We start from the raw sequence: 57,671 nt of genomic DNA on the forward strand, positions 1-57,671 counted from the left end.
CTTTCTTATATTGAGTACAATTGTACTCTATTCTTTTTTTTATAAGAGACCAAAATAGTAAGTATTAAAAATGAACTTGATTACTTCATTTTACTTAAGTGAGAAATGTCATGAAAAAAGAAACCTCAGTAAATATAGTCATGGACCAAAAGTGTAATCACCTATTGAATATATCAAAGGAAACGAGTGGCAGAACAAAGCGTAATGAAGCTGCTGCACGATTAAAAGATCACCTTTTGCGCTTTCAGCACCAAGATTCTTGGGAGGTACAAAAGAAATAAATTTTAGCTTGAATAAATAGATCTAAAACTTAATTCAATAATAGATCCAGTTTAATACTTAAAAATACCATACGCATAGCGTAGGGATTTTTACACCCAAAAATCACATTTAACTCAATAAAAACATCAAGGATAATTAACATGATGAAAAAATGGATAACACCACGCAACCTCCTTCTGACTGGCACCAGTGTACTGCTCGCCACTCAACCCGCCCTGGCCGCCGATATGTTTGCCAGTGGCAAAACCGCCATTAAAGACACCGTTGGCACCGACTCCACCGTCGAAACCGCCATTCTCTCTGCCGGTGCCGTCGGCGCGGCATTAACCGGCTTCATCACCAAAAACTGGATAGGCGCCATCGGCGGCTTTGCCGTTGGGATGATTTTTTGGAGCGTTGTCGCCCCAATGGTCGGGCTCTAATCCCCTTCATTTAAAAAAAGGACGTCTCATGGAAGATCCTCATTTGTTCTACGCCATCCCAAAACACCTAAACAAAGGAAAAACCATTGTCGGGTTACCCCAGAGTGAGGTTCTTCCCGCCCTACTGTTATTTGCTGTTTTCTTTATCGCCAAGCATCAACTCATCGGGTTGGTGATTGGCGTTGTCTGGTTTGCCGGTCTGCGCATAATTAAAACCAAGTACGGGGACAACATCATTCCTCTTGCTCTGCACTGGTACGGCTCCACGCACGTCAATCAACACCTGTTTACTCGCACACCATCCGCCAACAAACGATACTGGATATTCTAATGCTGAACTCCAATAAGATTGATTTCATCGCCCTATCAAAAGCCCTCAATAAGCTGCTGCTTATTGGCTTTGTGCTTTCACTTGTGGTCAGCATTACCCTTGCTTTGGGTCTTTTATCTCTGGCAAACAACAAAAGCCGTACGCTCGTGCCACCGTCAATATCAAAAGCCTTCACCGTCTCAGATGGCACCATCGATGAGAGTTACGCCAGTCAAATGGCCGAGTACATTCTGTATTTAAAACTCAACGTCACTCCCGCGAACGTGGAGCGCCAATTCTCGCAGCTGTTGGATTACGCCAACGCCGACGCCTGGTCTAGTGTGCAACCGCAACTGGTCAGAGAATCCGTCCTTATTAAAAAATCCAATCTATCGAGCACCTTCTCTGTCTCCAGAGTCGAGGTCGCGATGGACTCGCTCATTGTTAACGTTCACGGGGTATTGAATAAATCCGTGGGTGACAGAGCACTGACTCCAGTGTCTTGTTCGTATTTGATTTACCTGAAATACGAACAAGGCACGTTAACCTTTAGCAGCATCAAAAAGGAGGCTCAATCATGAAGAAAAACCCTAGCCAACCTCTTGTCATGATTGCAGCGGTGCTGCTCTCTTTTCTTTCTTTTGAAGGCAGGGCAAAAAACCTTCCCTCAAACACCTACCCCTTTAACGACAATGACACGGTGCCGATTGTCCTGTCGTCATTGAACATCAATCGTCTCGTGGTTCGAGACGATAAAATCATTGGTTTGGATTGCCCGACGGGGTTTTGCACCAGTAAAGGCAACAAACAGGACGCGTCAGGCTCCATTACGTTGCGACTCAACATTGCCTTGCCGTTCACCGCGCAAGTGACCACCAAGAACGGCCGTAACTTTACGCTGTTCATTACCCCACGGGCGATACCCGCGCTGGTCTCTGAGTTTATTGGCACCGCCAATACACGCCAAGAAAAAAGTGTGTTCACCCGTGACTTTGATTACCCAACGGCCTTAACCCAATTCACAAAAAGCATGATGCTCTGGAGTGAGCGCGGGTTTTTGATTGACGGCTTCTCTTTGCATCACGTAGACCCGAGCACGTTACCCAAAGACACCAACCCCCTGGCCATCATTCCCCAAACGGTGTTTGTGGGAAAAGAGTACTCAGGCATCATTTACCGTGTACTCAATCAATCATCAGGACAAGTAACCTTAAGCACTTCCCAGTTCTATAGTTACTCAACCCGAAGTGCGGCCATCACCAAAGACACCTTGTTACCCAATGAAGACATGACGCTGTACATCGTGACAGGAGGCGGCAACCATGCTCAATAAATGGCTTAAAAAAAGCACCAACGACGCCACGGGCAGTTTTGAGCAAGGCTGCTTGATTAATGAGCGCAGCATCAAACGCAACGGCATCATTACACTGGTCATTCTTGTTACCCTTAGCACCCTGGGTGGTGTCGGTTACACCGTCACTCGACCATCAACGCCCCCACCGATAGAGCGTCCTCCGGTGGACTTTGGCGCCATCATTGAAGACGACTTTATCAGTGCCGACAATCAATCGGCACTCAGTGCGCAGCAAGACACCCTTCACACCCAAGAGCGCACCATTGCGGCACTAAAAAATGAAGTCAATCGCGTCAACGCCAAACTGGACAACACCGTGAACTTACAAGAAGAGAGCTTTGCTCGCTTTAAAGACAAGATGCAGGCGACCTTTGAGCGCCAACGCGCTGAAATGGTGTTGCAAAAAAAAGAAGCGCCCGCTCAGGAGACGGACCTGTCCGTCGCCTTTGGTGATAAGTCATTACCGCCTCGCGCCATTCCAAGCAGCAAGCACAACCCCAACGCCCCTGAGTTTTCTTATCAGAGCGCGGATGCGCCCATCTTTGATACCACCGGCATTGACAGCTACGAGTTTAATTGGGCGCTCTCCGAGGAGGAGAAACCCAAGCGCACCATTCTGAATTACGTTCCGACGGGCACCTTTGTCACCGCCTTGGTGACGGGCGGCGCAGACGTCAATGCAGGAGTGCTTGGCCAAGGAGACACGGTGCCGATGGTATTTCAAACCATTAATGCCGGAATATTGCCCAATGGGCAATCATCACGCCTTAAGGACTGCACCATCACCGGCTCAAGCTATGGCGAAATATCATCCAGTCGCGGGATAGTGCGCACCAATCGCATGAGCTGCATTTTTGATGACGGCGAAATCATCGATTTGGCGGTGAAAGGCACGGTGTTTAATTTTGGTCGCAACGGCATTCGAGGCACCACCATTTTACGCAATGGGAAAATCGTTCAAATGGCGGGACTCTCAGGCATTTTGACGGGCATTGGCGAGACAGGCAAAGCCTTGTCTTCCACAACGTCCGTGTCCGCCCTTGGCTCGACCTCCAGTCTGAACGGCTCGGACGCGGCCTTAAATTTGTTGGGCAATGCCACCGCCTCTGTGGGCGCTAAGCTCTCGGATTACTACATTCAACTGGCCGAGCTCTACCACCCGATTGTCGAATTAAACCCTGGCAATGTCGTGAACATTGTTTTTTTAGAAGGTTTTCCGTTGGACGCGCTCGGTATTGAGAAGTACGAAGCCAAACAGCAAGTCCAAGAAAGTAGGTCCGGCAACAATCAACTGCTCGATGTCATCACCAACAACCCACTGGCCAATCAATTACCTCAAGGGGTAAAGGCCGCCATGGGCGCCCAAACCGCGCCACTGACCGATTTTGGCTCACGATAAAGAAGGCCCACAATGAACTATACTGTCAAGCATACGATACTGCTCCTTGTTGCTCTCCTTGCCCTCAGCGGCTGCGCGGCGGGCATGAACGAAGAATTCAGTTGCAATGAAGTGGGCGGCGTTTCAGGCTGCGCCACCATGGGCGACATTCGCGCCAACATGAGTGCCTATGAGCAACACAACAACAAAAACCGCACCACCGCCACCTTACAAGCCCCCTCGTCAGAGTTTCTTGCTTTACCAAGACGGACTCGCGAGGGGCAACCAACCAGAAGCGAAGATAAAGTAAAAAAAATCACCATTTTCCCCTTCACCAATGAGCACGGTCACTTCATTGATACCACTGACATCTATTTCATTCTCAGTGACAGTCAATGGCAAGGTCGCCTGCCTCAAGCCATCAAAAAAGATTAAGGGAATACCATGAGCCTAACGTTACTGAAAAAACACAGTAAAACGGAGCACAACCACCTTCATCATCAATTGCCTTATCGCTTTTTTGATGATGAGCACACGCTCTTTCACAACACCACATCCATTGGCTTTGGGTTTCAACTCAACGTCCTTGGCGGCGCCAATGACAGTGCCATTGAAGCGTTAAACAAAATCCTAACCACCTTGCCTCAAGGCAAACAATGGGATTACCAATTCACCCTAACCTCCAACCATCAGGTCTCGCACCTGATTGAGCAAAACACCGCCTTAATGAGCAAACGTGGCGGCATTTGTGCACGATTGGCCAACAATGAGCGCACCTACGCCGATTTCGCGTCAACCTCTGGGTTTTTGCATCGCCAAAAACACCACTTCACGCTGCGTGAGCACCACAGCTTTTTGTTTGTCTCAACCACAAGCCGTGACATTGATAAAATCAATGACACCAAGGCGACGCTTTACACCTCATTGACGCAACTTGGCCTGACACTGACCCCGATTGGCGTTCCTGAATTAATCTCGTACGTCGATGGCCATTTAAATTTTAATGCCAACAAAACTCGCCCAGAAAAGGCAACATACAATGAGCACGAGCCGTTGCATACGCAAATGCTCTCACCTGACAGTGAGTTTTTAGTCTCAAGAGGCCACGTGGACAGCCGCCACACGGACAATAAGCACGGTGAGCAAACCAGTCGAGTCATCAACTTTGGGTTACTCAGACTGCCCAGCGATTTTCGCCTTTACGCGTTGCCAGAATGCTTCTCTTCGTTAAAAAATGTGGCGCAAAGCATCAACTGTCCGTTTACCTGTAGCGTCCAATTTCAAATTGAAGACAACGGCAAAGCCACGGCGGATAACGACGGGCACATCAGCGCCCTCATGAAAACCGTGGGCTCAAAAATGCAAGTGTTGGTCCCGACGGCCAAAGACGAACTGGCCGAGCGAAAACAAATACAGCTCGGGCTGCTCTCTAAAGAGTTCACCATGGTGTCAATGGTCATGAACCTCAGCCTCTTTAGTTCCAAAGAGAAGCAACGCGACGACAGCCAAGCCGCCGTCAGTGCGTTTTCAAGCGGCGGCATTGATATCGCGCCCCTCAATATGTTGCAAGGTCACGCCTATCTCTCTTCCCTTCCTTTTATGATGAGCGAAGGCTTTTGGAAAGACAGCAAACGCGCAGGGCGCATTCGCACCATGAAAAGCTCCAATGCCGTGAACTTCTTCCCCATCATTCATGACAACAAAAACTTCAGTGGCGGAATGCTGCTGCCCACCATGCGCCAACAGATTTCCTTTTTCGACCCGTTTAATTGTGGCAGCGACAACTACAACATCGCCTTAACGGGCGGCTCTGGGGCCGGAAAATCCTTTTTTGTTCAACTGCTCGCCAAATCGGTCTACTCCAAGTTTGGGAAAGTGTGGATATTGGACAAAGGCGCCAGCTACAAAAAACTGACCCTCATGCTTGAGGGCACCTACATGACCTCAAAAGAGATATTTCTGAATCCCTTTACCCACCTTGGAAAAATCAAAGCCAAAAGTGAGCACGAGGCGTCGGTAGACGACGAGTTAAATCCCCTTGCCGAAGTGCTCGACAACATCACCGCCCTGTTTGCCACGATGGCGTCTCCACGTGAAGAATTGGATCCCTTTCAAACCGCCGTCCTTGGGGACGCGATTTTGAACGCGTGGAACGACAAAGGCCCTCTCACCCGTGTGGATGACGTTCAAGCCGCTTTGTTTGCTATCTCAACAGAGAGCGACAACGACCGACGCATCAGTGACATTGCCACGCAACTCAACAAGTATTGCAGCAATAACGTTTATGGGGACACGTTTAACAAACCCTCCATGCTAAACCCTAACATTCACATCACGACCCTTGAGCTAGACGGATTTCCAGAGGCGGTGCTTCGTCCGGCCATCTTTGCGTTGATGGTCTCCATCAACCAGCAAATGTATTTAACCGGCTCTCGCTCAACCCCAAAACTGTGCATCATTGAAGAAGCCTGGTCACTGCTCTCTGGCGCCAACGCGCAAGCCCGTGAGTTCATTAATACCGGTTATCGCACCGCTCGAAAGTTTGGCGGCTCGTTTTGCACCGTGACCCAAGGCATTACGGACTTCTTTGCCAACGCCGAAGCCATGGCCTGTTACAACAACTCCGACATTCACATCACCCTACGCCAAGGCGAAGGGTTCACAAGCTTTCTGCAAGACAACCCTGATACGTTCAGCCCTTATGAGCAACAAGTCGTCAAAGGGTTTGAGAAGTCAGGCGTCGCAGGCTACAGCTGCGCGATGATAAAAGCCGGTGGCCACGCGTCGTTTCATCGGCTCTTTACCGATCCCTTTACCCGTGCGTGCCTCTCCACTGAGCCCAATGAATTTGAGTTTTGTGAAACCCTAATGAGCAACGGCACTGAACTCATGGACGCCATTGAGCAAACCGCTGAACACTTCTATGGCGATGAAATGCAAAAATTTGATGCGATGCTTCAAGGAGCAAAACAATGAAAAAAATCCCTTACACCCAGTGGCTTCTGATTGGGGCGTGCCTTGTCAGTCTGTCCGTGTCGGTATTGACCCTCATCACCCGCCCAAGCGTGGCGGTGTTTGATGTCAAACGCACTCTGACGCAATTTCAGCACCAACTTATCGAGAAAGGCGTCACACAAGCTGAGCATCAAGCGTACTTAACGCACTTTGCTCAAGCCCTAGAGCGTGCCACCGCGCAATACAGTCAAGAGCACAACGTGCTCATTCTAACCACACCCGCCGTGGTTGCGGGCGCCGACGACATCACCACCGTATTGCAACAACACATCATTGAGCAGTACCAACAAAGGGGCCAAGGATGAAACCGTCAATCCTATTGCTCACCCTTGTGCTTTTAAGTCCGTCTCTTCACGCGAAATCCATGGGCGTTGCCGGTGCCATTTTCCCCATTGGGGAAATCGACATGTTGCTCTGGATAGAGCAGCGCCTACAACGCTTTGAAGCCAACGGCCAAATGGACATCATGAAAAACGACATGAAACAGGCGGTAAAAAAACAAGTCGAGCGACCAACACCGGTTCTGGGGCTTGGCACAACCACCGAGCCCACGACGTTTACGGTAAATCCCACGCTGCGATTAGGCAAAGACGTCATGGACGCCCAGGGCCGTCTTTTGTTCGCCAAAGGAATGGAGATTAACCCGTTTGACAGCACCACCTGGCCAAACGGCGAGTACCCCGCGTTTGAGTTCAGTAAAACCCTTGTCTTCATTGATGGCGATGATGAAAAGCAACTTGCGTGGGCCAAGCAATACCGCACTAACAAACCCATCAAGTGGATACTAATCAATGGGAGTATCAATAAGAGCGCCCTTGCACTGAACACTCGAGTCTACTTTGACCAAAAAGGCACACTGACACGCGCACTCAAACTCAAAAACACCCCCTCAGTGGTTATGCAGGTGGGGACGCAATGGCAAATTCAAGAGGTTGATGTCTCACATCAACCTCGATAACAGGGGAAAGTCATGAAACTGTCGGTATTTATCCTTTTCATCAGTGTGTTGTGTTTACCTCAAAGAGCGTTAGCGATGGGGGCAACGTGCAGTGGCCACTTCATCAATCCCATCAGTGACATTTGTTGGTCTTGTCTTTTTCCTATGACCATAGGAAAAGTCCCGGTCATTCCATCCGCGTACCCTGATACCAACAACCCAAGCATTCCCATCTCCTACTGCCCCAAGCCCCCGCCCGTGTATGTGCAGATTGGTTTGAACATTGGTTATTGGGAGCCGTATTCCTTGGTGGATGTCACCCGCATTCCCTACTGCATGGTCAACATGGGCATGGAACTTGGCGGCGCCAATCAACCAGAAATTGGCGGACGAGTCACCAGTCGTGACAACGACAGCAGCGACGGCGGGTTCTATCACGCCCATTGGTACAAATACCCCATCATCTATTGGCTGCAAATCATGCAATCCACTGCGTGCATGGCCACCGACACCTTCGATGTCGCCTACATGACCGAAGTGGACCCGACCTGGGACGACGATGAGCTCGCGTTTGTGCTCAATCCTGAAGCGATATTGTTTGGCAATCCCATTGCGCAACTGGCGTGCGTGCCAGAGGCCATCTTAACCACCAGCAATCTGGCGCTGCCATTGGATGCGCTGTTTTGGTGCCTTGGCTCGCAAGGCAGTGCCTATCCATTAACCGGAACCACCAATTATCGAGACACCCCAATCCAAGCGGCCACCCTCATTATGGAGCGATTGAACTACAAATTGCACAGACAAGGGATTGTGTGGGAAACCCGCGGGGAAATCGGCGCCATTTGTTACCAATGGCCAGAGCCGATATTGCCAAAATCACGTTATCGCTACCAAATGACGGCGCCTATCCCTGACGCCCAATGGTGCCATCCATACACGACCACAACCGCCATCTGGGAATCAGGGCACGACAACCCGACCACTGGCGATAACTTTGGCTTCATGAACTGGCGCAAACGCAACTGCGTTTTCTTATAAGAAAAGAGAAGGAAAAAAGGATGAAAACATCAATAAACTCAACCTGGCATAACGAGCTGACCGTACTTTATTGCTCGGCAGTCATTACTCTACTATTAATAGCATCAATAAGTGACAGGCCACAATGGATTGGATGGGGGGTAGGCACCGTCATCGTCTATGCGTTCAGCTTTATCCCAAGACAACAAACACCGAGCTTACTAGGGAACGTGTTAATTAACACGTGTCATCTAGTGCCACTCATCGCAGGTGGTCTGTTTTATGTGCGCGAGCAAAACAGCCTATTTGACGCCATTTTCTACGGCGCGGCAATGTGGATGATGATAGTCACGTCGGCTTATGTCACTCCCCACCTCAGAGCGAAAACTCAAGGAGAAAAAAAATGAGACGACTCTCATCAGCGCTCGTTATCGTCACGCTGAGCTCATTCACCGCCCACAGCAATGATGGCTACAGTAACGAACAATTGCGCGCCCTACAGCAGCGTGAAAATGACGCCCTGAACACAACCAGCCCTCTTATTGGTTACGAAGTGGACCGCGCCATAGAGAGCAGCCACGCCATGCGTGACAAAATTCTGGCCATGTCACAACAGGTGAACCAACGCATCACCACCGACGCTTTATCCGAAGGACTCTACTTTCCAGAGCCAACCACCAACCCAAACGCCAACCCTACGGGCATTATTGCGCTGGTGTCACTCTCAATGCCGGACATTGCCTTGCAACAATTGCTCATTCAAAGTGAGCAGTATCAAATTCCTTTGATTATTCGTGGCGTATTGCCAGAGGGCTTTAGCGCCACCGTCGCTCGCATTAATCACTTACTGACCAAAGACCATAAAAAACACCCCATCAACAGTGGCATTGCCATCAACCCACAGTGGTTTACTCAATTTAACATCACTCAAGTGCCCGCCTTTATTTCGATAAAAGAAGGGAAATGCACCCAAAAGGGCCCATGCCGTGCCGAGGATTTTGATGTGCTCTATGGCAACATTTCCATGGGGGACGCGCTGAGTATCCTCTCAAAAGGCGACGCAAAAGAAAACGCCATCACCGCACAGGCTCGCACGGAGTAATCTATGAACCTCTCTCTCTCGCTGCTTCTTATCCTGGTACTCTCTCCTCTTGCCCTTGCAGGGCAAGAGGCCACGTTCAATGCCCACCTAAACTGGGCAAAAGGCGCAACCACAAGCACCCAAGCCAAGAGCGAATTTGCATTAACACCAGAAGACTACTGCAACGACGCCACCTGTAAAACTCAACTGCACGCCCCACAGCAAACGCAGTTAAGCAGCAGTGAATTAGAGAGCAAAGCCCAAGCGCAGTATCTCACCAACGAAGGGGCTCAAGCCATTAATGACGGGTTTTCAAAAGGGCGTCCAAGTGTAGAAAACGATCCAACGTACGAATTTGCACTCTTGGCGCAAGAGAACGCGTATGAAATAAGCCATGGCCTGTCCAATCCGTTTGTGGACTGCACCTCTGGCACCCTTTGCTCGCTCATTAATGTACAAAAAACCTGTAAAGCCCCGACCAATACGCCTCTCATTTATGTCCAAACCCCAACATTAGTGACTGATATTCGACCAATCTCCACCTACTCTTGTCCGTCAGGGACAAGACTGCAAGGAAATCGCTGTGTTTATACTGAGCGTCAATGCCGATACGATCGACAAAATCTCGTCACAAAAACGACACGAAAAAGTCGAGAATGGTGCTTTAGTGAAGGGATGTCTTATCGATGGAATGGAAAGGAAGTCAATCGTAATGGATTCTCCCAAGGTGGGAGTAAAAAGAAATACAACACCTCACGCTGCAAGGTTCAAGAATATCAAATCTGTGGCTCAGTCACCAAAAGCCGTAGCGCCACGGCGCACTGCCCTTCGGGTTACACCTTAACGGGCGATCATTGTTCAAAAAAAATCGTGACGTGGCCAAAAAGCAGACCAACAGGTCTGATTTCAGAATGCCAATCAACCAACAACGTCTGTGTCGAAGGAAGTAAAACAAAAATCATTGATGGCATTCGCGTCAGCCTTCCTTGCTGGAAGTACGAGACCACGTACCAATGCCAAACCACCAATACGTGTGACGCCCTCAGCGAGTGCACCAACGTCAGTAAAACATGCAGCCTGATGCAGCAAGGCGTCTGCGTTGAAGAAACCCTGACCAAATCATGCCAAGAAAAATCCTGTCAAGCCAACACATTGCAGTGCGGTGAAACCAGTTTTTGTCTCGATGGCGATTGCTACGACGCCACGCCGACCCAAAGCGATGACTTTCACACCTCCGTCTCTGCCCTTGCGGCCATTTCCGCCGCCGCCGAAGACTTGGGTGAGCCACCGACCATGTTCAAAGGCACCGCCATGAAGTGTGAGAAAAAAGCCGCGGGGATCAATGACTGCTGCAAAGATTCAGGCTGGGGACAAAGCCTTGGCATGAGTTGCAGTCCAGAAGAGGAAGCGCTAGGCAAAGCCAAAGAAGGCAAGCTCACGATTTATGTCGGTCAATATTGCGCGAAAAAAATCCTCGGCGTCTGCACCAGAAAAAAACGCAGTTACTGCGTTTATGACAGCAAGTTGGCGCGAATAATCCAAGAGCAAGGCACGCGACATCAACTGGGCCTCAGCAATGGCTCGGCCAAAGACCCAACGTGCAACCCCATCACGCCTGAGCAACTGCAACAGATTAATTTTGAACACTTGGATTTTTCCGATTTTTACGGGGACATGAACGACAACATGGCCTTACCAAGCCAAAACGAGATCCAATCTCGCTTACAAAACAACGTGAATTAAGGAGCGCCCATGAATCGATGCATCGCAATGATCGCCTTTTTCGTCAGTACCGGTGTATTGGCTGCGCCTAACGGATGGCGATGGTATAACGAGCCAACCCAAGACGCTAAGGCACCGGCGCCCATCACAAAGCCAAACACGGTGACTCGCACCTTAAGTGCCCGCGCACAATTAACGTGGTTTAAAGAGCAACACCAAGAAGCGCAAGCCGCCGCCACGATTGACCCAAGCAACAACCAAAAAGTAGAAAAAGCGATGCGACTCAATCAATACGTGTCCAATCAATCCTCTCAATTTGGCATGACCTTTAAAGAAGTCTTATTGAGTCACCCTGAGCTGTCTTACACCAAAGACAGACCCGTAGAGCAAGCGGCACGAAGCACGTATTTAGAGCTGGAGCGCGAGAAAAAAGTGCACACCATTAAACAAATGGCCGCTGAGGGATGGGGATTTTTCTTTGTGTATGAAGGCAAAGACACGTTAAGCCAAACCCTCGCGCCAAGCATTCAGCAATTTGCGACCACCCATGGCATTGAGGTGCTAGGGATAAGCAAAGACGGCACCACACTAGAGAGCATCAGAGAAAACAGAATGGACGACAACACCCTGAACGTGGCGTATTTGCCCGCGCTGCTGCTTGTGAACCCCAACACAAAAACCATTAAGCCGTTGGCGTATGGATTTATTTCACAAGACCAATTATTGGGGCGTTTTTACAACGTGGCCACCCATTACAACAGCCCTGATTTTTAATGAACAACCAACCAATGACAACCAAGGAGCATCACTCATGAAAATAGCATCAATCACACTTGCAGGCGTTTTACACGTCATCGAACGTGCCTTTATGGCGGGGTTCATCGTAGTTTCAATCCAAATTACGCTCTTTGTCTCTCGGATAGGCAGGTTCTTATTAAGTACGGATACGCTGGAGGCCGCTAACGAGCTCAACGCCTTCTCATTACAAAAGTGGCACCAAGGACTAGGGGTAACGTGGGACATATCATGGTCTTACACCCTTATCCTTCTGCTTATTTCTTTCTGCTACTTCTCTGTGGGCTTATTTTGTTTTCTGAGAAAACCAGAAAACAAAAGCAAACGAACCAAAGCCGAACTCTTCGCTATCGTATCACGCTACATCGAGCGTACCTTTGTCGTCGTGTTCATCGCAGTGTCACTTCAAATCACGTTTTTTTTACTGTGGCTATACGCTCGAACCACCTTCTCATTTGATGCACTCAGCGCGCTGTCATTAAGCGATTTACATCAAGGGATAGAGATCATGCATTACTCCTTCAACACCACGGCACTCATCTTGTTTTCCCTACTGCTTTGCGTTGCGTTTAAGGAACAACAAGCGGCTCGTCAAAAAAACACCATACCAACAAACCCATCAAAGTATTGCCGCCTTAGATTTAGGGCAAAGAAGATCCTTTGGGGCGCATTCCCAATCAAAAGTAGTACCCGAAAAAATGAAATAAAGAATGAAACAAAAAGTAATAAGAATTAACAGATTTCTAACAGTAAACAAAATACACCTCACAGACAAAAAACGACAATATAAAAAGGATAATAGCTCATGAAGTCCATTAATGCCCTACTGCTCGCCTTTGCTTTATTGATGTCACCACAGAGCTTGGCACAACCCCCGCCAATGGAAAATCAATACGCCATGGTCTTTTTCTTTCGCAGTGATTGCCCGTATTGCCATCAGTTTGCGCCAACGCTGACGCAATTTACGCAACAAAATAACTTGTTCACTTACGCTTTCTCTCTTGATGGCAAAGGCATTCCCAATTTTGATGTGCCCATGCCAGCAACCCCTGAGATAAGCACGCTCTTTTTTGCTAACCCACGCAGCATGACGGTGCCCGCCACGTTCTTAATTAACGTCAACACCCAAAAGTTCGTCAAAGTCAGCATTGGCGCGGTGTCAGGCGCCGATTTACAAACCACCTTCGATAATATTCTCGCGGACAATCAAGTGATGGAGGCGTTGCAATGAAAAAGACACGCCCTCACTTATTGCCGCTCTGTTTGGTGCTTTCCTTTTCAGTGTCCGCCAACGTCAATCACTCCCTTGGGGGATTTTTTGACGAGCTTGGCTATCACGCCAATGTCAGCAACCCAAGCGCCTTTAAAGGCCAAAGTGCCAACTATTACAACGGCGGCAGCCTGTTTGTTCGCACCAAAATTCAAAACGCTCAACTGGCCACGATGACGGTGCCCTCCATTAAAGCCGGTTGCAACGGCATCGATGCGTTCATGGGCGGCTTTTCTCACATCAGCTCAGACCAATTGGTTCAGTTCGGTAAATCGGTGGTTGCCAACGCAACCCCATTCGCCGTTGATTTGGCGCTGCAAACCTGGGCACCTCAAATCAAACAAATCCGTGATAACTTGCAAAGCATTGCCGACAAATGGGTCAATCAGTCCATCAATTCGTGTGAAACGGCTCAAGCCGCCGTGGGCGGATTGGCAAGCTTTGCGCTGCCTCAAGCCAAACAGCACGTCTGCGCCACCATGGGCACACAAAATAACGCCTTCGCCGATTGGGTCGCGGCCAAACAAGAGTGTGGCGTCGGTGGAAGAACCCCGAGCCAACTCGTGAATGCCCGTAACACACCAGAATTGGAAGACATCACCAAAACCTCACACAACATCGTGTGGTCAGCCATCATGAAAAACAGTTTTCTCTCCAGTGATACGGAGCTTGCCGAGTTTTTAATGACGCTCTCTGGCACCTACGTGTATAACGCCAACGGTCAACCGACTTACTACCCATCACTGCTTGATGGCAACAACAATCTGGTGGACGCTCTATTGAATGGCGGCACCATTTCAGGCTATGACTGTGACAACACCGCCGCCAAAGCCTGTTTGTCCCTTCGCCGTAAAAACACGTCCATTTCAAGCGGCAGTGCCATGCAAAGCAAAATATACGCACTGCTTAATGAGATGAATCAATCGCTCATGAATGACCGCCCTTTAACTCAACAGCACACCGCCTTTTTAGAATACACCGACATTCCTATGCTCAGTTTCTTAAAAGAATACGCCCAAGGCGAAGGGACAGTAAGCACGTCTCTGCTTGATAAATACGCCCGAGTCATTGCGATTAATCTCTTAAGTAAGTACCTCAATAACATGCTGAACGTGACCCAATACTCACTCTCTAACACCCAAAACGACAAGAGTGACATTGCCCTCATCAGTGACGACATCTCCAACGCCAAACGATTCATCAGCGAGCTCGATGAAAAAGCCACTCGCGCCCTCATCGCTCAAGAAGAAATGATCGCCAATGCTAAGGTCAGAAAAGCCCAAATGGACGCCGCATTGAGCAGTAAAACCCGAAATAACCTCTACTTTGGAGACAAATCATGACCCTCGAATACTACGTCTACAGCAACGGCGGCACCGCCCGTGACGTCCTGAATGCCATCGCCACCTTTTTTGCAACGCCCACCTTTGGCAGTTTGGTGTCCATCAGCCTTATGTTTTCTGTGGTTGCGACCTTAATGACCTTCTTCATCAGCCGAAACCCCGCCAGCATCTACAAGTGGGCGGCGGTGTATTTCATCGTGCCCATGTTTCTCATCAACATGAAAACCGACATGCAGGTGATTGATTTGACCGAGCCAAACGCGGTCAGAAGCGTCTCAAACGTGCCTTACATCACCGCGATACCGACGTGGTTTGCCAGCTCGCTCATGCACGGCATGACCGAGACCATCGAAGCGGTACTCTCACAACCTGGGGATGAACGCTACGGAAAAACCGGCATGATGTTTGGCTCAAGGCTGTATCAGCTCTCTCGTCAAAGCAACATCAGAGAGGTTGAACTCAAAGGCTACTGGAGTGATTACTTCCACAACTGCCTTGTTGGGGACATTCTCATCAACAAAAAATACACGTGGGATGAACTGTATGCGGCCAATGACATTTGGGACTTTTTGGACACAAAAAGTATGTCACCGCTTCGCGGCGTCTTCTTTGGCCGTGGAAATTATTACACCTGTAAAGACGCGTACCCGCTCATCAAAGCCAAAATGAACCAAGCGGCCAACAAAGACATCACCTACCTTGGCAGCTATCTGTATGGCAAACGCGCCAGCGCGAACGCCAGTTTTTTAAACACCAGCCTGTCGAGCAGCTATCAGCGCTACAACAACATCAGCACCAACGCGTCAAAAATCATGCGCCAAAACATGACCATGAACGCCATTAGAAACGGCACCCTAGAGATGAACGCCACCGCCTCGGCGCTCAATTACGCCTACACCCAAAACAAAATGCAAACCACCTCCATGTGGGCAGGGATAGCCCTTCAAGCCAAGGAATACATGCCGTTGCTGCACACAACCTTATTTATTTTGTTTAGTTGTGTCAGTCTGTTTGTGGCCGTGGCCGCCCTCATTCCAAGCTTAACCGTCATGGTGCTCACCAACTACGTAAAAACCTTTATTGTGCTCGGCATTTGGCCCGCCTTATTCGCGATTTTAAATTACATCATGATATCGGCACTCTCTTACACCACCGAAGGCATTACCGACAGCTTTAATGGCATTACCCTAAGCAATGAAAGCGCCCTGGATGAAATGCACACCCGCTTTGCGTTGCTCTCTGGCTACTTAATGATGTCCGTTCCTTTGATTGCAGGCGCCATCTTAAAAGGCGGCTCGGCGGTCATGTCGAGCCTCAACTACCAAATGGCGGGCATGATAAACAGCACTAACTCAAGAACCTCAGCGGCCGCCGCCAGTGGGGACGTCAACCTTGGCAACATGCAGGTAGACAACCGCTCATGGGCCAATCAGAGTGCCAACAAACACGACACCAACTTGCTTGAGCGCATGGCGGGGCAACAAAGTACCCAACAAGCGGACGGCTCCACCTACACTCAACTGGCGTCCGGCCAATCGGTCTACAACACGGGCGAAGCCGTGTCGAACTTGCACTGGAATGTGGGCTCAAATCAAGACGTGCAACAGTCGTTGAATGACAACTACCAAACCGCGGTGAACAACACCCAAAGCTACAGCAGTCAACTCAATGAAAACATTCAGAGCGGCATGGCACTGCAAAGTCATTGGTCAAACAACATGAGTGAGCAAAAAAGTTACGGCGAAGGCTACAACACCGGCGCCGCCACACAGATAAGCCAAGGCACTCAACGCATGGATTCCGCCAGTGACACCCTCAGCAATGAAATGGGTTGGAGCAAAGACAAATCCAATGCGTTCTTGCAAAGCACCAGTGGCAGCATTTACGCCAGAGGCGAAGGCAGTCTAAGTACCCCAGCCGCCCTCAAAGCACTAACTGGCGCGAGCGGCAGCCTCACCGCAGGACTGGAAGGCAGTTACCGCATCACCGACGAAGACCGTGAAACCTTCTCCAACATGAGCAGTGAGCGCATTGGTCAAGTGCAAAGTGCCATGAGCCAATACAGCGAAGGGGCGAACGACATCCTCTCGGCCTCTTCTCAAATTGACAACAAAGCCGTCAATTCAGAGCTAGACCAATACGTACAAAGCTTCACAAGCAACTGGAATCAATCCGAAGGACTCGTCAACAACGTGTCTCAAAGTCAAGCCGAAAGCCAAAACCTGTCCACGGCCATGTCGAACATAGAGCAAAGCGGGATCAGCTTGAAAGAAAACTTAATGCCGAGTTTTCAAAAATTTGTTGAAAAAGAAGACAGTCGAAATGCTCCATCTATCCTCACGAGCACGAGTGAAGGCGCCATCGCCGCCCGTCAAGAAATGTGGAATAAATACCAAGAAAGTGACGACTTTAAAAACGACGTGTTCGCACTGGCGGGCGTCAATCTGCCCACAACAATGAACAACACCAACGAGCCTTTGGCCTTCAACGCGCATCAAACCAACCGCCGAGATGCACACGAAATGAAAACCGTCAGCTACTTCACCCAAAACACCGACCGAATGGCGTTTACCAAACAAAGTGACGATCTATTTGATAAGACGCGATTTGATGACATCAAAAACGACACCCTCTCACAACAAGAGGACACTCGTGCTCACATTAATCCACTAGAAAAACGAGAGCCAAGCAGTCCAGTACAACCTGAAACGCACACCAATGAATCACAAATAAAGCCCATAAACACAGAGGATGGCTACCATTATTACTCCTCTTTTAATAAAGAAAAGTAAAAGTGTGAGCCAAGATCCAGAGTGGTGAATTGTTTATTTTTTGAGCAATAAAATACTGGTATTATGATCAGGTATTTATTAAAAAAAGGAATAAAATCATGCGCTACTCTTACTTATTATTGACAAGTTTATTTTTTATCAACACCGCTCATGCAACAGAGCAAACGTTATCAAAAACATGGAAATCAGGCTCGGAATTAAGAAAAGAACGAGTCGCTAAAATGAGGGCAGAAGATCAAGCCGACGTCAGAAAAATGTATTTTTTTGTGAAGCACATTAATGACGTTGGCACTCCAGAAAAAGCCAAACTCGACGCCTTTTTACTCGGGCTTCAAGAAGCCTTTTCTGTCAATCAATTCATGGAGAAGAAAACACTAGGGCTAACGTGGTTTTGCGCCCGCCCTTCGTTACTAAATGGGCTTAATGGTGAAAATCCGGTGCCAGAGATCATTCAATGGGTCTATGACACCTACCCTGAGAGATTCAAAAGCAACGGCATATACTCACCATCCAGTGATGCCCTTGCTTATGGATTACAACTTCAATATCGCTGCGAAGGCGTCCCACTAGGGCGCATACCAGGATACAAATACTAAAGGACAATAACATGGATACAGACAAACGCCCCAAACACAGCAATTACACCCGTGGCGGTCAAATTACCTTCCACAACTTGCGCATGTTTTTTCAAATAAACACCGCCCTGTTTAAGTGGATAAGCGTCAGTGTGCTTGGCGCCACGGTGCTGCTCACTTACGTTCGTGCGCCCGCCAATACGTTCATGGCTGTCTGGTATTCAATCCGCAATCACACGCTACTCAAACTCAATGCCCCATTAACTCGTGAAGTCACGACCTTATGGGAGGGTAAACGTTACACCAGCACATTAGGCGCTCAACTCAGTAACAACACCTTACTCGATTTAAACGCTCAGTTTTGGTATCAACTCCAAGTCAATTTCTTGATAAGCACCTTACTTGGACTCGGCCTTGTCTTTATTGCCATGACGTATTTTAAAAGTAAAGGGGACGAACAAACCGACGATCACTTTATCCGTGGGATAAAAAAGGCAACTCCTGCAGAGATAACTAAAGAAGTTAAAGCCAAGAGCAAGCTATCAAGTTTTGCCATCGATAAGCACCGTCTGTTTAAGCACAATTTTGAAATACAGCACTTAATGATTGACGGCACCACGGGCGCGGGAAAATCCGTCGCACTCAGAAAGTTGGTCCGTTGGATACGTAAACGTGGCGATAAGGCCATCATTTACGACAAAGGCTGCACCTTTGTCGGTAAGTTCTATAACCCTGAAACCGACACCATTTTAAATCCCTTTGATGAGCGCTGCGCCAACTGGGACATTTGGTGTGACGCCAAAGAAGCCCCTGACTTTGAAAACATGGCCGCGGCCCTTATTCCTCAACATGGCGATGGCGATCCATTTTGGGTTGATTCGGCGCGAACCATCTTCTCAAGCACCGCCTTTCAAATGATGAAAGACAATGAACCGGTCAGCACCGCTCGATTACTGAGCCTGGTCTTAACCTCTGAGCTAGAAACATTAGGCTCTTTTTTAAAAGGCACGGAATCGGCCACCCTCGTGTCTAACAAGATTGAAAAAACCGCCATTTCCATCAAATCCGTATTGGCCACGTACATTAAAGCCTTGCGATTCTTAGAAGGGTTGGATGAGAAAAATGAACACAACGCCTTAAAGCGCCCTAAATTCTCCATCACCGATTGGGTGCAAGACGATGAGCAAAAAGGCTTCTTGTTTCTCTCCAGTAATGCACAACAACACGCGTCATTACGTCCCTTAATCTCAATGTGGTTGGCCATTGCCTCCAACGCCATCTTAGGCATGGAAGAAGACGAAGACCGCCGTATCTGGGTGATACTCGATGAGATGCCAACCTTGCATAAATTGCCAGAGTTGGACGCCATCATCGCCGAAGTCAGAAAGTTTGGCGGCTGTTATGTCATTGGCATTCAGTCTTACGCTCAATTGGTCAAAACCTACGGTAAAACCACGGCTGAGGTCATTTTTGATTTACTCAACACCCGTTTTTACTTTCGAGCCCCATCAGCCACGATGGCAAAAATATCGGCGCTAGATTTGGGCGAGCAAGAGATAGACATCTCCAAAGAAAACTACTCTTATGGCGCTCACGCCATGCGTGATGGCGTCTCTCTTGGCCACCAAACGGTGACAAGACCCGTGGTATCAACCGCTGAAATCCAAACTCTGGACGACTTACAGTGTTGGGTTCGATTACTGGGGTGCAACCTCATCACACGATTAGATTTAGTGTTCGATAAGATGCCACAACTTTGTCACCCCTTCATCAAACGCAACCACAGCATGTCACCTGAGATGACCGCTATTTATGAACAACTGACCTTTCTTGAGCTCATGGCACCGCAAGCGTTAGATAAAGAAAACCGTGATGCATTACGAAGTGGCCAAGCGAAAAACTTTGAAGACGAAACACAAATGAACGCGGAATGGGCAGATCAAAAACAGGCCATCCGAGCCAATAAAGCCAAAGAGTTAATTCAAAAAGAAAAAGGATCGATGCTAACTCCAGAGAAAAAAGAGCAAGAAAGAAGAGACATTGAGCAAGAGCAAGAGGCTGAGCGCATGATAAATGAAGCCTCCATTGCCGATATAGAGCTCGGAGATTAAAGAAACGTGGTCAAGCCGCTCCCGTTAAAGGCGACGTTTCGGGGTTCATTCCCTAGAGCCCCTAGACCACTGAAATCTAATTATAGCAAAAAATCACAAAACCGCGATAAATCCAAAAAACGTTGATAAGGATCCCCCTCATGATATCCATTTCCCCAATCGCGAGCGCTGGCGAAGCCACTAAATATTACCTAGACGATGAGAAGCACCTCAATGGCGAGCAATCCGAACTCACGACAGAAAAAGAAAACAGCGAGTCTGATAAGGAAAAGAATTACTACTTAAAAGACAGCAACAACACCGCGTGGTTTGGAAAGTTAGCCACCGAAAAAGGCCTGGATGGAAAACCCATCGAAGGGGATACCTTACAAGCGGTACTTTCAGGCTCGTTACTCGATGAAACCATTCATGGAAAACGTGACAAACACCGAGCAGGGTTTGATTTGACCTTTTCGGCGCCAAAATCCGTCAGCGTTCTGGCCTTGGTCGGTGGGGACACTCGACTGCTTGATGGCCACAACAACGCCGTTAAATTCGCTTTATCTGAGCTTGAAAAAGACGCCGCTCAAGTCAAATACACCGAAGAGGACACAAAAAAACAATCCTACGCCAACAGCAAAAGCATGTTGTTTGGTTTGGTTCAGCACAAAACCAGTCGAGAAGACGATCCACAACTTCACACTCACGCCCTGACCGCCAACATGACTCGTGACGAACAAGGTCGATTACGCGCCTTGGCCACCAGTTTAAAACAATCTGGTGGGGTTATTAATGGCACAATGGAGCGCGTATACAATAATCAACTCTACTATGGCATGCTCTACCAAAGTCATTTATCCAAACAAGCAGAAAGCCTGGGCTACACAATCAAAGGAGCTGGCAATGGTCAGTTTGAGATTGAGGGGGTGCCTCAATCACTCATGGATGACTTTTCAAAGCGAAGCCAACAAATCAATGAGAAAACCCAAGACTTAGGGTTTAATTCTCAACAAACCCGAGACTTAGCGGCCAAAAACACCCGAAAAGCCAAAACACACAAAGACGCCGTTGAGCTCAACAGCACCTGGCAACATACCGTAAAAACCGACGGGTTTGATATAACCGCCTTCATTAACAACGCAAAAGAAAATCCGGTTAAAGCGCCCAATGAAAACGTTATCAAACCACGCGCCGTGGATGCGCTGACTCGTACCATCAATCATTTATCAAAAACACAAACCCAATTGAGTTATGAAAAAATGGTGTCTTTTGCCATGAGTGAATTCACCAAAGGAGAAAAGCTCGATGCACTGGACATCAAGCTTGCGCTTGATGAGAGGATCGCTTCAAAAGAGCTGATTGGATTAGACAAAAACAACAGTCAATTCACAACCACAGCCTTATTGAATAACGAGAAAAAACTCATTAATTCCACCAAGGGGCGCCCTCGCCACATGCGCACCCAACCCAACGACACTGCACTATCTCAACTCAATTTAAACAAAGAAAACCAGAACAAACTCGCGGAATTATTTCTTTCAACCAAACAGTTCAATACTGTCAATGTGTTTGGTTCGAGTGAGCAAGTAGCAAAAGGGCTGCTGCATGTCGGCTCTGAAAGCGGCAAGCGCATTCACATCATGACGCAGGGTGGCATCTCTCAAGAAAAAACAGAGCGCACCATAAAGCGCCAATCCCACACTCCACTCCAATGGATAAAAAACACGTTCAGAGCGGATTTTGTTCATGGGGTAAATCAATACTTAGGTGACAAAGTAACGCCCTTTAGCAACAAAGACGTTTTTGTCTTTGAAGACAGCGGTAAATTCAGTGGCGACCAACTCATCGACATCACCAACAAAGCAAAACACACCAACAGTAAGATAATCTTCCTCAACCATGCCTCCGCACGACAAGGCATGAAATCTCACTCTTCAATGGACCTTTTAAGCAAAGGAAACACCAACAACATCAACTGGGTAAACAATCAACCCACCAAAGCGAAAATAAAGATCCACGACAACAACCTCAATGAGTTAGTCAATCAATATGCAGAAAAACCAGACAAAAACACGATCCAAGTGCTGGCAACAACCAATGCTGACGTGAAAACACTCAACACCGCCATCAGAGAAAGACTCAAACAAACGGGCGAAGTGTCACGCCAAGGCGTGAGCATTTCGACGTTAAACCCCCACTTTCTAAGCCAAGAGCAACGTACCCTGTCCACCCATTACAAACCAGGCATGGTACTTCGCTCATGGAGCGAAGGCGCGATGAGTCAATACATCGTCAGTAAACCCCACAGAAAAACCAACACGCTGGACATCATCGATGAAAAAGGCAATCAACTCACCATCGACCCATCAAAGCCAGCGCATAATTTTTCTGTCTTTAAAAAAGAAAGCCTAGAGATTGCCAGCGGCGATAAAATCATCACAAGCGGAAAACATTACGCCTCTCAACTCGCCGCCCATCAAGCGTTCATTGTAAAAAAAGCCACACCTCAGTCCATCACCTTAGAAGACAGAGAGGGCCAACAAAAAACCATTAAGACAAAACACCTGACGGACGCGCCCATCACGCACAACTTTGCCAGTACCACTCAAAAAATAAGTGACACGGCAACGCACCTCATGGTGCAGACCAAAGCGTATAGCGCCTCTAAAGAATTACTCAATGAGTTGAGCCTCAATCGAAACAACATCGATATTTTCACTGACGACAAAGAGAAAGTCGCGGCGCAGTTTGAAAAAAACGAAGTCAGACCCGCCGCCATTGAGCGAGTCATGGCCACAACACAGCCGACAGAAAAATACCTATCGACACTGACAACCAACACCGTGACCAAAGACGTTGAACAGGCATTGCGCCTGTTAAACACCCCAACCTCAAACAACATTGAAAAAGCAGTTAACTTTGCCATTCATCACATCAGTGAAAAAGAAGCCGGTTACACCCAAAAAGAGCTCGTCATGCAAGCGATACGCTACAGTCTAGAAGAGACCGGCACCGCCATCAGCAAAGAGGACATCATTGATACCTTAAAAAACAATCAAGAAACCCTCTCTAGTGAATTCAGTGATGGCACCCGCTGGACAACCAAAGACGCCATCCATACCGAGAAGACCATTCTCGATACCTTAGCGCGAGGGAAAAACCAAACCACGCCCTTTGTCACTCACGCTCAAGCCACCGAATTTCTTCAACATGAAAGCCGACTCACTCAAGGACAAAAAGAAAGCGTCCACATGATAGCGACAACCCCCGATAGATTCGTGGCGGTACAAGGACTGGCGGGAACCGGTAAATCAACCATGCTTGAGAAAGACATCGAACTCATTCACAGCATCGACAAACTCTCAAACAAAGAAACGACCATCCTTGGTCTGGCGCCCACTCACGCCGCCGTAAACGAGCTCAAAAACAAAGGCGTTGAAGCGCAAACGCTTCAATCCTTACTCGCCGACATCCAGAGTGGCAAAACCACAGCAAACACATACCAACAAACGCTTTTTCTTCTCGATGAAAGCTCCATGATTGGCAACAATGACATGAAACACTTCACCGCCTTAGTTGAGAAAAGTGACGCGAAAGCGGTGCTTCTTGGGGACAAAGCGCAATTGCAATCACTCAGCGCAGGCAAACCTTTTGAGCTTGCCATGAGCAGCAACGCCCTTAATCGCACCGACATGACGGACATCGTAAGACAACAAAACGACACCCTCCTTGGCGCGGTGCACAACATGGTAGACAAACAGCCAGAAAGCAGCCTAAGCAAGCTCAAGCAGCAACCCAACGCCGACACGGGCATCCACAAAACTCATCATGTCGTCTCAACCTACGAGAAAATCACCCCCAACCACAGAGAAAACCAAGAAATAGCCACAGAGAAACTGGCTCACGTCGTCGCACAAGATTACCTTTCAAGAACCGAACAATCGCAAGAAGACACGCTCATCATTGCTTATACCAACAAGGAGCGGGACACCATCACTGAACACATCAGACATGGCCTCCAACAAAGTAATCAACTTCATAAAGAAAACACACTCATGCCACGACTGCGCAGCATTGGCGCCACCAAAGAAGAAATGGCCACTATGTTGCCTTACAAAAAAGGACTCGTTGTAAAAACAGGCAAAGACACCCTATCCACCATCATTCACGTGGATAACAAACACAACCTAGTGACAGTAAAAGAGCAGAGCACAGGAAAAGAACGCCCGTTCTTTCCTAAAAATAGCGATCATAAAATGACAAACCTGTTCACTCGCAGTGACCAACCCCTCTCAACCAACGATAAAGTCATGATGAGAATGACCGACAAAGACAAAGGCATTGAAGCCAATACGCCGTATACCGTCAGTAACATTGAGAACAATCTCATTACCCTTAGCAACAAAAAACAGCACACCATCACCCTATCAACCACGGATTTAAAAGACGCCCACTGGGATTATTCGTACACCAGAACCGCAAACATGGCGCAAGGCGCCACGTACAAAAACGTCATCACCGCCATCAAAGGCCGTGGGCAACTGACCAACATTCGTCGTGCTTATATCGATTTAACTCGCGCATCCGAGCACGTAAAACTCTACACCGACAACGAAGGCACCATGATAAAACAATGGCTCAACAACCAGGACGACAAACGCTCTGCCATTGAGACCAATACACTCTCAACCCCAAAAGAAAGCATCACCTTTAACACCGCGCCACTGCCAAAAGAAAACCCACATTACCAAGACATCAATGGCAATTTGGACATGAAAATCATGGCCAAAAAACTCAATAGCGAGCTCGCCATGCGAGCCGAATCACTCGCAATTCACCTACTTGGTACCCCAAACAAAAGCAAATCAGACCGTGATTACCTCACTTTTGGCATCGGTAAATCCGCGTTAAAAGTCACGCTCACAGGCAAGCATCGTGGCCACTTTAAAGACTGGACAACCGGCGAAAAAGGCAATGGCATAAACCTCATTATGGCGGTTGAAAACATCGGTTTTAAAGACGCGTTACTGCACGCCGATACGCTGCTTAATCAAACCAAAGACAACCCGTTAACCCTCAATCCAAACCATGAAAAACTGACCAATACCACGCCTAAATTCATCAGCGAGCTCGAAGCCCGCGCGCGCCAATACCAACAAGAAGCAACCCCAATCAAAGGCACGATTGCTCAAGAATACCTGCGCAATAAAGGCATTATTATTGACGACCACCCAAGCATTAAATTTCACCCAAAGGTATATTCATCAGAAACACGAAGTAATTACCCTGCGATTATCTCAACCATCGAAAATAACAAAGGCCAAAGTAACGCCATTGAAATAACGTATTTAGATAACAAAGGACATACCGCCGACTTAAATATAGAAAAACGCGTACTCGGCACTAAAACAAAATCAAACGTCGTTATTAACGAAGGCTCAAACACCAACATCAGCATTATTACCACGACCATTGAAGACGCCCTATTAATTAATCAACACAACAATAAAGACATCGACATTAATACCGTTAATAATAAAAACGACATTCAAATAATGGATAAAAACACATTACGAGACAACATCATCATTGTATTAAACACCAAAGGAGAAACCCTAAACGAAAATAACATCACAAAGATAATGGACAACTTTACCAACCATACCGTCACCTTTATTGATAACGCAGAATTACAGAAACAAATCGATACTGAAATAACAAAAATTGAACACGGTCAGTTAGAAATAAAAAATGAAGTAGGCAACAATCTTGATATGCACAAACAAGAGAATGCCATTAAACAAGAAGATGAACACCTATTGTCATCTCAATCCAAGTTCATTAAAGAGCAAGAAAGAAAAGAAGAGAACGAACTCATGAGCAAAGTCAGCAACATCAATATGGATGAAAAGAGCACACCAGACATCGATACCAACCCCCAAAGACTCATGGAATTGGACAGAGAAAGATAACAACATAAAAGCGGCACGCCTTAAAAAAGAGAGCCGCTTTTACTTATTCCTTAGCAAGAAAATCCGCTTGCTGTACTTGCGCTTTATCTACAAACTTATCTCTCAACGCTTTCGCCACTACATCATTCTTTATCATTTCTTCACTGTCAAAGGTTTGAGAGTGAGTCACATTACTGACCATCAAATTACGTCGAACCAATAACAACACTTCTTCCAGCACTTCTCTATCACTCACCTCGACTGGGGTGTCATCGTCTTCTCTGTCCCACAACCTAGCACCGAGCTCTGCAAGAAACTTAACGGCTTGAGCACGACTGCCACCTTGCTTTTCAACATAGCGGTCAACCGTCACTTTTAACGCCCCATCAATAGGCACTTGTACTCTATTTACTGTCATCTTTACCTCTCTTTAGGATGGTACAACCTTGGTACACATTCGCCCTTCATTTGTACCATAAGTGTACCACATGAAAAACCGTGGTACACATGTGGTACAAAAAAGCTAAAAGACCTAAAATCATGGTACAAAAGTGGTACAAACAAAAGAAAAATGGGTCAAAGGTGAAACAAAAAGTGGCTCAAACTTGGTACAAAATCAATGTAAAAACCATAACCTATTGAGTACTATACGTTGTACCAGATTTGTACCAAATCTGTACCACTTGTGTACCAAATTCGATGATAATTCTAAATGAAACAATGAAAATTCAATAACTTAAAAACTAAATTCAAAAGACACCTAACTCACTGTTTTTAAATGGCTTTGAAATACAGACAACCCATTACTTTGATTCATCAAAGTAGCGTAGTGTGTCAATCTCTAAAAAGAAGGTAATGCGCACTCGGATGGAAAAATTATTGTCACTGTTTTAAAAATCTAAAATGGGGGTATTCAAAGAAAAAAGCCGTTCAGTATGGCGCGTGAGTTCGACCACAGGCAAAAGAGCGTTGGAGACGTTCAATAGAAAAACAAATTAAGGAAGGAAAAGCGAAGAGGAAAAAATCACGTTGACAGGGGAAACAAAAAAAGACGCTTACAAGCTCGCTAACGCCGCTTGAACTTTTCTAATGTATCGTGCTCTAGCCGCGGCATTCTTCGCACTGAATCCCGCATTATACGCCCCGATACTGTTCCAGTTATAACCATGGCTCGCGAAGTTTTGAGACAGAACCCACGCACCAATGTGAACATTAAAACAGGCGTCATTCAGTAAATTATCTTTGCTGACCCCAAACCGAGATAAACGAGAGAACCACGTCGAATTGATTTGCATCAATCCATAATCGACACTCACCACCTCTCCGCGCTTGTTTCTGTTTTCATTCACCGCATCGGCCTGTAGATTACTTTCAACCATCGCAATCGATGTTAACAAGGTTGGGCTAACATCGTAATAACGCCCAGCCTCTTCAAAACAGAACGCGTTCACATTCAATGACGCCACAGATAAAAACAGGATATTTAATTTCATTTGAACTCATGACTCCATTTAAAAAGCATCAATTTAATATTTACCGCTCATATTATAATTAAACGACTTTAAATAATAATGCCCATTCATCTTTATAAAACGAATACCAGGAAAGACCGAATTAAAACGACAATGTATTATCACGCTATCAGAATTAATGCAGATATTCCAAGAGTGAGCTGTCGTTTTTTCATTTAAATTTATTATTACATCGTACAAGGAGGTTAAATCAAAACAACAAAATCCATCACCATCGAATACGCTTTTTATATCTTGATATAATGACGTGTTTTTTAATTCATTAATATCATTTTGTTGAGTTTCACTTATTCCCCGAGACAACAATTTAAGATAATGAAGTTTATCCGAAAATGAATACGTCGATTGATGAGTCATTCGACGTTGTTTATTATTGTGTATACGCATCATGCCCCCTTACTATGAATCGACAAGCCTATTAAAGTATTAAGCCGCGGCGCACTCGCGAGCCTGAGTAATGTATTGATGCGCTTTCGACGCGGCACTGGCGGCCTGAAAAATAATCTTTTTATCATTCTTTAATGCCTTCAACCAACTGGCAATATAGCTCTCGTGTTGCACCTCTCCACCGAGACCAAAATCCGCCATTAAAAAGGCACTGCCAAGCTCAGCAATTAACTCTTCAAACGCGTATGCCTCATCGCCAAAACGTTTTCCTTTTGTGCGATTTAGTCGGGCCTTTGCCCCACTCCAATGAGTCAATTCATGAAGGGTGGTCGCATAAAAATCAGGCTCACTATTGAAGCGCTCACGAGGCGGCAGATATATTTCATCCGTAGAAGGACGATAGAAGGCTTTATTACCCATTTCGACAATCTGTGCGCCCGTTGCCTTAATCGCCTCGTCAACGTGTGCGTAGGCGTTAAAATCAAGAGATTGAACGGAAGTCATTGACGCCCCACCAGCCAACTCAATGCCGTCGATTTGGTCAAGATTAAACACGGTGTAGGTTTTCATCACAAACGCGCTCTCTTCATCACCGGTGGATTTATCTTCTTTGGTGTACTGCTTATAGAAAATAATCGTCGTGCCTTTTTCACCTTTGCGAACGTGGCCACCCATCTCGATGGCTTGCTTGTACGTCAACCAAGCCGACGCAGTAAACCCACGTTCAACAGCAGCGCCCCACAACAACAGCACATTAATGCCACTGTATTGCGCGCCACTCTTCAAGCTGTAAGGCATAGAAGAGCACCCTTCCATGTCCCAGGGACACGCCCACGGTTTAACCCCACACTCAAGACTTGCAATAATCGAATCCGTAATAATTTGATAGAAATCCGTTTTCGCTTTTGTTTTTTTGCCTTTGCTTTTTGGTTTGCTTTTAAAATTATCGCTTTTAGAGTGAGCCTCGGTTTCCAAAGGCTGGCCTTTGGTTGCTGATTGAGGTGTAGAGAAACTTGCAGGGGCTTGAGTTGAGTGTGTCATGATTGAGTCCTCTTTGATTAAGATATCGCTATTCAGTGCATCGCCTGACTGCTCAATCTCTCCACAGGGTTCTTAATGACAAGGGCGCGAAGCGTATATTTACCCTTGTCATTAAGGTTCTGATGGTGAGTTGATTTGCAGGAAGTCGCGACGCACTGGGTAGCGGTAACTCAAAGAGGATGAATGACGCACGAAACCAAGCCCATGCGTAGTTGACCTTAACCCAAAGCAGTGAAAGCCCTTGATGTTAGCTCTAGCTGTAGATTTAGCACTCGCACTGGCTCTTTCTTTTGATGTTGCGATAAGGATTGTCTATCAGGAGCGTAGAGGCCGTTTAAGCTTGCTTAACTACGGCATCACGTTATCGATGGGAGGAGCTTGCGACGAAAAGCCTGTTAAATCGCCCGGGGATTATTACTGTCTACTTGCGGTTTAAATAAAAGAACGAAAAAATCATGGTAATCGAAACGTTTTAACCTATCTTAATTGAGTGTATTGTTGTATTTCCAGTTATTACCTTATGAATAACTGACTCCAGTTTGCCATGCATCCAACCAAGTGCGTGGCATTTTTTTGTTTCAAATTTGAGTAATAAAAAAAATGGCCCAGTATCAGCTGAGCCAAAAAACTACTACGAATGAGAGATCACCTGTCTAAAAAAAGAGTAGTCTTAAATAGGTTGTATATTTGTTCCTTGTCACCTTGTTAATGTATTCTTATATTCCCCCTCTTTCTACCGTAAAATCTAACAGGTAGAATTATGCACATCAGTGTAACTAACCACCGTATAACAAGGATTAATGTGACCCCTGACAAACTCTACCTCATACCTCATACCTCATACGTTATAGGCAGGAAGTTGACTTGGCCATGGATATACAAAAACTTGCTTAAGAATGCCTTGCCATATTAAGTGCCGCTTAAGCGGATTGTTGTGCTTTTCTGGAACATTAGAAGCACTAGACCAGAAATGAAGTCCTGGTTCGTTTGTTGTTTGAGAAACAACAAGCGCACTCAACGCAGGCGCTCCCGCATCAGCGAGCACTTGATTTAACAAACCTAAAGGAGCCGCCCAAGACTGAGGAGAATGCCACTCTCCTGACTTATTTTTATAATCATTAGTCAGATCTGAGTATGTTTTCGGGTTATCCCATGACACTAAAATGTCATAAATAATATAGATATCTGCATTCACCTATCAGTCCCTCTCATAATAATCATGATTAACATATAGTTATAAAAAAGGAAAAACTCTATCTTTAAAAGAAAAATAGGCACTTTAATGAGAAAAAAATTTACCGTTAGACAAGAAAAAGGGGAACATATCAAATAAGCTCACGTCACTCCCACTTACTTAAGCCTCGGCATAATGATGTACAGAGCCTTTAAATGAAATCATCCCTTGATTAACTAACTGTTGATATTGATACTTCATCAAACTAATCCCTTCCTCTTCATTAATATCTTGAATCCCTTCAATCTTTAGCTTCAAAGATAAAAATAAAGCACTATCAAACGCTTCAAGATGAGAGCAACATTGCAACAGAATAGATAAATACCTTTCATCTTTTCTATCAACGTTTGTTTTAATAAAAAAGCCCCCAAGCACGTGTAACTGAGCTTCATCTTCTTTCACTAAACACACTTGATAAATATGACGATACATGGACGTATCTCCAGTAAAGAGCGTCATAGTGTTAAACATTTTATCGCCATTAAAAACACAAGAAAATGGAACATAAGCTTGCTCATTGATCATTTCATTTCTCATCATACAGTTTCATTTAACTGTACGTGATACCTATTGAGTCCCATACGTAAAAAACACACGAACGTGAAGTGACTCTGAATTTCAAAATATCAACCAACAAATAGACATGAAAATTAACGCACAATACGTCATCATTCACGAAAACTCGTCTACCATTAACCGCAATGGTTCCCCCCTACCAACACAGAAACTGATTTATCTCAATGTTAAGAGAGAGTAAATGGTTCGCGTTTTAATTTACGATAATGACCATCGAATACGAATAATCGTTTATTTACTGATAGGAAATATAAGCATGAACAAAAAAGACTTAGTATCACACATTGCAGATATCGCGGATTTATCACAACAAGAAGCAACAGCGGCGTTAAATGCCACCGTAGAAAGCATTACCAATGCACTAAAAAACGGTGAAGAAGTCACGTTAATTGGATTTGGCACATTTAAAGTCAACCCACGAGCGGCGCGTGAAGGTCGTAATCCTAAAACAGGCGATACCATTCAAATTGCCGCAAGCAATATGCCGGCATTTAAAGCCGGTAAAGCATTAAAAGAAGCAGTGAATGAATAGAATTTAAAAAGCAATCAATCTAGAATGGATTGCTCGCTGAAGAAAAATATTAGTAAAAAATAGGCCGATTAAAAGATCGTATTTTTTATTTATGACATTGTACCTTCTATCAGTCGGTACAATGACTTACCCTTATCATCGCTCATCTTCTCCCTTTAATAGAAGTCAAAAAGCTGCTTGTGGCATTGATAATGATCATATGCTCCCATCACCAGCTCAGGGATAGAGCTCGCATCATCAATCATTATTTTTTCTATTTGCTTTATTGACCACCCAAAGAAAAGAGGTGAGTCAGAAAACTCACTACCATCCCTCCATTCCCCCTCAATCAACGTCCTACGTAAATCATTCCTGAAATGCCGAACTGAGCCCCGTCCATATGATCCCCAAATCGACTTATCATTATTTTCAGCCATGACTTTCTCACAAACGTCCAATTGTGCAATTAAACATGGATGGCCCAAAGGCTGCTTAAAATTCTCGCGGACCTCTTTTATTGTGGCACGAAACTATTTGATTTTTTCGACAGTCTCACTCATCTTTAGCCTTCTTGCTCGCCGAATATGACTTCAACAGCCTGTAGGTAATCTTCCGGCGTTTTATTCGTAAGTAACTTTGCCTTGAATTTATCACCACGTACGTAGCATCTCAAACTCACATCATGGTGCATATTGTTAGGACACAACCCTCGATACTGAGTAAATAGAGAGCTAATTTTTTGACGACCTAAACCAAATGCGCGTATCACCTCTGTTGAGGTGATACGACCCTCGATGGATAACTTCGCATCTATAAATTTAAGCACCGTTTCGTCCAGTAATGCGCGTGACATCTCGATCACCTCTTAATTTAACCTAGCCAAATAAAATAATGTCTTGTTTGCATCGAGCAATCGCTTCATCAAGAGTCGCAAACATTCCTAGAGTACTAGAGCGATCCCATGCACCTCCAGTAAGACAACGGGACTCAAAACGTTTACCTGTTGGCCATGCTGTAAACCAACTTTCTTTACTCTGCTGCTGACTCTCATAGAACTCAGTTTCCGACTCAATTTCGAGTTCGATCCCAAACTTACCCATTCGCGTCACGTGATCTTGATAGGTTTCAAAGGTAAACTCTTCAATATCAATGTATGGGCGCCCAAACCAGTGCTCTAACTCCAATGAATGTCGCTCTTCATTGGGTGTGCTATCAAAATCATCTCTTAACTTAGGGCCGATAAAATAACCCTGCACTCTTTCGCAGGTTTGATTTTCTGGATAATGCTCGGGTAAATAATCTGAAATTTTTTGATCAATTGTCATCGTTCATCTCTCCCTTAATATGACACCCTAATCTATATTGCTCTGAAGCTTCAATTATTTCATCAAGAAAAATGACCTCGGCCGCTAATAACATAAGCTGCCAGGCACTGTAATTAATAGGTCGATATTCTTTACTTTCAATATTGCTTTCCCAACGCCTAACCGCTTTACAGCCTTTGTCATTATAAGATCGCCCCACTAATGCCCCGACTCGACTCTGTGTAAAGCCTAAAATCTGACGTAACGATCTCACCTCTTCAGGTGTAGGCGGTACATGATTTTGATCTGTTATTGGTAACGAGCACGGACGATTGCGAAAGGCTTCAACAGTAACAGGGGGTTCTGTGAGATAACCCGCTTTAATTTTACTCATAATAATTGTCCATTGTTGTATAAATGGGCTGCTTTGCAGCCCTACACTATTTAATCGTCAAACCTGACGATTAAATCCATCCTCTTTTAGAGAAAGCGACCGTCTCACCGCACCCAATAACAAAATGATCAAGCACTCTAACGTCAATTAATGCTAATGCATCCAACAATCGAGCCGTTATTTTTCGATCGGATTGACTCGGCTCCGCAATGCCAGAAGGATGATTGTGTGTAAATATCACGGCGGCAGCGTTGTAATGTAACGCTAATTTAACCACTTCTCGTGGATACACTGACGCACTATCGATCGTCCCAACACTGTGCTCTACAAACTCAATTAAACGGTGCTGATTATCCAATAACAAAATACCGAACACTTCATGCTCTTTATGTACTAATCGATTAGTACAAAATTCAATGGCTAAATCAGAAGTCGTTAGCTCAGGCGTCGTACGGATTTTTGTTTCAATAATCGCAGCGGCTTGAGCAAGGGTTGTTTTTTCATTTTCAGTAAACATAAGATGCTTCCTAATCATTGAATTTATTATACCGCCCTTTATGGGCGGTTTAAAGGGTAAAGTTAATTAATATTCGCTTGGTAATAAAATGGTCGTCACACGGCGATCATGATCAGTAACGATCCAAAGGGTTGTCCCTTCAAAATCGTACTGTGACATAATGCGCTCTCCGTTATGGGTCGCTTCATTATTAAGCTCGCCATCTTCCGCCGCCGTTGTGCCCCAATCGCATAACGCGTGACGTTTAACAAATTCATCCATTGCTTCGTGTTTACCCTCGCATAAAATATTAATCCCTTGCGTCAAAACCACCGTACCTAAAAAGAATGGAATAGGGTCAATACGTTGCTCTTTGCTCTGAATAATTTCATTTTTGCTTGAGCCTGCCTTTGCTTGCATCGCTTCTGTTTCTTTAGTGATTGTTGAGTTGATAGCTACTGAATGAGTCATGGCTGTTTTCCTATGTTTGAGTGAGTTTTCATCTTCGTTTCGCCTGACTGTTCGATTTCTTAGCATCGTTCTATTGGACAAGGGCGCGTAGCGTTTATATACCCTTGACCAATAGGTTGTGATAAGAAACGATTTACAGGAAGTTGCGAGGCGAATGTGAAAACACACACATAGGAAACAATGACTCATGAAAGTGATAGCGACGATTACAAGCACTTTAGAAACAGAAGTGAACGCTCTTGATGTTAGCTCTGGCTCTTTCTTTTGATGTTGCGAGGGGATTGTGTCTTTGAAACTTAGATGAATAGAAACCTTGTTTCGTAATGAATCAAGTTAGCAAGACGAGCGCAGCGAAAAGCCGTGAATGTTAGTCCTGGTTAAAACGTCTTTTTTGTTTTGGCCAAGACTATAAATGAACATTCGCCCACTCTTCTTTTTGTCCTTAATTTTTATCAGTAAAATGAACCGACTAAAAAACGAACATAAAAAACAGATCCATATTCAGCAATATGAAGTAATCAATAAAGATAAGTGTATGAAAAAGTAGAATAAGAGAAAGTGTTTAGGTTAGAATAGCGACGGGTGCTTTTGGCTATTAACCGAAAGCATGGCGTAAGTTTTGTAGACGGTAAATAGACGAAAACCCCGATAATTAATTTTCATTAACTAACGAGGTTTAAATCATGTTTCTAGACAAAGCTGATCTTAGCCTCTATTTTGACGAGGTGCAAGAAAATGCTGAAAAAATCGGCTGTAACGAGTTTAGTAGTCATTTGCGTGACTATTTTAATTGGGCTTTGGTTAGTACGAGATTCATTGTGTGATGTCTCTTATCAATCAGGGGGGACGATTTTAAAAGCAACACTTGCTTACGAATCAAGATAGTAGCTGAACAGGTGGCTGAGTAAAGCAGCCACCTGATTTCAGATTGTTAAGTGCAGGCCACGAGCACCCATGTTTCATATCTTAACATCCCAAATAATAGCCTTACTGCATTAGCTGAGGCTTCGTTCCCCCTGTCTAATGACAAACTCATTCCTAAATAATTTCTAGATATTCTCGAACTAAAGTCCAACACGTGACTGAATCTATCCCACAGAGTCAGCGGTGAACTAAAGAATTATCAGCATAAATTCGCTCATATTTTCTAAACTAACTGTACAGTGAACTCGAGTAATAAAAGCAGAGACTTATTGTCATGATGGGCAGATTTAAGCATGATCATTGGTTAATAAATAAAAACAACTTCTTGGTTATTTATCCAATTTCTTGGTTAGTAAATAAAAAGATAAAAATTGAATTTATTTAACTTATTGATATATAGGTGTTTTAATATTGGCATTCTAATTGCTCTATCTAGGTTAACTCGTGTAACACGCTATCCTAAATAGAATCCAAAATAAGGAATACAACGATGCCAACTCCAGCGTATATGTCTATAAAAGGCGAAGTTCAGGGCGATATCACCAAAGATGCCTATTCAGCAGATTCTGTCGGTAATACCTGGCAGGAAGCACACATCGATCAATTTTTAGTTCAAGAGCTTGATCATGTATTAACCGTTCCACGTGATCCACAAAGTGGCCAACCTACTGGCCAACGTGTCCACCGTCCGGTGATCGTGACTAAGCAACAAGATCGATGCTCTCCATTGTTATTTAATGCGTTAGTGTCTGGTGAGAAATTACCGGAATGTAGCATCAATTTCTACCGTACTTCCACGTCTGGTAAGCAAGAGCATTACTACACCATTAAACTTATCGATGCATTATTGGTTGATGTGCAAACTCGCATGGCTCATTGCCAAGACGCCGCAACCTCAGATCGCGTAACAGAAGAAGTTCTGAAGTTTACTTATCGTGCCATTGAAGTAACGCACGAAACGTGTGGTACGGCTGGCGATGACGATTGGCGTAAACCTCGCGAAGCGTAATGACGCGAAGACATAATTTTAAATGAGGGCCCTGTTGGCCCTTTTGTCGTATTAGTATCAGGTAAAAGACATGAGTAAAGAGATAGAATTTACGTTTACGGTGTTTGGCACAGCCCATGAGTTTCGTGTCGAGAGTTTTCATGTGGTTGAAGAGTTGTCTCGCCCTTTTCGCGTCACTTTGTCATTACTTTCACTTGATGCGGATATCGCGTTTGATGGATTAAGTCGAAAACCTGCTTTATTGACTCTGATGGGTCAGGGGATGGGGAATAGTCGTCAATTTCATGGTGTTGTGAATGAGGTGCGTTACTTAGGGGTTGGTCGTCGATTTTCCCGTTATCAAATCACCCTCTCCCCTCAATTATGGTTTCTAACTCAGCGTCAAGATTGTCGGATATTTCAAGATAAATCTGTAATTGATATTGTCACTGAGGTGCTTGATGGCGGGGCTGTGACCGATTATCGTTTTGAGCTTTCTGCCGCCTACCCTCCTCAAGAATACGTGCTTCAGTATCGTGAAACGGACAGCCATTTTGTTCAACGTTTATTGGCTGAGCAGGGATTATGGTATTACTTTGAGCATAGTGAAAGTAATCATACGCTAGTGATTGTCGATAAAAATGATGCAATACCTGAAATTATCAGCTCACCAGAAAATGCTTCTTATATGGGACCATTCGTGTATCAATCTGAGGGGGGCGGAAATGCAGATCGGGAGCACGTCTTTGAGTTAAGCACTTATCATCGGGTTCGTACCGGTCACGTGACTCAAACCGATTATAACTACGAGCAACCCCGTATTCCTCTGCAAGTGGAGCAACAAAGGGATCGAGATACTGATTTGGCGTTTTTTGATTACCCAGGTCGTTACGCTGAAGCCTCTCAAGGTCAGTTACAAGCGGTTTCTCTTTTAGCGGATAATCATCTTGAAAGTCATCAAATAGAAGCGGAAAGCAGCATTATGCGCTTAACGGCAGGCTATAGCTTCGAGTTGATAAGACACTCAAGAAAAGCCATAAATAGAGATTATACGTTACTGTCAGTAAGCCACTCTGGTCATAACCCACAAGTGCATGAAGAAGAGTCCAGCGGTCTACCGACCACTTATCAGAACCAGTTTATTTGTTTGCCACGAGACGTTGAGTTCCGCTCCCCTACACTCTCCGCTCCTGTGGTTGACGGACCTCAAACGGCTGTCGTTGTCGGGCCGGCAGGGGAAGAGATTTACACCGATAAACTCGGACGCATTAAAGTGCAGTTTCATTGGGATCGTTATGGAAATAATGATGAGTATGCAGGGTGTTGGCTTCGTGTGTGTCAATCAATGGCGGGGCCTACTTGGGGCGCGGTCTATTTACCGAGAATAGGACACGAAGTGGTCGTGACCTTTTTAGATGGGGATCCTGATAGACCATTAGTGACTGGTACGGTATATAACGGAGTGAATACCCCGCCCTACCCATTACCTGAGAACAAAACTAAAACGGTGTTTCGTACCCAAACTCACAAGGGTGAGGGCTACAATGAAATGTCGTTTGAAGACGAAGCCAATCAAGAGCAAGTTTATTTTCATGCTCAAAAAGACATGAGATCCAAGGTTCTTAATAACCGATTCAGAACCATAGGGAATGATGAAGCGCTAACCGTTGGACGTAATCAAGAAAATACCATCAAGCAAGACAGAAAAGAAACCATTGAAGGTAATAAAATTTCAATCACTAAGCAAACGTTCACGGAAACGATTGAGCAAGATGTCAAGGTCAGCTACAACGCTAATATGGAAAAGAACGTTGTTGCTAAACAAACGTTAGAGGTTCATGGGGATCGTAATAGTACGGTGGGAAAAAATGATGAACTGACTATTTCTGGTGATAAAAGCACGATCACTATGGGGGCAAGAAGCAGTGACATTAGCGCTGACGATACGTTAACTGTTGGCAAACTCTTAACAGTAGAGGTCGGAAGCAATGCCTCCATGAAATCCGATGGTGAGTATACGATTATTAGTGCGGATGAAATTAACGCGACAGTAGGCAGTTCCGGTTTCATTTTAAAAAATAACGGCACCATCACTTTGTATGGCTCAAATATTACGATTGATGGCTCAGGCTCGGTCGCCTTAGTTGGGGGGAGTGTTGCGATTAACCCTGGCGCGGCGGCCAGTCAAAGTAGCAGTGTGAGCGTTAACCCTCCTCGTACTTTTTCAATGTCGCCATTGGCATCAACCAAGCCTGTGATGAATTCTTCGGTGTACAGTGAAATGGTTCAAGAAGGCTCAATTATTAAAGAGCTATGTCAATGCGGTCAGGGGGATATATGCAAACTGCACAGTTAAACAAACAATGGCGAGTTAATGGCATTGAAGTCCCTGTCTTTGGAGAGGAAGAGATCCTTTATGCGGTTATTGAACCCGAATTATGGCCTGAGTGGAACGTCGAATTAAGCCCTCATACCCATGAGCTAGAAATCGTTAATTTATTTAATGCAACCCCATTTAGTGTGATAAAAAATGGGCCCGTTGTTATTAACATAACGAGCGCTCAAGTCTTGTTGAATATCTGTATAAAAAAAATGAGTACCACCCATTGCGGTGCATTATTTCATACGGCAAGCACAACAAGTTGCAGTCAGTTAATGTACTCCCTACGTAATGCGTTAGTCGTTAAAAAAGGCGTTGGTGATCTCTTTCTTCGATATTACGATCCGAGAGGATTATTGCCACTAGTCGCCTCCCTCTCAGATGAAGAGCGTCGTGATTATTTTTCTCCTATCAATAAAATAACGTGGTTTAACAAGAGGTGGTTAAGTGTTTCTGTATTGGCACCTATTTCGGCCCCGTTTTCCGATTATCAATGGAATATGACCGAACTGCATCTTGCGTCGATGACATCCATTTCAACTCAGTGGTAAAGGAGTAATCACACCATGAATCCATCTTATATTGTTCAACGTGGCGATACGTTGCTTAACATTGCGATTAATAATGACGTTGCTTTTACCACCCTGCTTAAGTTAAACCCACAATATCAGCCCAATCCTGATTTAATTCATGTGGGTGATAGCGTTCGCCTTCCTGAAGTTCTGAACGATGAGGTGGTAAAACAGGGGTATCTTATTGAGCCCGTGCGCCCTCGTCCTGTATCAGATACCTGTACATTGATGTCTCCACCAGTGTGTCAACCAAAGGAGGTGCATGACATCTTATTTGTGACAGGCGAGCATAAAACGGATTTTTACTGTGTGGGAGAGAAGGCGCATCAATTTGTAAAAGAAGAAGTTAAGGAGACGGATAAGCTGATTAAAGGTTATGTCGAACTTCTTAATGCAACACCTAATGAAGAAAGTGCAACAAAAGAGCAAGTGGCATTACATGCAAAAAAAAGACAAGCGTGGTTAGAGGCGGCGAGTTATGCAGGAGCTATCCACTTATCTGAGTCAAGTCTTGATAGGCAAAGTCAAAGAAATGAAGCAAGAAGACAAACAAACGAGAAAAACAATGAAAATGCGGAATTTATAGAAACACAAATTTCCGAGCTTAAAAAGGCAAAGGCGTTTGTGACTAATTACGATGAGAATGGTTTTTATGTCGATAACGTTTCTGTTGGTGCATTAAGATCAGAAGCGCTTGTGCGTATTGATACCGACCTAGGTTTATTACGTCAGCAACAACTGATCATCGTACAAAAAAGTGCAGAGAAAGCGCAAAGTAAACCATCACCAATAAAACCAAATAATCAGTCAGTCAATCATGCAAATATAAAAGGAAAAAATAAGTTAAAGCGTCATTCAATTGAAGTTTTTTCGGTGCTTGAGAATAAATATATTTATATTCGTGCTGATTTTTTTGACCGAGAACGAGAGCACTGGCGTCAGCTACCAGATAGAACCAATACCAGACAAGCGTTCATTGATAATAATAAAAAAGGCGTCATGAAAGCCGTCGTAAAAGACATTAGTGCTGATATAAGAAGTAATATAAAAGAGGGTCCATTAAAAAATCAGATCGCGAAATGGGATGCAAAAGGATGGAATTGGCTTGAATCCAAGAAGGAATATAACTTATGGGGAGAAGGGGATAACACCAAAATAGCCGTGAGTTATGAAGCACAATTACTTCGCTGGGGGGCGAATGCCGCAGCGACCATCGATAAAACTGGGATTGCTATTGGTGGAGATGCGTCGGTTTCTCTTGCAGAGGCTTCGGTAAAAATAGAAGGCTTCTTACCTTATAAAGGGGGCTACGCAGCTAAGTTAACGTATACCGATGCAAATAAAAAAACCGCCACCTATGCTTTTGGGTGTTTTAGGCTCAAAGGTGAAATGCAATTAAGTGCCTTTGCTGGCGGAATGGTGAGTGCTGGTGCTTCTGCTGGAAAAATACCTCAAGGGGATGGCAGTATTGGTGCCATGTACAGCCCTAATGTTGCTATAGCGACCTCAAATAGTAGCGGTCAGGTAGGCCTTAAAGTGGGTGGTTTTGCAGGAATGCAGGTTGGCGGTAAAGTTACTGGCAGTGCGGAATGGCAAGCCCCACCGAATGTGAAAGAGAGCACTCACATTGATTTTCAAAAATTAGCTGAAATTTCAGGAGAAGGAAACATCGCTGGCGGTCTTGGTGCTGGTGTCGATTTTCAATTAGCTTTTAGGGAAGGGGCTTTTTACTTTGCGTGCTCAGGACGTTTGGTATGTGGTCCTGGAGGGAGTGGCAGCTTTGCTTCTTTGATTAACTTAGAGCAGTTGTGGGAGCTGGCGAAAGTGATCCTTCAAGGACTTCAATGGGTAGGGTATCGATTACTTGAAAATATAGATGAAGAGGCTTACAACTATTTAATTAAGGCCAGTTATTTAGCGTTTACTTCTGAGTTGTTGTGTAAGGAGCCTATTCAAGCTCTTCAGTATGCTGTTAAATCAGGGGAGGAGGTAATTATAGGCTTATGGGATGAAAGAAAGGAAACGATGGATCGACAAAAAGAGGCTGAAATTCTTTCTAAGCGTATCATTAGTGAAGAGGTGTTTAGTGGCGTTCCTTCGGATCAACTGTTGCCTGAAGTGGTAGGTATGATGCTCAATACCTTAGTGGAAGACTTTACTTTACGAAGCGAGGAATCACAAGAGACTGCTATTTGTTACTTATTAAAGAAAACCATTTACAGTTGGCGTAAGTTTGAAGAGATTTTATCTCGTATGAACGATTTTGGTACGAGAGAAGCAGGCTATGAAAAATTATTCGCTAATTTAAAACGTATAAATACGGTCTTAGATGGTGAGCAGCAAAGGGAATTTAATGGCTGGGTTTATCGTTTAGCAAAAGCGAAAAAACAGTCAGAGTTAATGTCCATGCCATTTACTCCAAAAGCTGAAATAAGTTGATGATTGTTAGGTAGTGGAAAGAAAGCAGTTACTTAATAAAGATATGCCCCTAAAGCTAGGGGCATCAATATTAAAGGTTAATTACGAGAGGTCTCAGGCGTTTCTTTTTGAAGAGAGCAGCGAAAACTATTACTTGAATAATATCTATCTACTTCGATATTCTTCGGGATTCTGGCAAAAGTCATCGTGGCTCCTCCCGCATCTCGCATTATTTTTTCTTTTCCTGTTTTTGGACCTCGTGGATTGTGCTCTGGTGATTCTTGGTAATAGGTTGGTGAATACCAATCATTCACCCACTCACTGATATTATTACTCATACCATACACCCCTAATGGGTTGGCTGGCCAGCGGCCAATATAAGCTTCTCTTTCTGTGCTGGAATTGGCTTCTTCATCGGTATAATTAACACGATAGCCTGTTGAAGGGTTGTTATAACCAGAACCAAGAAGTTGTCGATAACCATTATTGGTCGCGTAATAACGCTTTTCACCTCGATTACGAGCTGCATATTCCCATTGTGCTTCGCTCGGTAAGTCAAAAGGCAGCGCCGTAAGATTACTTAACCATTGGCAGTAATTTTTAGCCTCATGCCAATTTATTGTTCTAGCCGCTTGATTTTTCCTATATTGAATGACTTTTTTATACCTATCTGAATGTCGCTTTATGATACCCCCATCAGCCATGTTATCAGCGGCGACAGGTAATCCGTTAATCTGTCGCATCCACTCCATATCCATAAAACTGGTTTCATAAGAAGACATAGAGTAAGAATCAAGCGTTACTTTGTGTATATTATTAGCACCTGTGGTTGTGCTTGATGGGGAAGCAAAACATTGTGAATCTGGTGCCCAATCTATTCGATTGATTGTCCCACTTGGAATTTCACAAGGAGCTCTAAAATCCCCCATTTCAAAACTTCCGCCTTTTACAAAGACTAAATTTTCAATAGCACGAATTGCAGTATTTAATGTATGTTGTTTCAATTCATTTGATGCATCAGGGTACAATTTCTTGATGTTCGTAATGATGGTATCAATCTGTTGTTTTGATACCGTTTCACTTGATGCGCTGATAGAGGAATTCGCATCGTTGCAGCCGCTTAATAATGGCAGTAAACAAGCCAATCCTAACCATTTTTTTTTCATAATTCTTCCTTATAATTTTATGTTTTTATTTTAAGCTATTTGAGTTTGAATTGCAGGAAGTAATCTGTGAGGTTTGTTCTGTATTGATACCTGTCTGTATCAAACAGTACTATTGTTAGATATTCCTTCTCTATTAAAATAAAGTTTCACACTGTGAAACTTTATTTTACTCATGCAAAATCCCTATTCTACCCCTCAGCGATCCCAACAAAAAATAATTTAATTTAAAAACCTAGACACTCCCATTGAATGTGAGACAATAAGCTCAATTGCATGGGAGATCGTCATTTTTGAAGGATATTTAATAATGAATCAACAAGACACACTTACTACTATTCGCTCTTTAGCTAATGTATCTAAGCGTATATCGATAGCAGAAACAGAGCTTAAGCTTACTGGTGATGCACCAAATCAATTGTATTATCGTACTTATAACTTAAATGAAGCGTGTGAAGCATGTAGAAATGTTGATCATCGGAAATTAAAGGAAGTATTAGTTGAATTGGGGTATAACCCAAAATTCTGCTTCCCAATTGATTCTTTATTATTAGAAAAAATAAGAAATAAATTATTACCTGAGCGTAGCAAAAAACGTTCAACAAAGGCTGTTGTGTATGCTTTTTCCAACTTTAAAGGTGGAACTTGCAAAACAACTAGTTGTGTTACTTTAGCTACTGGTTTATGTACTGAAATATTTGATAGAGAGTTAAGGGTAGGAGTTATTGATTTAGATCCTCAAGGTTCTAGTACTACTTTCTTACGTCCAAATATAACCGACGATGATTATTCTATTGGTGAAATATTAAAGCAAGAGTATGAACTTGAAGAAGGTGAGACTCTTGCTAGATTTGTTAATGAATGTTTTCTTGACACTCAAATTCCTAACTTACGTATTTTACCGGCGAGGCCGATGGATAGAAGTTATGAAGCTCAAGTACTTCGGGAACAATTTAATGCAGAACAAACAAAAAAGCACTACGCTCCTCATTTGGAGTTAAAAAAAATTATTGATGCTGTGAGTGAGCAGTTTGATGTAATTATGATCGATTGCTCACCTAACTTCGGAACATCAGTTATTGCGGCACATTATGTTGCAACCTCTTTAATTATACCTGTTCGACCATCTGAGTTAGATAAAGATTCTAGCGTAAAATATTTTGAATTTTTAGAAGATATTTACAGCACTGTACTGTGTGGATTTGATCATAATGGTTATGATCATATTAATGTATTACCGACGGCTGTGAATGAAAATTCTTCAACAGAAATAACTATTGCATCGACATTACGCATTGGCGCAAATAACAACTGCTTCCAAGGTAATTTTTTACATTCAGAAGCAGTCTCTAACTTAAGTGCACGCCATCAAACTATTTTTGGTGAGAGTAAGTCCCAGTACAATGCCACTAAGAAAACATTGCAACGTGCTCAGTTATCAACCTATTCATTAATTGTTGCTCTTTATGAGCAAATTCAATCTACTGAATTCAAGCGAGAAGCATAATGGCTAAAAAGAAAACTAAAACAAATGCTCAAATAGCGGAAGAAGCGGCTATGTTAGCGGGAGTCAGTACATCAACATACCAAAAATCTATTCAACATGTAGAAAAACTCCAGCAAGCTTTTGAAGGTGGTAGGTCAAATCTGACTCTTACTTTTGGGGAAAGGAATGTTAAGTTTGAGCTTCGAACTCTTCCAAATGCAGTAATCGAAACTGAAACGATTGTATCTAAAGAAAACGAGCGTTCACAAAATTTTGTTTCACGTTTATCTGTTATTAAATTAACTCAGGCGATAGAAAAAGAAGGTCAAAAATATCCGGCCATTGGGCAGATAAGTGGTGAGTTAATTGAAATTCTAGATGGTTCCCAGCGTCGCTCTGCTTGTTATTATGCAGGCCATGATTTACTAGTATGGGTTACAAAAGAACAACTAGATAATGAAACTAAACGTACCACCTCTGTTACAGCAAATACATATAAACCATTATCTCTAATAGAGAAAGGTAAGCAGTACCAAAATTTGATAAATGAAGGGACTTATAATAATCCGACTCAACTTGCTACGGCTTTAGGTTTGAATCGAGGATTAGTCTCTGAGTGTTTAAAGGCTGCTTCATTACCTGATTGGCTTATTGATATTATTCCATCTCCGTCTGATTTAGGTCGCCCAACGATTATTAAACTATCAAAGTTTATCAATGAATTAGATGAGAATGAATTAAGTGAAGTAGTATTATTAGCTACTAACTTAAAAGAAAAAACAGAACAATTACGATTAAATGCAATTGATGCTGATAAAGTAAATGGTGATGTTGTGCAAATGATTATGTCTATAAATAATAAAAAGTCTATCGTATCAAAAGTAGCATTCACGTCATTAACTGATGGCTCTAGAGCAAAAGCAATATTGGATAATGGAGATCTTATGCTTAATATCAAAAATGTTGGTGATGAATGTTTAGCTGAACTAAAAGATATATTAGCGAAGTATGGGTTGCCATCAATTTAAAACTTTCACACTGTGAAAGTTTTAAATTTCTAATAGACACATGAAGTTATCTAGCACTTAATCGAATGTGTTGGCGACAATTTAACAAAACGTATTAATTTATTAAACTGTCGCCAATATAAGAGCTTTTTAATCATAACGTTCCTTATTTACTACATTTTCAGTTTTTTTATTGTACTTTCAGCTTCTATAATCATGTAATTTTCGACATACGAAACAAAGGTCGGAAAATTACTTATTGTTTTGGCATAACTATTTGCTAAATCACAAATAAGCTCATTTATGTCTGATTTAAATTGAGCTTCTAACATAAAATCATCAGAGTCTGTATCGTAATGATTTATTGTTGCCCAAAGTCGTATCATATTGTTGCTAAGAGTTATTGATGTACGATTATTTTTAACTGGATTATTAAATGTAAGCTTCATAAGATCTCCTTAACCTCTTGAGTTAACATAAACTCAAGAAGAGCAAGAATCAAAGCTTTATGTTTAATTTTTATTCAAAATACTATAAACAGTTGTCCGGCTGCATCCCAATTCTTTACTGATCGCGTTTTTATTCATCCCCTCACTCGCAAGCTCTTTAATGCGATTATGAAGCGTCTTATTAGGAAAGCGGCCGAGGTGTCTACCTTCTTCTTTTGCCTGCTCCCTGCCCTCATTACAACGCCCTAGGATGCGTTTTCTTTCCAATTCGGCGAAGGCTGAAATGGTAGTATAAATAATACGACCGACATCTGAATTTATATCGAGGTTACCCAAATCATGAAATACCAAACCTGCGCCTTTAGTTGCTAACTGATCAGCAATTTTCAATGCATCAATAGTATTACGGGCAAGTCGATCTACTTTCATTATATGGATTACATCACCATCACGAGAAAAATCGATCATCGCATTTAATTGGGTTCGCTCTGAATCATTACCACTCGCGTTTTCTTGGAAGATTTTGTCACAGCCTAATTCTTGAAGCTGTTTTATCTGAATATCGAGAGATTGTTCTTTTGAGCTGACTCGTGCATAACCAAGGAGCATAATTTGGCCTAATTGTGTTCAAAAAGATATGTGTTACTTTATGGTCATGTACATTAATTATCAATAAGACTTTTTGAACAGGTTTAGTGGGAGATTAGGAGAGTCCAAAAAGGTACACCTTTCTGGACAGTAATTAACCCTGACTATAGGAATTTACAGACCACTATAGAATAAATTACCGTTCAATAGATAAGGAGAACTTTTTGATGATGAAAGATATGTATTACCTAAGTCGTATACTTTTTTATATAGCTCGAACAATTGAATTTATTTTAGTCTAGTCAACTAGACAGAATTCGTATTTAGTTGATGTTGAAGAATATTTTTGCAACAACGCACCATCAAACAATGGGGCACTTGCGAGTTAGAAGAAACAAATAAAATTATTTACAGGGTCCAATAAAAATAAGTGAGCTTATTCTATCGATTTCCATTTCCCCAACTCTTTTGTTGCTAACCATTTCTCACCTACATCATAAATCTCAATGCTTTCCGTATTCATTGGTGCCATTGACGATGAAGAACGTTTAGCCGCTCCAATATTTTTCATGAAAATACTTTCACAATGTAATAACTCTTTTTTAGAGTTAAGGTATTTAACTTTAAACGCTGGCATTATTATTCCTTTACTAATTGCCACACCCAATGTATTAAACTAAATTGGACCCATTTCCTCTTTATATTGCTTAACAATTCTAATCACCGTTCTTGCAGAAACACCGACTAGCTTAGCGGTAGAATTAATACTCAATTCATTATGGACACGAAGCTGAATTATCTTCTCATGCATCTCTAAATCCGGTCGTCGTCCTTTAAATTTTCCTTCCTCTTGGGCTTTATCAATCCCTTGAGCCTGGCGTCTTCTTCTGTCCTGATAATCTTTTCTAGCTATGGCAGCAAGCATATCTAACATCATGTTGTTGATGGCTCTAAACATAGCAGATGTAAAATCATCACTCTGGTGCTTCATTAATACAGCATGACTGGTTGGTAAATCCAAACTAATCACTTTTAATTGTTTTTTATTTATTAATTCTTTAAGTGTCTCCCAATCGTCATCATTAAGACGTGAAAGTCTATCAACTTGCTCTATCAAGATCGCATCGCCTTTTTCTGCATCTTGAAGTAATCGCATTAATTCAGGTCTTTGCAGTGAGGCACCAGAAACATTTTCAATGTACCATCCCGCTATTCGAGCACCTTTATCTTCAATAAATACCTTTAAACTGTCTTGCGCTCTTTTTGCATCTTGCTCTTTAGTTGATGCTCTTAAATAGCCAAATATGTACATATAGGGAGTCAACGTGTCATTTAAATAATGATCTAATACTACATGACAAAAAGGTTATGACAAAGAGTTAAAGAAGCTAAAATACAGGTGGTGACTTTTATCTATACCCTAATGTCATAGGTGGATTTAATGGACAGGAATTTCAAAGTTGAGAGCAACAACAATATCGAGCCATACCTTCAGTCCTCGAAGGACATTCGACAAGACCAATTATTTCTAATTCTCTAAATACACCCAACCTGTTTGTTTTTTACTCAAAATGACATCAAAAAGACGGTTCTATCCTAGTCATGCTGTCTACATTGGCCTTAATAACGCTAGGTTTTCTATTGAACTGACCAATTGACCAAGCTTAGGCCCTCGGATAAATCCGCTGAAAAACATTTTTGAACCACATAAAATACATTCAAATGGGTCTACTTTCATAAGAGCTTTCATCATCGATGCAAAACTAAAAACCATTGGTTTATTCACTTTTTGCTCTAGCTTTTCATAAATAATTGGAAGCATATCGCCACGTAAACGTGTCGATAAAAAACCGAAGTAACGTATCATCTTAAAATATTTTTCTGGGACATGGCTCAGCACCCTCAACATCATTTCTGTTTGAGTAAGCGATAACTCTTTATGTTTTTTGCTGTTGTGGTCTAAGTAGGTGAACGTGACCTCCCCATTCGCATATTCTTTTAGGCGAGAGGCCGCTATCGGCGGCTTCTTTACGTAACTTCCTAAATATTTAGCGGTATGTTTCTTATGGCTTGTCTTTTTGGCGATATTCACATTCCAATGACGATTATATTGGGTGTTTAAAAAACCATTCCAAGACTGAGTGTTTTTTGCTTCATCGCTAAGCTCTGATGGGAATATCAGTCGGTCATAATTATCTCTCAGTAGTTTGATTATCCCGTATCGCCATTGCTTCATTAATGAAGCAAACTTAAATGAAAACTTTTTTAAGTTTTCATGCTTATCCAGTCCTAATTCAGCTAATGCTAAGTGAATATGACAATTAAAGTTTAGCTTCCGACCATAGGTATGAAGAGCCGCAAAAATACCTATGGTTAATTTTTTAGTTTTCGCCTGAGTGAGTAACGTATTTGCAGAAATAGAAAAAAGATCCCCCAAGAGCCATCGGTTTAATTGAAATAAGGGCCAAAACTGACCAGGCATAGTGAAGGTAATATGACGGAATTTACAATCTGGAAGTATTTCACTCTGAGCTGCTATCCAACGCTCTGTGGCCTTTTGGCCACACGAGGGGCATAACTTACTCTTACAAGTACTAAAAACGTATTTTACGTGTGAGCAGGCGTTGTTTCTGCATGAATAGGTTAGCTTCCCTAAGCGATCTGTTTTGCAAGAAAGATATTTTACGACGGCTTCTAATTCTACGGTGCGAAAAGGGTAATTATCTTTGTATGCTTTATAGAAGCACCTGCCAAGAGTAAATAGATGTTTAAAATGATTAGGGTCGTACATAGAAAAGGCTAACGTGATGTTGTCACGTTATTGTATTCGAAAGGGTTGCAGCGTGGAAGCTGCAACCGAAGGTTGCTTATCTTGTAAGGCATCATTCCATTTATTTTTTTACATTTTCATTCCCAATAAAATTTCAGCTTAATATCACACTTTAACGATTTTGGTTAAAGTGGCTATAGATCCCGTCACTCTGCCTAGAAATGAATTATATAGACAGGATTGAGTTTTGATAAAATAGTAAATTGATTTGGCAATTAACATAACTTGTGTATGCAATGAAAGTAGATGATAGAAAATTTGTAAATGCGTATTATCCGTGGAATGAAGAATTAGCAAGAGAAGCGAAAGCGGATACCCCTCATCATGAGCCAATCAAAGAGAAACCGGTTGCTACGGCAGCGTTTGAATATTCGATTGAAATAGCTTGTACGCTTGATGAATTAAATACTTATCAAGTGGGTGCGTTTTCTTTAGGGAAAACGAAAGAAGAAGAGAGCATATCGTTATGGACAAAATCCCAAACCGATAAAGGATTTAGCTTACTGACTGCAAGCGTAAAGGTAAATGAGCCAAAAAGCCTTACTCGTGAATTTTTCATTTCAAGCGGTCACTGCCTCACTTTTAACGATGTGTCTCCAGTTAAAAAAGGCTCTGGTACTCATGCTAAGTCCTTTGTTCCGATTAAACCTTCTATTCAAATCTATGACCGCTTGGCATGGCCTAAAGTCGGCTTCTTTTATCATTTCATTAATGATGAATTAGAAAATGAATATCCACTCTCTGGTGGTGACAAGTGGTCATTTAAAGTGACGTATTCAAAAGGAAAAGTACTGTCTTCTGATTTATTATCAGAGCATGAATACGCCTTTATTTTATTGCCTTGGAAAATAAACAATACGGTTATCTCTCGCCAACACTTACTGTATACCAAAGAGAAAATGACCCAAGAACAATTGAGTGAAATTAACGCTCAATGGCTCGATGAAAGCGCGTGCCTGATTAATCCCGATGAAGTGGTTACTGCTCGTTCAGATAAAATTGTCATGAGAGAGCAAGAAGACAATGGACGAATCACTTATACGGTTCAATCTGGTGATACCTTTGGCTTAATAGCGAAAAAGCAAGGGATTACCTATAATGGACTTCTGACTTTAAACCCTCAAATAACGAACCCTGATTTAATTCAAGTGGGTGATGTTGTAACAATAAAAGACACACCTCCAGAGCAAGAAAGCATCCAGTTTCATGTGTGTAAAATCAACTCAGAGACAGGGCAACGTGAAACGTGGGGCGAAATCGCAGAGCAACATGGTATGGGTGCGAAAGAGTTGTATGATTTAAATGCAGATAACCCAATGCATAAAGACGGAGCCTTAGCGTTAGACAACGAATTACGAGTGAAGAACACAGCACAGAGCGAAGCACCTGACGTCGTTTATAGAAACGCTCAAAGTCCAGAGGACGTAAGCGGTGATAAATGGGTATTTTCTTTTGCTAATGTGTGGAGTGTGATAGAGAAACCATTCTCAGACGTTGCCCATATGTTTGTGCAAGACGATACGGCTCTGAATAAAAACACGAGCGTTATTAAAGTCAATTCGATACGACTTCATTCTAAAATATTATCTGACTCTGATGGACTTGAGGCGATAGCTCAAGAAAAGAAAGGTGCGATTAAGAAAGGCGATAAAGACGCGCCCAAGAGCAATGAAATCAAAACCATTCAAGAGGCGTTACTTACGCTTAATTTTGATTTAGGCAAATACGGTGCTGATGGTGATTTTGGTAGCGGAACTGAGCAAGCGGTGATTGATTTTCAGCGTGAGTTTGTGCCAACGCATGAAGTGCATCCTGAATATGAAATGAAAAAGTCTGATGGTGTAGTGGGAAATCAGACGTTACTAGCCTTAGATGAAGCTGTTACAATCAAATGGAAGTACGTTAGAAAATGTAAATTAATGATTGACCATCACTTTATACAATTGTTAGAAGGAACAAAAAAAGAAGGCTATGTTCCAATGCCAGATAAGAGTCAAAGTGGCGTTACTATTGGGAGTGGTTTTGACTTAGGAGCTCGAAATGTTAATGATTTAATTAGCATGGGGCTACCTGAATCATTGGTTGAAAAATTCACACCTTATTTAGGCTTAAAAAAATATGAGGCTGTTAATAAGTTGAAAGCATTACCTCTTTCACTTACCGAGGCCGATCTTTCTATTGTAGAAGCAACAGTTAAAAAAAGTGAAACAGATAAGATTATAAAATTATTTAATTCATCAAGTAAGGTTAAGTTTGAGTGCTTGCCAGCTAACGCTCAAACAGTCGTAGCATCTGTTGCTTATCAATATGGTTATTTACCGCGTAGAGCTGAAAAATTTTGGGAACAAGCTATTAATCAAGATTGGAATGGTATGTATGATAATTTAATGGCGTTTGGTGATGATTTTGAAGTTAGACGACATAAAGAAGCTAAATTAATTAAGGAGATTTTGTAGTGAAAAAATTATTACTATTAATGTATGTTTTTAGTTGTTCGGTTTCTGCGTTTCCTATGAAAGATATTTATAATAATCTCGATATCACATCGTTTAATAGCTCATTAATGCCGTTGAGGAAAGGGGAGGAGAGAACATTCAAAGATTTTAATAAAAAATTACCTACTCCTATCTTTAGTGAAAAAAATATTTTATTAGATGATGATTATTGGACTTATTCTTTAACTGTTATAAAAGCTTCTAGTGATAATGATTATTATGTCTGCTTTAAAGATAAAGCAAAGATGGGGACTTATGACTCACAAAAACCGATGATTATTCGTAAGTACGAGCGGTATTATGTTGCTATAAGTTCCAGTTCTAATGTTTGCGATGATTATGCTAAGTAATTGAAGTAAAAAGGTCGCCTAAAAATTAGCGGCCTTTCTTTTAGCTCGTGATCACATTTTAATTCAAATATCACTAAAACTAGTCATAACTTCATTGTTATGTGCCAGTTGGGCTGTACCTAATCTAACTACCTGTATAAATACCAACCAATCAAGGACGCTCATTGATTTGAGCGTCGCTGAATAGCTCTAAACTGGTTTAACTTATACGCGCATAATAAACACCGACTTTTGTCGGAGTTTGGTCGATTTTTATTTATATCAACTATCACTAAGTAAATTATTATTAATTTGCTCTAGCCAGTACTTTCTCTGGTAGTCATTGTTAGGCATTTCTAATTCATCACAAACATTAGAGATAAAGGTCTTACACAGAAAGTATGTATCTGTGTTAGTGAAATCAGATTGATGAGTATTCATAATCTTACAACCTAACCCAACTAAGTTAATACATCTAGCAGCGAAATCATGCATTTTCATTGGCATATCGTTTCGCGACATCATTTCACCCATGTAAGCCATAGGAAAGAATGCGTTCTGACTTAAAGGTGTTGCTATTGCTTGGTTATTGCACGCGTTATTCACAATTCCCGTGATTCCATTGTTCACTACATCAAATAGCTTATCCACTGTTTTTCCTCTATAATTTGTGGTCAAATTTTGTTTAATATAACACTTATTCAAAATGAAGAGAGGGCGCTAACCCTTAAAGTTAGACATTTTTGTTTAGCGGCCTTTTTTTACTCGTGATCACGTTTTAATTCAAATACCACTAAAATTAGTCATAACTCCATTGTCATATGGCAGTGGGTCAAATCCTAATGTCACCAGTTCAAAAGATATACACATATTATTGGATTAATTGAAAATAATTATCTCTAATAACTTTTTTAAGGTTGCAAATAACCTGAATTGGTAAATGGTTTCTACCATCAACTTATTTTTACTGAAAAACAACCCAATATTGAAAAGATAGTTCATGAAGATGAAGCTCTACCGCACTATTATTTAAAAGGAAGTTACTGAGTAATTATTGATTTAAATAGAAAACAGGGGGGAGATATAACCAAGAAGTGCATAATGCTAAATCTTTAGGGATTAGATGTGAAAAACCCCAGCAAAGCCGGGGCATTCGAAGCTTTAGCCATATGTAGAAGTGACTAGAACCCATTCGCATGGGGGATGAACACGATTACTAGCTGATTTTGTTTAAATATACATGTTGTTAATGGTATAGTCAACAATAATTCTATGTTCTTCAAATGGTTGGGTTTATGCCAAGTTCTATCACTTACGCACCTATTTTTGACCTCATATCTGAACCAAGATTAAGAAGTTTTGATGTTTTCTTCGATGAGGAAGCGAGCGAAATGGAAAGGTATGGCGCATATATTTGGTCTCAAAATGCATCCGCTGCCCTATATCCTCTCATGCAGCAATTAGAAATCTTGTTAAGGAACTCCGTTGATCGAGTTGCAAGAAAAAGATTCGGCGATTATTGGTGGGATAACATTTCAGTTGATAAAACGAAAAGTGATTGGAGTAATTTTAATTATGGGATTAATAACGCAATTAAAAAACTTGAAAGAAAGTGGAAAAAAAAAGAGCGAGAAAGATTAAATTTACAAGCAGGTGCCGCGCTCCCAACTCCAACGCCAACGTTTGACCATGATGATATTGTTGCTACAACAGATTTCGGCACATGGAAGGAGATTTTCATCAGTGCACACTATACATCTGAACTTGACGAGCAAAATAAATATTTATGGCCTAAATCTATGAGCAAGGTATTTAAGCGTTATGACTTACTTGGAAGTAATACTGAAGAGGCTAGAGTTGAATTCTTACGTTTAATTAACGAAATAAAGGATTATCGCAATAGGTTATTTCACCATGATTGTATTTGGATTAAATCAAAGTCAACAGATCAAAAGAGTGCAATAGAGACAATAAGGCACAAAATAAACTTACTTGAAAAGCTAATTAAGGTAATCAGTCCAATAACACACTCAACATTGAGTACGTGGGGTGTTTTTTATCATGCTAGACGTATCTGTTCATGGAGAGAGTTAAAAATATATTTAACTTTCGAACAAGAATGTTCGTTTACCGCAGCAGAGGTTGATTCTTTGTCTGAGCGTTTTAGTTCAGTATCTAGTCATAACGCGACTGTTTCTATGGATTATAATGGAGTGCCATTTTGCATCCATAAGTTAAGATAATTTATTATGGGGCATATGATATGACGATAACCATCGTCATATTAAACCGGAAAGCAGTTAACTCTAACGACCTTTTTTAGCTTATGATCACATTTTATTTCAGTTCCCACGAAAACCAAGCATAACTCTATTGTCATATATCAGCTGGCGGTACCTTAAACCTTAATGTCATAGAGTGGTATTGATTGAATTATTAATAAGTATGAGATTCTATTAATTAAACAGTTTTCATTTATAATCCGATTCCATGAAATATACGAATCAATTTTAAAACGTGCGGGATACCAAATCACAGTATCAGAATCGAAAACTCTTAAGGGAACGAGTAAAGTTTCTCTCTCTGTCGGGCTAGCAGATAATAAAATTGGTTCTGATATATCAATGGAATTAGCGAAGCAGATTAACAAGAGAAGCTTAGAGTTAGAAAATACATTGTTTTAGAGGACTTTCATTACCTTGAAATTGATACGCAAGTTGACTTTTCAATTGCGCTAAAGGCCTATCATGAAGAAAGTTCACTTTGTTTTAATATGCATATAGGTGAAAGATGTCAGTTTCAGAAGATTTCAAACAGTTTTTAGTTAATATTCGTATAGACAACTCGGGCAATATTAGTAATCGCTATGGTCAAATAACTAAAGCGCTAAACAAGCAGTTCCGAAATACAGAATCTACTATAGCAAATACACTTCAAGTTGGCTCATATGGGCGATATACGGGTATCAAAGGGATATCTGACCTTGATATGCTTTACATCATGCCAGACGGAAAGTGGGATACTTACAAAGATAAGCAAAGCCAGTTACTTAAAGATACTAAGGATGCTATTTTATCTCGTTATCCTACAACAGATGTGAAGGTAGATAGTCTAGTCGTTGTGGTTAGTTATCAGAATTTCAAGGTCGAGGTGCAGCCTGTATTCGAACAAGACGACGGTAGCTTCAAGTACCCTTACACGCATAAGGACGGCTCATGGCGTATCACCAAACCTAAGGATGAAATTAAAGCTCTGAAGGAGGTTAACGAGGCGAAAAATTATAACCTGAGACCGTTATGTAAAATGGCTCGAGCATGGAAAAATAAGCATGGCGTAGCAATGGGAGGGCTTCTGATTGATACCCTCGCTCATAACTTTTTAAATAACAGCGACGCATACGATAATAAAGGGCCTCACTATTACGACGAGATGTGCCGTGATTTCTTTGAATACCTAAGCAACTTACCGAAACAAGAACGCTGGAATGCACTTGGCAGTAATCAGCATGTTAAAGTAAAGAAAAATTTTCAGCAAGCTGCCAAAAAAGCATTTGACCTTTGTGTTGAAGCTATCAATGACAGCAATAACGAAAAATGGCGAAAAATCTTTGGTCGCGGTTACCCTCAAAGTGTTGAGAACCTTGCGGCTATTGTCGAAAATCGTCAGACTTGGCTTGATACGGAAGAGTTTATTACTGACAAGTACCCTGTTGATATCCGATATCATATGGCAATCGACTGCGACGTTTCCCAGAATGGGTACCGTGAATATTCACTGTCTTATATGCTACGCAATTTTGTTCCTTTGAGAGCTAATAAGTCGCTGTTTTTCAGCGTTTCTGAAATTGAAGTACCTAAGCCATATTTACTCAAATGGAAAGTGGTCAATCGCGGGCCAGAAGCAGAGCGTATGGACTGTATCAGAGGTCAAATCTTAGATGATTCGGGCTATGGGAATCGCAGTGAATCAACCAACTTTAATGGAGAGCATTCTGTTGAATGTTATGTCATCAAAGATGGCGTCGTTGTGGCGCGCTCTGAAATTACTGTGCCTATCGCAAGGTGATACTTTTAAAATATCACTTGCGATAGGTCACTATTATTAATAGTGGAAACACACTACAAACTAGAATGGCGATATATATATGGTATCAAACTCCCATGCTAGCACAACGTTGCTGGATCAAATACGAGAGTGTTACGGTAGGGTTGTCTGGACACACAAGATACATGAAAAGTGTGCGGATATTATCAATAAAAGAAACAACCGCCTAAAATTCTGGCAGATAGTTCTGTCAGCGATAACAACAACAGGTATTTTTGCTGCTGTCTTTGGTGATATATCTGAGATTGGTTATGTTTCTGCTATTATTTCTCTTGTATTAACGATCCTTAATACGTATGTCAAAAAATACGATCTTGGTGGCCTAGCACAGAAGCATTCAGATGCGGCAAGCAGTTTATGGAATATTCGAGAATCTTATTTATCTCTCATTACAGATATAAACTCAGGTGCAATTGGTGATGATGATGTCAGAAAAAAACGAGACGTTTTACAAGCTACCTTGAATAAGCTTTATAAAGGGGCTCCAAATACCGATGTAGGCAATGCTTACCGGAAGGCATCAGAAGCATTGAAATATAATGAGGAATTTACCTTTAGTGATGAGGAAATAGATATGTTTTTACCTACGTCTCAACGGAAAATCAAAAAATAGGTTTGAGAGTAGGAGGCGACTCCCCCTCCCCCAACGCTGCTGGTACGCATAAAATATTTAATACGTACTTAACATAACAGCCGTAATAACACCGTTTTTTGAGAGGTTATTTTTTGAGAGGTTAAACATCATTCATTGGCTTGTTAAACATCCAGCGTCTATGGGGTTAATTCAAAAATGGTGAGTCAAATTTCCCCATACTTTTTGGTATGTATAACAAGCTTGCCAATAATTCTTTCTATATGCACATAACACTTTAACTAATCAAGGTGTTATGTGGCTAATATCAACTATTCACGTATGCATTTCATGCTATATTCGCTAAAAATCATAGACAGTTATTGCTCGCGACATACTTATAAACTAACGGTAGTCACAAGGGGGCTGTTGCAACTAATCTGAGTCAGTAAATAAGTCCTACAATAGACTTATTATTATTCGAAAATAACCTCAACATTGAATAATCGGTTTATGAAGGCGGATCTCTCCCGCACTACGGTTTTACGTTTATCATTACGTAACCAGAAATCAAATTGTCCCTTATTCAACATTCGTAAAGATTCAAATCCTTGAATGGTTGACCAAGCTCGCTTCCTCAGTTTGAAACCACCGGCGGCCACGATCAATTTCTTAATGGGGGCATGATCGGACTCAATGCCATTATTGAGGCATTTAACTTGCCGCTGCTCGACATCCTCTCGTAGTCGTCCTTCCTTCTTCAGTCTAGCAATAGCATTGGCGTATGAGGAATGTTTGTCCGTGTTTAACGTTTTAGGTTGATTGTCTATGTCGTAATATCTTAAGCAACGCTTAAGGAATTGGTAGGCCGCTTCTTTATTGCGCTTGTGGGAAAAATAAAAATCGAGTGTCTCTCCTTGCTTATTAATAGCACGGTAAAGGTAGTGCCATTTCCCCTTCACTTTGACGTAGGTTTCATCAAGTTGCCAGGATGAGTCGGTTTTGATGAATTGATAATTACGACGTAACTTTTTTCGTAATTTAGGGGAATATTCAATAAACCAACGGTAAATAGTGGAGCGATTAA

At 42.8% G+C, this 57,671-nt stretch carries 57 protein-coding genes (1 of these 57 running past the window's edge); 37 read left to right on the top strand and 20 right to left on the bottom strand.

Translation table 11 applies throughout. The features are described from left to right. The first annotated feature begins 110 nt into the window (after positions 1-110). The 22 genes from VSAL_RS21720 to traI all read left to right on the top strand — a co-directional run bounded on the left by VSAL_RS21720 (position 111) and on the right by traI (position 26,355). Complete coding sequence (locus VSAL_RS21720) at positions 111-281, top strand: TraY domain-containing protein (protein WP_012548839.1); 171 nt, start codon at positions 111-113, stop codon at positions 279-281. A gap of 141 nt (positions 282-422) precedes the next feature. Further along, positions 423-704 (top strand): type IV conjugative transfer system pilin TraA, encoded by a 282-nt coding sequence (gene traA / locus VSAL_RS21725; protein ID WP_012548840.1) that lies wholly within the window; start codon positions 423-425, stop codon positions 702-704. 28 nt (positions 705-732) lie between these two features. Next, complete coding sequence (gene traL, locus VSAL_RS21730; protein ID WP_012548841.1) at positions 733-1,035, top strand: type IV conjugative transfer system protein TraL; 303 nt, start codon at positions 733-735, stop codon at positions 1,033-1,035. Further along, positions 1,035-1,595, top strand: coding sequence for a type IV conjugative transfer system protein TraE (gene traE, locus VSAL_RS21735; RefSeq protein WP_012548842.1), 561 nt, complete (start codon positions 1,035-1,037; stop codon positions 1,593-1,595). Before traL ends, traE begins: the two co-directional genes overlap by 1 nt. After that, a complete protein-coding gene (gene traK, locus VSAL_RS21740) occupies positions 1,592-2,347 on the top strand; it encodes a type-F conjugative transfer system secretin TraK (protein ID WP_012548843.1) in 756 nt (251 codons plus the stop codon). Before traE ends, traK begins: the two co-directional genes overlap by 4 nt. After that, positions 2,337-3,767 (top strand): TrbI/VirB10 family protein, encoded by a 1,431-nt coding sequence (locus tag VSAL_RS21745; RefSeq protein ID WP_012548844.1) that lies wholly within the window; start codon positions 2,337-2,339, stop codon positions 3,765-3,767. Before traK ends, VSAL_RS21745 begins: the two co-directional genes overlap by 11 nt. Before the next feature lie 12 nt (positions 3,768-3,779). Next, the gene (traV, locus tag VSAL_RS21750) at positions 3,780-4,181 is read left to right on the top strand and encodes a type IV conjugative transfer system lipoprotein TraV (protein ID WP_012548845.1); all 402 of its coding nucleotides are present in this window, start codon (positions 3,780-3,782) and stop codon (positions 4,179-4,181) included. 9 nt (positions 4,182-4,190) lie between these two features. Further along, complete coding sequence (gene traC, locus VSAL_RS21755) at positions 4,191-6,722, top strand: type IV secretion system protein TraC (RefSeq protein WP_012548846.1); 2,532 nt, start codon at positions 4,191-4,193, stop codon at positions 6,720-6,722. After that, complete coding sequence (trbI, locus tag VSAL_RS21760) at positions 6,719-7,066, top strand: type-F conjugative transfer system protein TrbI (protein WP_012548847.1); 348 nt, start codon at positions 6,719-6,721, stop codon at positions 7,064-7,066. Before traC ends, trbI begins: the two co-directional genes overlap by 4 nt. Further along, on the top strand, positions 7,063-7,719 hold the full coding sequence (gene traW, locus VSAL_RS21765; protein WP_012548848.1) for a type-F conjugative transfer system protein TraW: 657 nt from the start codon (positions 7,063-7,065) through the stop codon (positions 7,717-7,719). The genes trbI and traW overlap by 4 nt, the downstream gene beginning before the upstream one ends. A 12-nt stretch (positions 7,720-7,731) precedes the next feature. After that, a complete protein-coding gene (gene traU, locus VSAL_RS21770; protein ID WP_012548849.1) occupies positions 7,732-8,736 on the top strand; it encodes a conjugal transfer pilus assembly protein TraU in 1,005 nt (334 codons plus the stop codon). 20 nt (positions 8,737-8,756) lie between these two features. Beyond that, positions 8,757-9,122 carry a hypothetical protein gene (locus VSAL_RS23485; RefSeq protein WP_044583682.1) on the top strand — a complete coding sequence of 122 codons (366 nt, stop codon included), beginning with the start codon at positions 8,757-8,759 and terminating at the stop codon, positions 9,120-9,122. Further along, a complete protein-coding gene (gene trbC, locus VSAL_RS21780) occupies positions 9,119-9,817 on the top strand; it encodes a type-F conjugative transfer system pilin assembly protein TrbC (RefSeq protein WP_044583683.1) in 699 nt (232 codons plus the stop codon). The genes VSAL_RS23485 and trbC overlap by 4 nt, the downstream gene beginning before the upstream one ends. Positions 9,818-9,820: 3 nt before the next feature. Further along, a complete protein-coding gene (gene traN / locus VSAL_RS21785; protein WP_012548851.1) occupies positions 9,821-11,539 on the top strand; it encodes a type-F conjugative transfer system mating-pair stabilization protein TraN in 1,719 nt (572 codons plus the stop codon). Positions 11,540-11,548: 9 nt separating this feature from the next. Beyond that, positions 11,549-12,292: a type-F conjugative transfer system pilin assembly protein TraF gene (gene traF / locus VSAL_RS21790; RefSeq protein ID WP_012548852.1), complete on the top strand. Its 744-nt coding sequence runs from the start codon at positions 11,549-11,551 to the stop codon at positions 12,290-12,292. Between the two features lie 37 nt (positions 12,293-12,329). Further along, positions 12,330-13,049 carry a hypothetical protein gene (locus VSAL_RS21795; protein ID WP_044583684.1) on the top strand — a complete coding sequence of 240 codons (720 nt, stop codon included), beginning with the start codon at positions 12,330-12,332 and terminating at the stop codon, positions 13,047-13,049. 69 nt (positions 13,050-13,118) lie between these two features. Further along, positions 13,119-13,544 carry a type-F conjugative transfer system pilin assembly thiol-disulfide isomerase TrbB gene (gene trbB, locus VSAL_RS21800; RefSeq protein ID WP_012548854.1) on the top strand — a complete coding sequence of 142 codons (426 nt, stop codon included), beginning with the start codon at positions 13,119-13,121 and terminating at the stop codon, positions 13,542-13,544. Next, positions 13,541-14,926: a conjugal transfer protein TraH gene (locus VSAL_RS21805; protein WP_012548855.1), complete on the top strand. Its 1,386-nt coding sequence runs from the start codon at positions 13,541-13,543 to the stop codon at positions 14,924-14,926. The genes trbB and VSAL_RS21805 overlap by 4 nt, the downstream gene beginning before the upstream one ends. Next, the gene (gene traG / locus VSAL_RS21810) at positions 14,923-17,718 is read left to right on the top strand and encodes a conjugal transfer mating-pair stabilization protein TraG (RefSeq protein WP_012548856.1); all 2,796 of its coding nucleotides are present in this window, start codon (positions 14,923-14,925) and stop codon (positions 17,716-17,718) included. Before VSAL_RS21805 ends, traG begins: the two co-directional genes overlap by 4 nt. Before the next feature lie 98 nt (positions 17,719-17,816). Next, positions 17,817-18,314, top strand: coding sequence for a hypothetical protein (locus VSAL_RS21815; RefSeq protein ID WP_012548857.1), 498 nt, complete (start codon positions 17,817-17,819; stop codon positions 18,312-18,314). A gap of 11 nt (positions 18,315-18,325) precedes the next feature. Next, positions 18,326-20,404: a type IV conjugative transfer system coupling protein TraD gene (gene traD, locus VSAL_RS21820; protein WP_012548858.1), complete on the top strand. Its 2,079-nt coding sequence runs from the start codon at positions 18,326-18,328 to the stop codon at positions 20,402-20,404. A 140-nt stretch (positions 20,405-20,544) separates the two neighbouring features. Continuing rightward, positions 20,545-26,355, top strand: a complete 5,811-nt coding sequence (gene traI / locus VSAL_RS21825) for a conjugative transfer relaxase/helicase TraI (RefSeq protein ID WP_012548859.1) — start codon at positions 20,545-20,547, stop codon at positions 26,353-26,355. Positions 26,356-26,398: 43 nt separating this feature from the next. On the opposite strand, the gene VSAL_RS21830 is transcribed toward traI, so the two are convergent. Next, positions 26,399-26,752, bottom strand: coding sequence for a hypothetical protein (locus tag VSAL_RS21830; RefSeq protein ID WP_012548860.1), 354 nt, complete (start codon positions 26,750-26,752; stop codon positions 26,399-26,401). 89 nt (positions 26,753-26,841) lie between these two features. Here VSAL_RS21830 and VSAL_RS24145 point away from each other — a divergent pair, with 89 nt between their 5' ends. After that, the gene (locus VSAL_RS24145; RefSeq protein WP_269447631.1) at positions 26,842-26,976 is read left to right on the top strand and encodes a hypothetical protein; all 135 of its coding nucleotides are present in this window, start codon (positions 26,842-26,844) and stop codon (positions 26,974-26,976) included. 413 nt (positions 26,977-27,389) lie between these two features. Here VSAL_RS24145 and VSAL_RS21835 read toward each other — a convergent pair whose 3' ends face one another. The 3 genes from VSAL_RS21835 to VSAL_RS21845 are packed head-to-tail and all read right to left on the bottom strand — an operon-like array spanning position 27,390 to position 29,294. Continuing rightward, positions 27,390-27,827, bottom strand: coding sequence for a lytic transglycosylase domain-containing protein (locus VSAL_RS21835; RefSeq protein ID WP_012548861.1), 438 nt, complete (start codon positions 27,825-27,827; stop codon positions 27,390-27,392). Between the two features lie 33 nt (positions 27,828-27,860). Further along, positions 27,861-28,256, bottom strand: coding sequence for a hypothetical protein (locus VSAL_RS21840; protein WP_012548862.1), 396 nt, complete (start codon positions 28,254-28,256; stop codon positions 27,861-27,863). A 36-nt stretch (positions 28,257-28,292) separates the two neighbouring features. After that, a complete protein-coding gene (locus tag VSAL_RS21845) occupies positions 28,293-29,294 on the bottom strand; it encodes an ArdC family protein (RefSeq protein WP_012548863.1) in 1,002 nt (333 codons plus the stop codon). Positions 29,295-29,538: 244 nt separating this feature from the next. Here VSAL_RS21845 and VSAL_RS23600 point away from each other — a divergent pair, with 244 nt between their 5' ends. Further along, positions 29,539-29,730 (top strand): hypothetical protein, encoded by a 192-nt coding sequence (locus VSAL_RS23600; RefSeq protein WP_158306899.1) that lies wholly within the window; start codon positions 29,539-29,541, stop codon positions 29,728-29,730. 402 nt (positions 29,731-30,132) lie between these two features. Here the strand turns inward: VSAL_RS23600 and VSAL_RS21850 are convergent, their stop codons facing one another. Both VSAL_RS21850 and VSAL_RS21855 read right to left on the bottom strand, forming a co-directional pair. Beyond that, entirely contained in the window at positions 30,133-30,489 is a 357-nt protein-coding gene (locus tag VSAL_RS21850) for a hypothetical protein (protein WP_012548864.1), read from the bottom strand. 159 nt (positions 30,490-30,648) lie between these two features. Continuing rightward, positions 30,649-31,068 (bottom strand): hypothetical protein, encoded by a 420-nt coding sequence (locus VSAL_RS21855; RefSeq protein ID WP_012548865.1) that lies wholly within the window; start codon positions 31,066-31,068, stop codon positions 30,649-30,651. 292 nt (positions 31,069-31,360) lie between these two features. Here VSAL_RS21855 and VSAL_RS21860 point away from each other — a divergent pair, with 292 nt between their 5' ends. After that, on the top strand, positions 31,361-31,636 hold the full coding sequence (locus VSAL_RS21860; protein WP_012548866.1) for an HU family DNA-binding protein: 276 nt from the start codon (positions 31,361-31,363) through the stop codon (positions 31,634-31,636). 155 nt (positions 31,637-31,791) lie between these two features. Here VSAL_RS21860 and VSAL_RS21865 read toward each other — a convergent pair whose 3' ends face one another. From VSAL_RS21865 to VSAL_RS23490, 6 genes are all read right to left on the bottom strand, one after another. Continuing rightward, positions 31,792-32,052 (bottom strand): hypothetical protein, encoded by a 261-nt coding sequence (locus VSAL_RS21865; RefSeq protein WP_012548867.1) that lies wholly within the window; start codon positions 32,050-32,052, stop codon positions 31,792-31,794. Between the two features lie 125 nt (positions 32,053-32,177). Beyond that, on the bottom strand, positions 32,178-32,468 hold the full coding sequence (locus VSAL_RS21870; protein ID WP_012548868.1) for a hypothetical protein: 291 nt from the start codon (positions 32,466-32,468) through the stop codon (positions 32,178-32,180). A 22-nt stretch (positions 32,469-32,490) separates the two neighbouring features. Next, positions 32,491-32,940: a hypothetical protein gene (locus VSAL_RS21875; protein ID WP_012548869.1), complete on the bottom strand. Its 450-nt coding sequence runs from the start codon at positions 32,938-32,940 to the stop codon at positions 32,491-32,493. Further along, a complete protein-coding gene (locus VSAL_RS21880) occupies positions 32,930-33,313 on the bottom strand; it encodes a helix-turn-helix domain-containing protein (RefSeq protein WP_012548870.1) in 384 nt (127 codons plus the stop codon). The genes VSAL_RS21875 and VSAL_RS21880 overlap by 11 nt, the downstream gene beginning before the upstream one ends. A gap of 70 nt (positions 33,314-33,383) precedes the next feature. Further along, on the bottom strand, positions 33,384-33,830 hold the full coding sequence (gene radC / locus VSAL_RS21885) for a RadC family protein (protein WP_158306900.1): 447 nt from the start codon (positions 33,828-33,830) through the stop codon (positions 33,384-33,386). A gap of 66 nt (positions 33,831-33,896) precedes the next feature. Then, positions 33,897-34,280 carry a hypothetical protein gene (locus VSAL_RS23490; protein WP_049940477.1) on the bottom strand — a complete coding sequence of 128 codons (384 nt, stop codon included), beginning with the start codon at positions 34,278-34,280 and terminating at the stop codon, positions 33,897-33,899. Between the two features lie 735 nt (positions 34,281-35,015). Between VSAL_RS23490 and VSAL_RS23120 the strand changes: the two genes are divergently transcribed. The 5 genes from VSAL_RS23120 to VSAL_RS21910 all read left to right on the top strand — a co-directional run bounded on the left by VSAL_RS23120 (position 35,016) and on the right by VSAL_RS21910 (position 41,583). Then, positions 35,016-35,165 (top strand): Hok/Gef family protein, encoded by a 150-nt coding sequence (locus tag VSAL_RS23120; protein WP_083799329.1) that lies wholly within the window; start codon positions 35,016-35,018, stop codon positions 35,163-35,165. A 529-nt stretch (positions 35,166-35,694) separates the two neighbouring features. Continuing rightward, positions 35,695-36,213 (top strand): Hcp family type VI secretion system effector, encoded by a 519-nt coding sequence (locus VSAL_RS21895; RefSeq protein ID WP_012548873.1) that lies wholly within the window; start codon positions 35,695-35,697, stop codon positions 36,211-36,213. Between the two features lie 70 nt (positions 36,214-36,283). Continuing rightward, positions 36,284-38,548, top strand: coding sequence for a type VI secretion system Vgr family protein (locus tag VSAL_RS21900; RefSeq protein WP_012548874.1), 2,265 nt, complete (start codon positions 36,284-36,286; stop codon positions 38,546-38,548). Beyond that, positions 38,530-39,123: a DUF4123 domain-containing protein gene (locus tag VSAL_RS21905; RefSeq protein ID WP_012548875.1), complete on the top strand. Its 594-nt coding sequence runs from the start codon at positions 38,530-38,532 to the stop codon at positions 39,121-39,123. The genes VSAL_RS21900 and VSAL_RS21905 overlap by 19 nt, the downstream gene beginning before the upstream one ends. 15 nt (positions 39,124-39,138) lie before the next feature. Then, a complete protein-coding gene (locus tag VSAL_RS21910; RefSeq protein ID WP_012548876.1) occupies positions 39,139-41,583 on the top strand; it encodes a LysM peptidoglycan-binding domain-containing protein in 2,445 nt (814 codons plus the stop codon). A gap of 77 nt (positions 41,584-41,660) precedes the next feature. Here VSAL_RS21910 and VSAL_RS21915 read toward each other — a convergent pair whose 3' ends face one another. After that, on the bottom strand, positions 41,661-42,728 hold the full coding sequence (locus tag VSAL_RS21915) for a formylglycine-generating enzyme family protein (RefSeq protein WP_012548877.1): 1,068 nt from the start codon (positions 42,726-42,728) through the stop codon (positions 41,661-41,663). 307 nt (positions 42,729-43,035) lie between these two features. Here VSAL_RS21915 and VSAL_RS21920 point away from each other — a divergent pair, with 307 nt between their 5' ends. Together VSAL_RS21920 and VSAL_RS22510 are read left to right on the top strand one after the other, a co-directional pair. Further along, positions 43,036-44,232: a ParA family protein gene (locus VSAL_RS21920; protein WP_012548878.1), complete on the top strand. Its 1,197-nt coding sequence runs from the start codon at positions 43,036-43,038 to the stop codon at positions 44,230-44,232. Beyond that, positions 44,232-45,239, top strand: a complete 1,008-nt coding sequence (locus VSAL_RS22510) for a ParB/RepB/Spo0J family partition protein (RefSeq protein ID WP_012548879.1) — start codon at positions 44,232-44,234, stop codon at positions 45,237-45,239. The genes VSAL_RS21920 and VSAL_RS22510 overlap by 1 nt, the downstream gene beginning before the upstream one ends. Before the next feature lie 152 nt (positions 45,240-45,391). Here VSAL_RS22510 and VSAL_RS21930 read toward each other — a convergent pair whose 3' ends face one another. The 5 genes from VSAL_RS21930 to VSAL_RS21950 form a co-directional block, all read right to left on the bottom strand. Beyond that, positions 45,392-45,667, bottom strand: coding sequence for a hypothetical protein (locus VSAL_RS21930; RefSeq protein WP_044583686.1), 276 nt, complete (start codon positions 45,665-45,667; stop codon positions 45,392-45,394). A 63-nt stretch (positions 45,668-45,730) separates the two neighbouring features. Beyond that, positions 45,731-46,276 carry a recombinase family protein gene (locus tag VSAL_RS21935; RefSeq protein WP_012548880.1) on the bottom strand — a complete coding sequence of 182 codons (546 nt, stop codon included), beginning with the start codon at positions 46,274-46,276 and terminating at the stop codon, positions 45,731-45,733. A 415-nt stretch (positions 46,277-46,691) separates the two neighbouring features. Beyond that, positions 46,692-46,892, bottom strand: coding sequence for a hypothetical protein (locus tag VSAL_RS21940; RefSeq protein WP_044583687.1), 201 nt, complete (start codon positions 46,890-46,892; stop codon positions 46,692-46,694). Between the two features lie 39 nt (positions 46,893-46,931). Further along, positions 46,932-47,567, bottom strand: coding sequence for a recombinase family protein (locus tag VSAL_RS21945; RefSeq protein ID WP_012548882.1), 636 nt, complete (start codon positions 47,565-47,567; stop codon positions 46,932-46,934). A 297-nt stretch (positions 47,568-47,864) separates the two neighbouring features. Further along, complete coding sequence (locus VSAL_RS21950) at positions 47,865-49,046, bottom strand: IS91-like element ISVsa21 family transposase (protein WP_012548883.1); 1,182 nt, start codon at positions 49,044-49,046, stop codon at positions 47,865-47,867. A gap of 275 nt (positions 49,047-49,321) precedes the next feature. Between VSAL_RS21950 and VSAL_RS23125 the strand changes: the two genes are divergently transcribed. Further along, entirely contained in the window at positions 49,322-51,541 is a 2,220-nt protein-coding gene (locus tag VSAL_RS23125; protein ID WP_012548884.1) for a pesticin C-terminus-like muramidase, read from the top strand. Then, the gene (locus tag VSAL_RS21960) at positions 51,541-51,930 is read left to right on the top strand and encodes a hypothetical protein (RefSeq protein ID WP_012548885.1); all 390 of its coding nucleotides are present in this window, start codon (positions 51,541-51,543) and stop codon (positions 51,928-51,930) included. The genes VSAL_RS23125 and VSAL_RS21960 overlap by 1 nt, the downstream gene beginning before the upstream one ends. A 261-nt stretch (positions 51,931-52,191) precedes the next feature. On the opposite strand, the gene VSAL_RS21965 is transcribed toward VSAL_RS21960, so the two are convergent. Continuing rightward, entirely contained in the window at positions 52,192-52,560 is a 369-nt protein-coding gene (locus VSAL_RS21965; RefSeq protein WP_012548886.1) for a hypothetical protein, read from the bottom strand. A 644-nt stretch (positions 52,561-53,204) separates the two neighbouring features. Here VSAL_RS21965 and VSAL_RS21970 point away from each other — a divergent pair. From VSAL_RS21970 to VSAL_RS21980, 3 genes are all read left to right on the top strand, one after another. Continuing rightward, complete coding sequence (locus tag VSAL_RS21970; RefSeq protein ID WP_049940478.1) at positions 53,205-54,152, top strand: Abi family protein; 948 nt, start codon at positions 53,205-53,207, stop codon at positions 54,150-54,152. Between the two features lie 547 nt (positions 54,153-54,699). Beyond that, positions 54,700-55,974 (top strand): SMODS domain-containing nucleotidyltransferase, encoded by a 1,275-nt coding sequence (locus VSAL_RS21975; protein WP_012548888.1) that lies wholly within the window; start codon positions 54,700-54,702, stop codon positions 55,972-55,974. A 79-nt stretch (positions 55,975-56,053) separates the two neighbouring features. Next, positions 56,054-56,626, top strand: a complete 573-nt coding sequence (locus VSAL_RS21980; RefSeq protein WP_012548889.1) for an SLATT domain-containing protein — start codon at positions 56,054-56,056, stop codon at positions 56,624-56,626. 434 nt (positions 56,627-57,060) lie between these two features. Here the strand turns inward: VSAL_RS21980 and VSAL_RS21985 are convergent, their stop codons facing one another. Continuing rightward, on the bottom strand, positions 57,061-57,671 hold the 3' portion of the coding sequence (locus tag VSAL_RS21985) for an IS6-like element ISVsa4 family transposase (protein WP_012548890.1). The gene runs 130 nt beyond the window's last position; 611 of the gene's 741 nt are visible here — the last part of the coding sequence; the start codon falls outside the window, past its right edge — the gene reads right to left on this strand; it ends in the stop codon at positions 57,061-57,063.

Origin of the sequence: Aliivibrio salmonicida LFI1238 (assembly GCF_000196495.1) — a bacterium.
In the GTDB taxonomy this organism is placed as follows: domain Bacteria; phylum Pseudomonadota; class Gammaproteobacteria; order Enterobacterales; family Vibrionaceae; genus Aliivibrio; species Aliivibrio salmonicida.

Coding starts and splice junctions, on each gene's coding strand:
- VSAL_RS21720 (WP_012548839.1), top strand. CDS start 111: ATGAAAAAAGAAACCTCAGTAAATATAGTCATGGACCAAAAGTGTAAT.
- traA (WP_012548840.1), top strand. CDS start 423: ATGATGAAAAAATGGATAACACCACGCAACCTCCTTCTGACTGGCACC.
- traL (WP_012548841.1), top strand. CDS start 733: ATGGAAGATCCTCATTTGTTCTACGCCATCCCAAAACACCTAAACAAA.
- traE (WP_012548842.1), top strand. CDS start 1,035: ATGCTGAACTCCAATAAGATTGATTTCATCGCCCTATCAAAAGCCCTC.
- traK (WP_012548843.1), top strand. CDS start 1,592: ATGAAGAAAAACCCTAGCCAACCTCTTGTCATGATTGCAGCGGTGCTG.
- VSAL_RS21745 (WP_012548844.1), top strand. CDS start 2,337: ATGCTCAATAAATGGCTTAAAAAAAGCACCAACGACGCCACGGGCAGT.
- traV (WP_012548845.1), top strand. CDS start 3,780: ATGAACTATACTGTCAAGCATACGATACTGCTCCTTGTTGCTCTCCTT.
- traC (WP_012548846.1), top strand. CDS start 4,191: ATGAGCCTAACGTTACTGAAAAAACACAGTAAAACGGAGCACAACCAC.
- trbI (WP_012548847.1), top strand. CDS start 6,719: ATGAAAAAAATCCCTTACACCCAGTGGCTTCTGATTGGGGCGTGCCTT.
- traW (WP_012548848.1), top strand. CDS start 7,063: ATGAAACCGTCAATCCTATTGCTCACCCTTGTGCTTTTAAGTCCGTCT.
- traU (WP_012548849.1), top strand. CDS start 7,732: ATGAAACTGTCGGTATTTATCCTTTTCATCAGTGTGTTGTGTTTACCT.
- VSAL_RS23485 (WP_044583682.1), top strand. CDS start 8,757: ATGAAAACATCAATAAACTCAACCTGGCATAACGAGCTGACCGTACTT.
- trbC (WP_044583683.1), top strand. CDS start 9,119: ATGAGACGACTCTCATCAGCGCTCGTTATCGTCACGCTGAGCTCATTC.
- traN (WP_012548851.1), top strand. CDS start 9,821: ATGAACCTCTCTCTCTCGCTGCTTCTTATCCTGGTACTCTCTCCTCTT.
- traF (WP_012548852.1), top strand. CDS start 11,549: ATGAATCGATGCATCGCAATGATCGCCTTTTTCGTCAGTACCGGTGTA.
- VSAL_RS21795 (WP_044583684.1), top strand. CDS start 12,330: ATGAAAATAGCATCAATCACACTTGCAGGCGTTTTACACGTCATCGAA.
- trbB (WP_012548854.1), top strand. CDS start 13,119: ATGAAGTCCATTAATGCCCTACTGCTCGCCTTTGCTTTATTGATGTCA.
- VSAL_RS21805 (WP_012548855.1), top strand. CDS start 13,541: ATGAAAAAGACACGCCCTCACTTATTGCCGCTCTGTTTGGTGCTTTCC.
- traG (WP_012548856.1), top strand. CDS start 14,923: ATGACCCTCGAATACTACGTCTACAGCAACGGCGGCACCGCCCGTGAC.
- VSAL_RS21815 (WP_012548857.1), top strand. CDS start 17,817: ATGCGCTACTCTTACTTATTATTGACAAGTTTATTTTTTATCAACACC.
- traD (WP_012548858.1), top strand. CDS start 18,326: ATGGATACAGACAAACGCCCCAAACACAGCAATTACACCCGTGGCGGT.
- traI (WP_012548859.1), top strand. CDS start 20,545: ATGATATCCATTTCCCCAATCGCGAGCGCTGGCGAAGCCACTAAATAT.
- VSAL_RS21830 (WP_012548860.1), bottom strand. CDS start 26,752: ATGACAGTAAATAGAGTACAAGTGCCTATTGATGGGGCGTTAAAAGTG.
- VSAL_RS24145 (WP_269447631.1), top strand. CDS start 26,842: ATGTGGTACAAAAAAGCTAAAAGACCTAAAATCATGGTACAAAAGTGG.
- VSAL_RS21835 (WP_012548861.1), bottom strand. CDS start 27,827: ATGAAATTAAATATCCTGTTTTTATCTGTGGCGTCATTGAATGTGAAC.
- VSAL_RS21840 (WP_012548862.1), bottom strand. CDS start 28,256: ATGATGCGTATACACAATAATAAACAACGTCGAATGACTCATCAATCG.
- VSAL_RS21845 (WP_012548863.1), bottom strand. CDS start 29,294: ATGACACACTCAACTCAAGCCCCTGCAAGTTTCTCTACACCTCAATCA.
- VSAL_RS23600 (WP_158306899.1), top strand. CDS start 29,539: ATGTTAGCTCTAGCTGTAGATTTAGCACTCGCACTGGCTCTTTCTTTT.
- VSAL_RS21855 (WP_012548865.1), bottom strand. CDS start 31,068: ATGATGAGAAATGAAATGATCAATGAGCAAGCTTATGTTCCATTTTCT.
- VSAL_RS21860 (WP_012548866.1), top strand. CDS start 31,361: ATGAACAAAAAAGACTTAGTATCACACATTGCAGATATCGCGGATTTA.
- VSAL_RS21865 (WP_012548867.1), bottom strand. CDS start 32,052: ATGGCTGAAAATAATGATAAGTCGATTTGGGGATCATATGGACGGGGC.
- VSAL_RS21870 (WP_012548868.1), bottom strand. CDS start 32,468: ATGTCACGCGCATTACTGGACGAAACGGTGCTTAAATTTATAGATGCG.
- VSAL_RS21875 (WP_012548869.1), bottom strand. CDS start 32,940: ATGACAATTGATCAAAAAATTTCAGATTATTTACCCGAGCATTATCCA.
- VSAL_RS21880 (WP_012548870.1), bottom strand. CDS start 33,313: ATGAGTAAAATTAAAGCGGGTTATCTCACAGAACCCCCTGTTACTGTT.
- radC (WP_158306900.1), bottom strand. CDS start 33,830: ATGTTTACTGAAAATGAAAAAACAACCCTTGCTCAAGCCGCTGCGATT.
- VSAL_RS23490 (WP_049940477.1), bottom strand. CDS start 34,280: ATGACTCATTCAGTAGCTATCAACTCAACAATCACTAAAGAAACAGAA.
- VSAL_RS23120 (WP_083799329.1), top strand. CDS start 35,016: ATGCTGAAAAAATCGGCTGTAACGAGTTTAGTAGTCATTTGCGTGACT.
- VSAL_RS21895 (WP_012548873.1), top strand. CDS start 35,695: ATGCCAACTCCAGCGTATATGTCTATAAAAGGCGAAGTTCAGGGCGAT.
- VSAL_RS21900 (WP_012548874.1), top strand. CDS start 36,284: ATGAGTAAAGAGATAGAATTTACGTTTACGGTGTTTGGCACAGCCCAT.
- VSAL_RS21905 (WP_012548875.1), top strand. CDS start 38,530: ATGCAAACTGCACAGTTAAACAAACAATGGCGAGTTAATGGCATTGAA.
- VSAL_RS21910 (WP_012548876.1), top strand. CDS start 39,139: ATGAATCCATCTTATATTGTTCAACGTGGCGATACGTTGCTTAACATT.
- VSAL_RS21915 (WP_012548877.1), bottom strand. CDS start 42,728: ATGAAAAAAAAATGGTTAGGATTGGCTTGTTTACTGCCATTATTAAGC.
- VSAL_RS21920 (WP_012548878.1), top strand. CDS start 43,036: ATGAATCAACAAGACACACTTACTACTATTCGCTCTTTAGCTAATGTA.
- VSAL_RS22510 (WP_012548879.1), top strand. CDS start 44,232: ATGGCTAAAAAGAAAACTAAAACAAATGCTCAAATAGCGGAAGAAGCG.
- VSAL_RS21930 (WP_044583686.1), bottom strand. CDS start 45,667: ATGAAGCTTACATTTAATAATCCAGTTAAAAATAATCGTACATCAATA.
- VSAL_RS21935 (WP_012548880.1), bottom strand. CDS start 46,276: ATGCTCCTTGGTTATGCACGAGTCAGCTCAAAAGAACAATCTCTCGAT.
- VSAL_RS21940 (WP_044583687.1), bottom strand. CDS start 46,892: ATGCCAGCGTTTAAAGTTAAATACCTTAACTCTAAAAAAGAGTTATTA.
- VSAL_RS21945 (WP_012548882.1), bottom strand. CDS start 47,567: ATGTACATATTTGGCTATTTAAGAGCATCAACTAAAGAGCAAGATGCA.
- VSAL_RS21950 (WP_012548883.1), bottom strand. CDS start 49,046: ATGTACGACCCTAATCATTTTAAACATCTATTTACTCTTGGCAGGTGC.
- VSAL_RS23125 (WP_012548884.1), top strand. CDS start 49,322: ATGAAAGTAGATGATAGAAAATTTGTAAATGCGTATTATCCGTGGAAT.
- VSAL_RS21970 (WP_049940478.1), top strand. CDS start 53,205: ATGCCAAGTTCTATCACTTACGCACCTATTTTTGACCTCATATCTGAA.
- VSAL_RS21975 (WP_012548888.1), top strand. CDS start 54,700: ATGTCAGTTTCAGAAGATTTCAAACAGTTTTTAGTTAATATTCGTATA.
- VSAL_RS21980 (WP_012548889.1), top strand. CDS start 56,054: ATGGTATCAAACTCCCATGCTAGCACAACGTTGCTGGATCAAATACGA.